We start from the raw sequence: 50,262 nt of genomic DNA, 5'->3' as shown, positions 1-50,262 counted from the left end.
CGCGTGCTTCGGCACGCGGCATCCGCCGTTCCAGGGATCAACGTCCGCAATGCCCCTGCGGGAAGTCGTCGCGATCGTGATCGACGCGATCGTCGGAGAGCCGGGCACGGTGGCGGCTCGTGGGGCGGATGTCGCGCTGCGACGTCGCCCCGCGACAGGGCACGGCGACCAGGTCCCCTGGGTGCAGATCGATCGGCAGCGTCGCCGTGGGCAACTCGGCGGCGGTCGTGACCGAGGGCCGGAGCTGCACGGGCAGTCTCAGCTCGACGCTCGGGCGCCCGATGATCCGCGCCTCCGAGAACACGGGGGAGCAGCGGTCGAGATCGGCGTCGACCCAGGCGCCGATCGAACCGTCGGCGAGCGTCTCGACCGCGAGAACCCGCGTGATCACGACCGAGGTGTACTGCGTGGTCGACGGGGCGCCCCAGGTGCCGGGCACGACGGCGGCGGCGATGCGCACGCACGGAGTGCCGTGGCTCGCGGCGACGTCGAGGAGCGAGACGGAGTTGACGCGCACGTCACCCGCCTCCATCACGGTCGACTCGGGCCACGCATCGCGTGACCACGGACCGGTGTAGCGGTGGCGCAGCCACGTCACGGTGTGCAGGATACTCATCGACGGAACCTCCTCGGGGTGTTCCTTCCGGTCTACGCCCGGCTCGTCGTGCGCAGCAGGGCCGCTCATGGGATCCGAACGGACCCGACCCGTTCACCGACGGGTTCCTCACGCGTACGGTCGGGGTGCGTGCGGGGCGATACGTTTGTGCTCATGAACGCGGCGGACACCATCTCGGTCATCACCGAGGTGATCGGATGGTTCGCGCTCGCCGCGGGGCTCGGATGCCTGCTCCTCGCGCTCCTCATCCGTGTCGCCGACGGTCGTTGGCTGCGCACCGAGGCGGTGGTCGTCGACGACGGCGACGGCAGCATCGTGCGGTGGTTCACCGAGGACGGCTTCCAGTCGCGCCGGCTGAGCGTGGACGAGCGCGCGCATGTCACCAACCCCGACGAGGAGCCCGCGTTCTACAAGGAGCGCGAGCCGTACCGACTGCGACTCCACGAGCCGCCGACCGGCCGGAGGGTCATCCGCATCCTCGGCTTCGTGTTTATCGGCATCGCCGCGGCCTCCGCCGTCATCGGCGTCGTGCTGATGTTCGTGGGCTGAGCGCTACTCGAGCGCGGCGAACCGCTCGATGTCGCTCTCGGTGCCCGAGACGATGATGAGGTCGTGGTTGGAGACCACGGTCTGCTCGGTCGCGTAGGTGAACGGCTTGCCGGGGCTCTTCACGCCGACGACGGTGACCCGGTACTTCGACCGCACACCCGATTCGGTGAGGTTCTTGCCGCGGATCGGCTTCGGCGGATACATCTTCACGAGGGCGAAGTCGTCGTCGAACTCGATGAAGTCGAGCATGCGACCGCTCACGAGGTGCGCGGCGCGTTCGCCCGCCTCGCGCTCGGGGTAGATGACGTGGTTGGCACCGATGCGCTGCAGGATCTTGCCGTGCGAGGCCGAGATCGCCTTCGCCCAGATCTGCGGGATCTTCAGGTCGACGAGGTTCGCCGTGATGAGCACGGATGCCTCGATCGACGAGCCGACCGCGCACACCGCGATCGAGAAGTCCTGCGCGCCGATCTGCTTCAGGGCGTCGATCGACTTGGCGTCGGCGACGACGGCGTGGGTGACCCGCTCCGACCACTTCTGCACGAGGCCCTCGTTCTCGTCGACGGCGAGCACCTCGCGGCCGAGCCGGTCGAGCTGACCCGCGGTGGCGGCTCCGAAGCGGCCGAGGCCGATCACGAGCACCGGGGCGTCGTGCCTGATTCGATCAACCAACGATGGGCCTCTCTTCCGGACGTTTGAACAACTGCCGGCGCTGGCTCGCCGCCAGGGCCGCGGCGAGTGTCACTGTACCAACCCGCCCCATGAACATCGTGGCCGCCATGACGTAGACGCCCTCGGGCGGCAGCTCGGCGGTGAGCCCGGTCGAGAGCCCGCACGTCGCGAATGCCGAGATCACGTCGAACAGCACGTTCTCGAACGGCGCCTTCGTGATCTGCAGGATGGCGATGGAGGCGCCGGCGACGATCGTCGCGCCCCAGAGCACGACGCTCACCGAGAGGCGCAGCATGTCGCGGGGGATGCGCCGGCCGAACGCCTCCATCGAGGGATTGCCGCGCGCCTCGGCGAAGGCGGCGAGGAACAGCACGGCGAGCGTCGTCACCTTGATGCCGCCCGCGGTCGACGCGGAGCCGCCGCCGATGAACATGAGCATGCTGCTGACGAGCTGGCTCGAGCCGTACAGGTCGTGCATGTCGATCGTCGCGAAGCCGCCGGAGCGGGTCATGGCCGACATGAAGAAGGACTGGAATATGGTCGGGCCGGCGTCGAGGTGCCCGTATGTCTTCGGGTTCGCGTGCTCGAGCAGCAGGAACATCGCCGCGCCCGCGACGAAGAGGATCACCGTCGTCGTGAGCGTCAGCTTCACGTGCACGCTCCACTTCCGCGGCTGCCGCCATGCGCGCGAGAGCGCGAAGATCACCGGGAAGCCGAGGCTGCCGAGGAAGACGCCGATCATGAGCAGCGACTGCATCCAGTAGTCGTGCTCGAAGGGGAGGAGCCCGCCCGGGTTCGGCGAGAAGCCGGTGTTCGTGAACGCCATCGCCGAGTAGTAGAGGCTGTACCAGATCGAGTGCCCGACGTCGTAGCCGGCCGCGAGCATGCTCGGCATCAGGCCGACCGCGATCGCGGCCTCGATGACCAACGCGCTGATCGCGACGGTGAACAGCAGCCCGCCGACCTCGCCGAGGCGGACCGCCTGCCGCTCGGCGACGGGGCCCACGTGGAGGCGCGAGGGGTTCGTGTCGCTCGCCGCCATGAGCTTGGCGCGCAGCCCCAGCCGGCGCGAGATCACGAAGCCCAGCGTCGTCGCGAGCGTGAGCACGCCGACACCGCCGATGTTGACGCCGAGGTACACGAGGCCGTGGCCGAACGGAGACCAGTACGTCGCCATGTCGACCGTCGCGAGGCCCGTGACGCAGATGACGGAGACCGCGGTGAACAGCGCGTCGTGGAGCGGGGTGATGCTGCCGTCGGCGGTGGCGATCGGCAGCGAGAAGAGCAGCGTGAACAGCAGGATGAGCGCCGCGAAGACGAGGATCGCGAATCGCGACGGCGAGCTCTTGACGAGCGAGTCGACCGCGTCGCGAAGCTTGCCGAGCCACGACCGGCGGTCGACTCGGCCGAGTCGACCCATCGGCTGTGCGCGCATCGAGCCCCCTCCGCCGTCACCGAACGCGTGAGTCATGGTACTCCCCACGCGGAGTGACTAACCTTGGGGCATGGCGGACATCTTCGACGTGGTGGCGGACTCGACGCGGCGCGACATCCTCGCCGTGCTCCTCGAGCGCGAGGCGGACGTGCCGTCGTCGGGTGGAGAGATCAGCGTCTCCGAGATCGTGAGCGCACTCGGCGCGAGCCAGCCGACGGTCTCGAAGCACCTGAAGGTGCTCCGCGAGTCGGGCCTCGTGGCCGTGCGCGAAGAGGGCCAGCACCGCTACTACAAGCTCGACCGCACGCCGCTCGAGACGCTCGAGGACTGGCTGATCCCGTTCGTGTCGACGGATGCCGCGGCCGACGCCGCCACGCTCGCGAACGCCGGCGCCCGCGAGGAGATCGCCCTCAACGAGGAGCAGTTCGCGTTCGCCTCGGCCATCGGCAAGGCGTTCGCCGAGACCGCGCACCAGGTCACCGCGGTCGTCGCGCCCAAGAAGCGCCGCTAGCCCGTCGCGACCGCGGCGGAGCGGCACTGCCGCCCCGCCGCTCCGGCTCCTACCGGCCATCCGCCATGAGTGCGTCGACGAGGTCGGCGGCATCGGCGCGATCGTCCGTCGCCTCGCTCGCCGCTTCCCGGGCCTTCGCGCTCCGACGCGCGCGCCGGCGCTCGCCGCGGCGTTCCATCAGCGAGTACAGCACCGGGACGAGCAGCAGCGTGAGCAGCGTCGACGAGACGAGTCCGCCGATCACGACGATCGCGAGGGACTGCGAGATGAAGACGCCGCCTCCGGTGAGGCCGATCGACATCGGGAGCAGCGCGAACACCGTGGCGCACGCGGTCATGATGATCGGCCGCAGCCGGAGCCTCGACCCGTGCACGATGGCATCCTGCACGCTGTCGCCGCGCGCACGATACGAGTTGATGAGGTCGATGAGCACGATCGCATTCGTCACCACGATGCCGATGAGCATGAGCAGGCCGATCATCGCGGGGATGCCGAGCGGGGTGCCGGTGATGAGGAGCCCCGCAACCGCGCCGGTCGCCGCGAAGGGCACCGAGACCAGCAGGATGAGCGGCTGCAGCAGGCTGCGGAACGTCGCGACCATCACGATGTAGACGAGCACGATCGCCACGAGCATCGCGATCCCGAGCTGGGCGAACGACTCCTCCTGCGCCTGCGCGACGCCGCCGATCGTGGCCGTGACCCCGTTCGGCAGTTCGAGTCCGTCGAGCCCGTCGCGCACCGCGAGGGTGATCGCACTCAGGTCGTCGCCCTCCTGCACGGCCGAGACGGTCACGGTGCGCACGCCGTCGACTCGCGTGATCGTGGCAGGTGCGGCCTCATTCGCCACACTGGCGACGTCGGAGACCTTGATCGGTGCGGCGGTCGTGTTCGCGAGGTTCTCCTGCGCCAGCGTGAAGGCCTCGGCCTCGGCCCGCTGCGCGGCGGCATCCGCGCGGGCCGTCGCCATCGCGTCGAGCTGTTCGTCGATCCCCGAGACGGCGGAACGGGCTCCGGCCATGGCGCCGTCGAGCGCGGCGAGCTGCTCCGCCCGCTCCTGGTACGCGCGAGCGATCGCCTCCTCTTCGGGCGTGGTCGGCACGACCGGCGGCACCTCCACGGGGGCGCTCGCGAGTGCCGCGAGCTGAGCGGTGAGACCGCCGAGCTGATTCGTCGCGTCGGTGCGAGCGGCGCGGAGCTCCGACTCCTGCTTCGCGACCTCGGCGAGGGATGCCGCCTGGGCGCGCTCCGCCGAGGCCTTCTGGTCGGCCTCGAGCCGGTCGGCCGCGGCCTTCTGCGCCGCGGCCTGCTGCAGCCCGCTCACCGGCAGCTCCAGCGCGGCGATCTCCGCCGGGGTGGCGCCGACGCGCTGCGCCCGGACGATGACCTCCCTCGACGATCCCTCGAGCACGATCGAACCGAGCGACGCACCGCGCACCGCATCCGAGATCGCCGAACCCACCTGGGCCTGGGTGAAGCCGTTCCGCGCGGCCGCCCCCCGGTCGACGTCCACCTTGAGGATCGCCTGCTCGTCGGCGAGGTCGCTCGTGACCTCTCCGAGTCCGGGCACGCCGGCGAGCATCTCCTGCACCGCTCCCGCGCCCGTGGCGATCGCCGCCGCGTCCTCTCCGCGCACCGCCACCTGCACTCCGCCGGCCGAGAATCCGGCGTCCGTCGCGCCGAGCGAGACGGTGCCGACGTCGCTCAGCCCCTCGACCTCCGCCATGACCGCCGCGCCGACCTCGTCGCTCGAGGCGCGCTCGTCGAGGGTGACGGTGATCGATGCCGTGCTCGTCGACGAACCGTCGCCGATCGTCGTGAGGTACGACTCGACCCCCTCGGTCTCCGCCAGCACCTTCTCGACCCGGGCGGCCGCCGCGCTCGTCACGTCGAGGCTGGTGCCGGTCGGCAGCTCCTGCGTGAGGCTCAGGCTGTGCTCCTCGCCGAGGCTGCCGAGGTAGTCCATCTTCAGGAACCCGCCGGCGACGATCGTGCCGGCGAAGATGCCGGTGGCCACGAGGAGCGAGACGATCGGATGCCGCAGCGCGGCGGTGAGGACCGGGACGTATCCGCGCTGCAGCCGGGTGTACGCCTCGGCCCGCGACGACTCGACCCCGTCAGCGGTGGCGGCCAGGCCGGCAGCCACGGGACCGGGAGCGGCCGGGCTGAGGTCCGCCGCATCAGCGGCCTTCGCCCCATCCGCGGCCTTCGCCCCATCGTCGGCCTCCGCCGAACGCCCGCCCATGAACCAGTACGCGAGTACCGGCACGATCGTGAGCGAGACGAGGAGTGACGCGAGCAGCGCGAGCGTCACGGTCACGGCGAACGGTCGGAAGAGCTCGCCGATCGTTCCGCCCACGAAGGCGACGGGCAGGAACACCGCGACCGTGGTGATCGTCGATGCGGTCACGGCGCCGGCCACCTCGCGAACGGCTGCGAGAGCCGACGCGGTCGTCATCGGCACGCCCGTATGCCGGCGCTTCAGGTTCTCGATCACGACGATCGAGTCGTCGACGACGCGACCCACCGCGACCGTCAGCGCCGCGAGGGTGAAGATGTTGAGGGAGTAGTCGCCGATCCAGAGCCCGATCATGGCGATGAGCAGCGACAGCGGGATCGAGACCGCCGTGATGATGGTCGACCGGAGCGAGAGCAGGAAGACGAGGATCACGAGCACGGCGAAGAGCAGCCCGAGTCCGCCCTCGACCGACAGGTCGTGGATCGACTGCTCGACCATCGGCGACTGGTCGAAGACGACCGTGAACGCGGCGCCGTGGCCGAGCTCGCGCTCGAGGTCGGGCAGCGCCGCCCTGATCGCGTGGGCGACCTCGACGGCGTTGGAGTCGGGGGCCTTCAGCACCGAGATGCTCAACGAGGGCAGGCCGTCGGCGCGGGCGATGGAGGTCATCGCGGCCGGGACGAGTTCGACGTCGGCGACCGACGACAGGGCGAACGGGCCGTCCTGATGCTGGATCGGCAGCGCCTTCAGGTCATCGAGCGACGTGACTGCGCTGCCGACCTCGATCGCGAGTGCGACGCCGTCGCTCACGCTCGTGCCCGCGGCGACCACGACGCCGCTCGCGGTGATCGCAGCGGCGACCTCCTCGCGGGAGACCTTCTTCGCCGCGAGGTCGGCGGGCCGCATCGTGATGACGAGCTGGGTCTCGTTCTGCCCGCTGAGCTGGACCTCGCGGACGCCGTCGATCTCGCGGAGCGCGGGGAGCACGGTGGACGAGACCTGCCCCGCGAAGTCCGAGGGGTCGGCCTCCGATGCGATCGCCAGCGCCATCACGGGGATGTCGTCGGTGCTTCCCGCATAGACCTCGGTCGTCGCGTCGGCGGGAAGGGCGCTCCGCGTCCCCTCGATGGCCGAGCGGATGTCGGCGATGATCTTCTCCGAGTCCAGCCCGAACTCCCACTGCACCTGGATGCTCGCGTTGCCGTTCATCGTGCTCGACGTGACCTGATCGACGCCCTTCACGCTGCGCACGGCCCGCTCGACGGGTTCGGTGACCTCGCGCTCGACCGAGGTGGGGGAGGCTCCGGGGAACGTCGCCACGACGACCGCGCCGGGCTGCTGCACCGACGGCAGCAGCTCCTGCTTGAGGGACGTGGTCGCGAAGAGTCCGAAGCCGACGATCACGATCGTCACGAGCCCGACGATCGCTCGGTTGGCGAGGCTCAGCTTGGTGAGGAAGGTCATGGCCGGGCAGCCTCTCATCGGGGCAGTCGTTGCGGGAAGCAGGGCGGAATCGCCCGTCATCCACGCTACGAAGCGGAGGAGTCTCCCCGCATCGATCCGCCGGGGGAGCTTGCTCCGCACCGCCTCCACCCGAGGGTGGACGCCGAGTGGTACCGCGGTACCACGCCCGCGGCGCAGCGCGGTGCCCGGTTCAGCCCCCGATGAGCGCCGCGAGCACGAACGCCAGGCACGCCGCGGTCGAGGCGATCGTGCGCACGTGGTTCCACGCGAGCCAGCCCGGGCGGAACGCCTGCCAGGCGGCGGCGAGCGCCGGGGCATCCGTCTCGGCCGGCGCTGCCAGGCGGTTGTTGCGCGGCACGTTCGCGCCGCCCGTCACGCCGACCACGCCGAGCAGGTAGAGCGCAGCTCCGCCGATCGACCACCACGTCGCTCCCTCGGGTTCGCCGAGGAAGGCGAAGACGGCGAGCACCGCGACGACGAGTGCCGTGCCGAAGATCGCGAGCATGAGCGGCGCCCGCACCGCGGTGACGTTGATCTCGCGCATCGCGCGCGCGGCGTCGGCGCCCGGCAGGCGCGCGATGCCCTGCGTGACGAAGCCCGAGAAGGCGAAGAAGACCCCGGCGACGAGGCCGGTGCCGAGGATCGCGACGACGAGCAGCACTTGCACGAATGCGGTCATGCGCTCAGTCTGCCGCGACCCGCCGACTCAGTGCAGGGGTTTGATCATCTCGAGTTCGAGGCCGCCCGGCGCGAGCTCGTACTCGCGGCTGCGGCCGGTGAGCGTGAAGCCGAGCTTCTCGTAGAAGCGGATCGCCCGCGGGTTGTCCTCATGCACCTCGAGGCGCAGCGTGCCACCGAACTCGCGCGCCCACTGCTCGACCGCTTCGAGCAGCCGCCGCGAGACGCCGGCCTCATCGCCGCGATGATCGGGGGCGACGTAGACGCCGACGAGCATCGGGCCCGACGTGGCATCCGGAATGTAGCCGCCCATGTGCCCGATCCAGCGGTCGCCGTCGATCGCGACGATCGAGGTCTGCCGGGGCGTCGTGCCTCGAGCGGCCCGCGCCCGCCAGGTGGCCTCATCGGCGTCGAGGGCCGTCGAAAGGGTCTCGGCGTAGGCCAGCGGGGTGTCGCGCAGCATCTCGAGGCGCAGTGCGCGCACGGCCTGCCAGTCGGATTCCTCGGTGGTTCGGATCACGAGATCGGGGCGGGGCATCCCTCGACGCTAACCCATCGGGCGAAGGCTGCCGTTCGGATCCGGTAGACTACCCCGAGGCTTTCTGGCCTCCGGCCGCGGCACGCGCGTCCGACTCGATCTTTTCTGTGAGGTTCTGATGGGTTCCGTCATCAAGAAGCGCCGCAAGCGTATGGCGAAGAAGAAGCACCGCAAGCTGCTTCGCAAGACGCGCCACCAGCGTCGCAACAAGAAGTAGTCCTTCGAGACTCGGCTGAGCGTCAGGCCCTGCGGCCTGGCGCTTTTCGCTGTACCCGGGCGACGTAGCATCGAAGCATGGCTCGCGACATCCGTCTCACTCTCATCGGCAAGCCCGGCTGCCACCTCTGCGACGACGCACGGGAGGTCGTCACGGCCGTCATGGCCGAGATCGAGGCGACGGATGACCCGCCGCGCATCGAGCTCGTCGAACGCTCGATCCTCGACGACGACGAACTGCGTGGCCGCTACGCCGAGGAGATCCCGGTGGTGCTCATCGACGACGTCGTGCACAACTACTGGCGCATCGACCCCGTGCGACTGAAGACGGCGCTGCTCGCCGGCTGAAGACCCGACGCATCCTCATCGTTGTCAAAGCCGCTGCGCTCTGGCAACGTTGGCCCCGACCGCTGGCGGTCGGCGGCAACTGGGGAGGGGTTCGCGTGACAAGGGAATTCAAGGGCGACATCAAGCTCGACGTGCGGGATTCGACCGCCGATTGGGACGCGTTCCTCTCGGACAAGGCGCCGGCGGGCGCACCCAACGTGCTCGTCGTGCTCTACGACGACACCGGGCAGGCGGCATGGTCGCCGTACGGCGGGCGCATCGACATGCCGACGATGGACCGGTTGGCGCAGGGCGGCCTGACCTATTCGCAGTGGCACACGACGGCTCTCTGCTCGCCGACGCGATCGACGTTCCTGACCGGGCGCAACCACCACTCCAACGGCTTCGCGACGATCTCGGAGTCGTCGACGGGGTTCCCCGGCTACAACTCCCACATCCCGCCCGAGAACGCGACGATGGCGAACATCCTGCGCGACGCCGGGTGGTCGACCTACTGGGTGGGCAAGAACCACAACGTGCCGATCGATGAGTGGACCGCGGGTGCCTCGAAGAAGAATTGGCCGCTCGCGCAGGGCTACGACCGCTTCTACGGGTTCATCGGCGGCGAGACCAACAACTGGTACCCGTCGCTCGCTGAAGACAACCACTACATCGACCAGCCCTACCTGCCCGAAGACGGGTACCACCTGTCGAAGGATCTCGCCGACCAGGCGCTCAAGATGATCCGCGACTCCAAGCAGACCGAGCCCGACAAGCCCTGGTACATGTGGTTCTGCCCGGGGGCGAACCACGCGCCGCACCACGCGCCCGAGGAGTACATCGCGAAGTACAAGGGCAAGTTCGATGACGGGTACGAGGCCTACCGCGACTGGGTCGTGCCGCGCATGATCGAACGCGGGCTCCTGCCCGAGGGGACCGTCTACGGCGACATCAACCCGATGCCCGACGGCACCTACAGCCAGACCGACGAGGTACGCCCGTGGGCCGAGCTGAACGACGAGGAGAAGGCGATGTTCTCCCGCATGGCGGAGGTGTTCGCCGGGTTCTCCGAGTACACCGATGCCCAAGTCGGCCGCATCATCGACTACCTCGAGGAATCGGGTCAGCTCGAGAACACCATCGTCATCTACTGCGCCGACAACGGGGCGTCGGGCGAAGGCAGCCCCAACGGCTCGGTCAACGAGGGCAAGATCTTCGGCGGCTACCCCGACGACGAGGCGCAGAACCTCACGATGGTCGACAAGCTCGGCAGCCCCGACACGTACAACCACTACCCGACCGGCTGGGCGATGGCGTTCTCGGCTCCGTACAAGATGTTCAAGCGGTACACCTATCAGGGCGGCGTCTGCGATCCGATGGTCATCCACTGGCCTGCCGGTATCCAGGCGAAGGGCGAGGTGCGCAACCAGTACCACCACTCGACGGACATCGTCGCGACCATCCTCGACGTCTGCGGGGTCGAGATGCCCGAGACGTACAACGGGGTGACCCAGAACGCGCTCGACGGCGTCTCGATGCGCTACTCCTTCGATGCTCCGGCTGAGGGGCAGACGCAGAAGGAGACCCAGTACTACGAGATGCTCGGCAGCCGCGGAATCTGGCACAAGGGCTGGAAGGCGGTCGCCGAGCACGGCCCGGTCAGCGGCATGAGCGGGTTCGACAAGGACGTGTGGCAGCTGTTCCACACCGATGTCGACCGGTCCGAGGCGCACGACCTCTCGGCCGAGCATCCCGAGAAGCTCGAGGAGCTCAAGGCGCTCTGGCTCAGCGAGGCCAAGGCCAACAAGGTGCTTCCGCTCAACGACCTGCAGATCATCGGCAACCCGAAGGACTACGAGACGTTCCTCGGCATGGAGTTCAAGGTGCCGGTGCCGCCGAGCGGCCAATACACGTACTACCCCGGCACGACCGAGATCCCGGAGCGGTCCGCCGCGAACGTGCACGGCGTCTCGTACAAGATCCTCGCCGAGGTCGACCTCACGGCCGACACGGAGGGCGTGATCTTCGCTCACGGGTCGAGGTTCGGCGGCCACGCGCTGTTCATCAAGGACGGCAAGGTGACCTACGCGTACAACTTCCTCGGCATCCCGCCTGAAGATCGCATCGTCGCGCCGATGCCGGCCGCAGGCAAGCACATCATCGGCGTCGAGTTCACCAAGGAGAAGATGGGCCCCTACCGGGAGGGAGTCGGCCCGCTGAAGCTCTACATCGACGATCAGCTCGTCGCCGAGCAGGAGATCCGCACCGTGCTCGGTCACTTCTCGCTCTGCGGCGAAGGCCTCTGCATCGGCTACGACAGCGGTGACGCCGTCTCGAGCGAGTACGAAGGATCGCGATTCGAGTTCAGCGGTGGCGAGATCGCCAAGGTGGTCTTCGACATCGGTGACGACGTCTACATCGACGTCGAGGCGCACATGGCCGCAGCGTACGCGCGTGACTGAGTCACCTCGCCCGCTCCCGTCGTGGTCCGACGGGCCGACTCGCGACGCGATCCTCGCGTTCGTCGAGTCGGTCTCGTCGGGCCCCGACGCGCTGCCCGAGCCCGAGCGCGTCGCCGTGTTCGACAACGACGGCACGCTCTGGACCGAGAAGCCCATGCCGACGCAACTGCATTTCATCGTCCAGCAGTGGGCTGCGGCGGCAGCGGCCGACCCGTCGCTCGCCGAGCAGCAGCCCTACAAGGCGGCCGTCACCGGCGACCTCGCGTGGCTCGGGGGAGCGGTCGACAAGCACTACGCCGGCGACGACTCCGACGTGAAGGTCATGATCGGCGCGATCCTCGGGTCGACCGCAGACCTCGGCGTCGAACAGTACGCCGCGATGGTCGCCGACTTCTACCGCGACGCCCGGCACCTGACGCTGCACCGACCGTACTCCGAGGTCGTCTACGAGCCCATGGTCGAGCTGCTGCGGTACCTCGAGGCGAACGGGTTCACGAACTACATCGTCTCGGGCGGCGACCGCGACTTCATGCGGCCCATGACGGTCGAGAACTACGGCATCCCCCCGGAACGCGTCATCGGGTCGGCGCTCGGCCTCGGGTACGACGAGGCGTCGAACCAGGTGCACTACCACTCGACGTTCGACTTCATGGACGACGGCCCGGTGAAGCCGGTGCGCATCTGGACGAGGGTCGGACGCCGTCCGATCTTCGCCGCCGGCAACTCCAACGGCGACATCCAGATGCTCCGGTACGCGCAGGGCAGCGCGAAGCACCTCACCCTGCTCGTGCACCACGACGACGACACCGGTCGCGGTGACACCCCGTACGACAAAGGGGCCGAACAGGCGCTCGCCGCAGCATCCGAGCACGACTTCACCATCGTGAGCGTCGCGCGCGACTGGGCGACGGTGTTCCCCGACCCGGCAGCATAGGCGGGCGGATGTCGCAGCCCACCGTTGCAGCGCGACGGCGCGCGTTGCTCTTCCCGACCCTTCGGGGGTATCGCCGCGAATGGCTCGGCGCCGACCTCCTGGCGGGGCTCTCGGCCGGAGCGGTCGTCATCCCGCAGGCGATGGCGTACGCGACGATCGCGAACCTGCCGGTGCAGGTCGGCCTCTACACGTGCATGGTGCCGATGGTCGTGTACGCCATGCTCGGCGGGTCGCGGGCGATGAGCGTGTCGACGACGTCGACGATCGCGACGCTGACCGCGACGACGCTCGTCTCGGTCGGCGTCGCGGCCGACTCCGACGACCCGATCCCCGACCTCATGGCGCTCACGCTCCTCGTCGGACTCATCCTCCTCGTCGCCCGGTTGCTCAAGCTCGGCTCGCTCGTCGAGAACATCTCGAAGGCGACGATCACCGGTGTGCAGATCGGCGTCGGTGCCACCGTGGCGGCCGGCCAGCTCCCGAAGCTGCTCGGCGAGACCGAGAACTTCTCGGGGCACGGGTTCATCAGGTCGATCGTCGCGGTCGTCGAGGCGCTGCCGGGTGCGAATCTCGCGACCGTCCTGCTCTCGGCGGCCTCGATCGTCGTGCTCGTCGTCGTCAAGCGCTGGGCGCCGCGCGTGCCCGGCCCGCTCATCGTGGTCGCCGCCGGCATCCTGCTCGTGGCCCTCTCGGGCATCGAGGCCGCGGGCGTCGAGCTCATCGCACCCGTGCCGACGGGATTCCCGCCGCCCGAGCTGCCGTCGCCGGCCCACCTCGGCGGCATGCTGCCCGGCGCCCTCGCGATAGCGGTCATGGCACTGCTCGAGTCCGCGGCGGTGGCGCGCGGCATCCGCAAGCCCGGTGAGACGCAGATCGACAGCAACCAGGAACTCCTGGCGACGGGAGCGGCGAACGCGATCGGCTCCCTGTTCCAGACCCTGCCCTCGGCGGGCGGCTTCTCGCAGAGCGCGGTCAACCAGGGCGCCGGAGCGCGCACGCAGCTCGCCTCGATCGTCACGGCCGTGCTCGCCGTGCTCGTCGCCCTGCTGCTCGCGCCGGTACTGAGCCTGCTTCCGCAGGCGACGCTCGCCGCCCTGGTGCTCGTCGCCGTCATCGGGCTCATCGACATCGGCGCACTCGTGCGGTTCTGGCGCATCAGTCGCAACGACTTCTGGATCGCGACCATCACCGCCGTGGTCGGCCTCACCGCCGGCCTGCTGCCCGCGGTGGCGGTGGGCGTCGTGGCCACGCTCGTCGTCGTGCTCCGCGAGCTCAACCGGCTGCGCGTCGTCACCGAGGCGGTCGTCGACGGTGTGCTGCCGATCCGCCTCGAGGGGCCGCTCTACACCGCGAACGTGCTCGCGAACGAGAACGCGGTGCTGAGCGCAGCGGCGGAGAACCCGGGCATCAGGGCGGTGGCCCTGGAGCTCTCGCGACTCTCGGCGACCTCGGTCACGGTGCTCGACACCCTCGCCGACCTCGACCGCGAACTCGCGTCGACGGGCGTCGAGCTCCGACTCGCGGCCGTGCCCGCGGAGGGCGCCGGGATCGCTCGGCGCACGAGCTGGTTCGCCGGCCTCGAGGCCCAGGCGCGGGTGTACCCGACACTCGACGAGGCGGTTCGCGCGCCGGTCTCACCGCCGAGCAGCTGAGGGACGAGCCCGATCAGGCGTCGCGGGCGCAGCGGAAGCCGATGTGCGTCGTCGCCGAGTCGTCGGCCTGCGGGGATCGGGCCGCCGGCCGGTAGCGCAGGCAGTAGTCGGGGGAGCAGAGGTGCGAGCCGCCCTTCAGCACGCGACGGGGGATGCGCGAGCCGGGTTCGGCCGATGCCGCGGCGAGCAGGTTCGGGCGCCGTTCGGCGTCGACCGCCTCCACGCCCGGAGGGTTGTGGCGCGCGGTGTAGAAGTCGGTCGTCCACTCCCAGACGTTGCCGGTGACGTCGAACAGGCCGTAGCCGTTCCCGGGGAACGTCATGACGGGCGAGGTGCCCGCCCAGCCCTCCGCGCCGGTGTTGCGGTAGGGGAACGAGCCCTGCCACCGGTTGACCATGAGCCGCCCGTCGGGGAACTCCTCGTCGCCCCACGCGAAGCGCGCACCGTCGAGACCGCCGCGAGCGGCGAACTCGAACTCGGCCTCGGTGGGCAGGCGCTTGCCGGCCCACGCGGCGTAGGCGGAGGCATCCTCGAAGCTCACCTGCACGACCGGATGCGTCGGGCGGTCGACGAGCGCGTCGACGGCGCCGAACTGAGCCTGCCGAACGGATGCTTCGGGGCCGAACGGATGCCGCCAGCTCGCGCCGGCACCCCAGCGCCACCACTGCCGCCACTCGCGCAGGTCGACGGGACCCGCGGTCGGCGTGAACACCAGCCCGCCGGGAACGAGGTCGGCAGGGTCGACACCGGGGAAGTCGGCGGGGTCGAGCGGGCGCTCGGCCACGGTGACGTAGCCGGTCTCCTCGACGAAGGCGGCGAACTGCTCGTTCGTGACAGGGTGCACGTCGAGCTCGAACGAGCCCACCGTGCGCTCGTGCACGGGCGTCTCGTCGGCGTAGAACTCCTCGGAGCCCATGCGGAACGGGCCGCCCTCGATGCGGATCATGGGCGTGGGCTCGATGTCGATCGTCACATCCCGAGCCTACGGCGTGCCCCAGCGGCCGGCCCACTGCGCTGCCATCGGCCCAGCTGACGCGAATCGACCTTCCGAAACGGCTGGAGGGTCGATTCGCGTCACGTCACTCGTGATGACTCGTCCTCCGGGGGCCGCGGACGGGCGGAATGCTCACAACGGCGCTCGGGCAGGGCCGCTGGGCGCACTCTGGCTGCAGGCTGAGCGGATGCCACCTCGACTCGACCTCCCCTCGCATCTCACCGGCCGTCCCTTCCACGTGAGGGACGCGGCCGACGCGGGCCTCGCCGAGGGGCGGCTTCGCGGCCCCGACCTCTCGCGACCCTTCCACGGTGTGCGCATGAGTGCATCCGAACCGCGGTCGCTGCTGTCGATGTGTCGCGCCTACGCGGCCCGCATGCGTCCGAGCGAGGTGTTCAGCCACGGCACCGCCGCCGAACTGCACGGGCTCCCGATTCCGCACCGACTCCGTGGACAGGTGCACGTCGCCGCGATCTCTCCAGCGGGACTGCCACGCGCCGCAGGCGTGCACGGCCACCTGGTGCTGGCGGGCGACGTGAGCGTCACCCGCCGTTTCGGACTCTCCGTCGTCGACCCGGTCGACGCCTGGTGCCAGCTCGCCGATTCGCTCACGGAGCGCGAGCTCGTCGTCATCGGCGACGCGCTCCTGCGACGTCGGCGACCGCTCGCCACGCCCGAGGGGTTGCAGGCTGCGGTTCGGCGCCGGGCCGGACGGCGTGGCCGACGAAAGCTGATCGGCGCGCTCGCGAGGATCCGACCACGAACCGACTCGCCGGCCGAGACGGAACTGCGACTCGATCTCGTCGACTTCGGCCTGCCCGAGCCCGAAGTGAACGTCGAGATCACCGACGCGGACGGCCGGCTGATCGCGATCGCCGACCTCGCGTATCCCGCGTATCGCGTGGCCGCCGAGTACGACGGGGAGCAGCACCGCACCGACCGGGATCAGTACGCTCGCGACGTCGACCGGCTCGACGACGTCGCCCACGAGGGCTGGCGTCTCGTGCGATTCAACGTCCGGCACCGAGGCATCCTGCGCCGGCAGCGGATCGCCAGGCTCCGCGACGCGCTGATCGCCGCCGGTTGGCGCCCAGGCACCGTGAGGTGACGCGAATCGAGCTTTCCGCACCGGGGAGAGGTCGATTCGCGTCACCTCACGGCTGGCCGGCCCGAATGGGTCAGGGCTGCAGGCGCGTCGGGCCGCGGAACAGGTACGTCGTCTCGCGGATCGAGTGCTCGTTCAGCATGAGCATCAGCACGCGCGCGAGGCCCATGCCGAAGCCGCCGTGCGGCGGCACGCCGTAACGGAAGAAGTCGAGGTAGAACTCGAGCTCCTCCGGGTCCATGCCCTTGTCGCGGGCCTGCTCGACGAGCACGTCGATGCGGTGCTCGCGCTGCGCACCGGTCGAGATCTCGACGCCGTTGTAGATGAGGTCGTAGGAGTTGGTGAGGCTCGGGTCGCCCTCGTGGCGCATGTGGTAGAACGGCCGGATGCTCGACGCGTAGTCGGTGAGGAACACGAAGTCGTGGCCGAACGCCTCCTTCACGTACGCCGAGATCTGGCGCTCGCCCTCGGGGTCCATGTCATCGTCGGCGCGGGGGATGACGTAGCCGCGGTCGGCGACGATCTGCTTCGCCTCGGCGAGCGGGATGCGCGGGAACGGACGCGTCGGCACGGCGAGCTCGATGCCGAAGAGCTCGGCGATCTCGGCACCGTGCTTGTCGACGACGGCCTGGAAGCCCGCGACGAGCAGCTCCTCGTGCAGGGCCATGACGTCTTCGTGCGAGTCGATCCAGCTGATCTCGGTGTCGACCGAGGTGAACTCGGTCGCGTGGCGCGAGGTGAACGAGGGGTCGGCGCGGAACGCGGGGCCCACCTCGAAGACGCCGCCGAAGCCGGCCGCCTGCGCCATCTGCTTGAAGAACTGGGGGCTCTGCGCGAGGTACGCCTTGCCCTCGAAGTACTCGACCTCGAAGAGCTCCGCGCGCGACTCCGACGCCGAGGCCATGAGCTTCGGGGTCTGGATCTCGATGAGGCCCTTCTCGACCCACACACCGCGCAGCGCGTGGAGGAAGGTGGTCTGGATGCGGAAGATGAGGGCCTGCTTGGGGTGCCGCAGGTCGAGGAAGCGCCAGTCCATTCGCTTGTCGAGGCTCGAGTCGGCCGCGATCGGCGTCTCGGGGTTGGCGGCGGTGACGACCTCGAGCGAGGCGATCTTCACCTCGAGGCCGCCGAGCTTGACGCGCTCGTCGTGCTTGAGCTCACCGGTGACGGTGATGAACGACCCGTGCGCGAGCGCCGAGATGGCCTCGGTCGTGGCGAGGCGAGCGGATGCCTCGGCGTCGGCGCCGTCTTCGACCTCGCGCGTCGCGGGATTCACGAGCTGCACGGCACCCGACTCGTCGCGAAGGATGACGAACTGCACCTTCTTCTGATCGCGCACGGTCTCGACCCATCCGGACACGGTGACGGGGCCGTCGGGGAGGGCGGCGAGGTTCTTGACGAGGGTGCGGGTACTCACGATCGACCATCCTACCCGTGGGGGTTCCAACGCTCGGCGGATTCAAAGGAAGCCGCTCTCTAGACTGGAAGCCGTGCCGGCCGATCAGATCCATCTCGTGCGCCATGGCGAGGTGTTCAACCCCCAGGGTGTGCTCTACGGACGACTCTCGGGATTCGGCCTCTCCGACCTCGGCCGCGCCATGGCGCAGGCCGCCGCCGACGACCTCGTCGCCCGTGATCGCCCGGTCGGCGCACTCGTCTCCTCGCCGCTGCAGCGGACGCAGCAGTCGGCCGAGCCGATCGCCGCGGCCTTCGGCCTCGAGCCCGTGCTCGACGAGCGCGTGATCGAGCCCGAGAACCGCTTCGAGGGCAAGCGCATGCGCGGCCCCGACGGCGCGCTCCGCGACCCCCGCAACTGGGCGTTGCTCGTGAACCCGTGGGAGCCGAGCTGGGGCGAGCCGTTCCGTTCGATCGCCGATCGCATGCTCGCCGTCATCGGCGACGCCTGGCAGTCGGTCGACGGCGGCGACGTCGTGATCGTCAGCCACCAGCTGCCGATCTGGATGGTGCACCGGCGTCTCGCCGGCATCTCCCTCGCGCACGATCCCCGGCGCCGGCGCTGCGCCCTCTCGAGCATTACGACGCTCGAGCGACGCGGCGAGCGATTCGTCGAGGTGGGCTACACCGATCCTGCTGCGGGCCTCGCCGCGCAGGCGACAGACGTAGGAGCAGTGTGATGCGCGGTCGTTGGTCGCTGACTGCGGTGGCACTGGCTGCCGCCCTGGTGCTGACCGGGTGCACGAGCGACCCGCTCGCCGACCAGTTCCGCGAGGGCAGCGGCAAGAACTACATCGCGGGCGACGGCACCATCACGGTCTACGACTCCGCCGAGCGCGGCGACGCCATCGAGTTCTCGGGCGAGACCGTCGAGGGCGAGCAGTACGACTCGGCGGATGACGCTGGCAAGGTGCAGGTGGTCAACTTCTGGTACGCGGGCTGCGCGCCCTGCCGGGTCGAGGCGCCCATCCTGCAGGAGGTGCACGAGGCGGTCGACGCCGATGAGGTGAGCTTCGCCGGGGTGAACGTGCGCGACCAGGCGGGCACCGCCGCCCCGTTCGAGAAGGAGTACGGCATCACCTACCCGTCGGTTCTCGACGTCGAGACCGGCGAGGCGCAGCTCGCGTTCGCCGGCCGGGTGCCGCCCGCCGCCGTGCCGACGACGATCGTGCTCGACCAGGACGGCAAGGTGGCGGCCCGCGTGCTCGGGCAGCTGAAGGATGCCTCGATCCTGCAGACGATCATCGACGACCTCCTCGCCGAGCAGGCCTAGCGCATGGGCGAGATCGTGCTGAACGGGCAGCTGCTCGCGGCGATGCCGATCGCGATCGCCGCTGGGCTCGTCTCGTTCCTTTCACCGTGCGTGCTGCCGCTCGTTCCCGGTTACCTCGGCTACCTGGGCGGCTTCACGGATGCCTCGGCCGACGCCGCGACGGAGCGGAAGAATCGCCGGCGGCTGCTGCTCGGTGTGCTGCTGTTCGTCATCGGGTTCACGGTCGTCTTCGTGAGCTTCAACCTCATCGCGGGCTTCGCGGGGTCGTGGCTCGTGCGCTACGCCGACATGATCGTGCGCATCGCCGGCGTGCTGCTCATCCTCATGGGGCTCGTCTTCATCGGCCAGTTCACGTTCATGCAGCGCACGATCAAGCCCTCGTGGCGACCGGCGACCGGCCTCGCCGGCGCACCGCTCCTCGGCATCGTGTTCGGCCTCGGCTGGACGCCGTGCATCGGCCCGACCCTCGCCGTCGTGCTCGCGCTCAGCGCCGACTCCGCCTCGGCCGGCCGCGGCGTGCTGCTCGGCCTCGCGTACTGCGTGGGCCTCGGCATCCCGTTCCTGCTCGTGGCCGCCGGTTTCAGCTGGGTCACGGGCTCACTCGCCTTCCTCCGTCGTCACATCCGCGCGATCAACATCGCGGGAGGTGCGCTGCTCATCGTGATCGGCGTGCTCATGGTGACGGGCATCTGGTCCATCTGGATGTACGAACTGCAGGCGGTGATCACGGGTTTTGTCCCCGCAATCTGATCCCGGCGCGCCGTCGCGGCCCGCCGACCACATCGACTCGATCGAGGCCGACCCCGGCGAGACGCCCATCAACCAGCCGAAGCTCGGCTTCGTCGGTTGGCTGCGCTTCGCCTGGCGGCAGCTCACGAGCATGCGCACGGCGCTGCTCCTGCTCCTCCTCCTCGCGATCGCCGCGGTGCCCGGCTCCCTCGTGCCGCAGCGCTCGAGCGACCCCAACGGCGTCACGCAGTACTTCGACGACAACCCGAAGCTCGCGCCGATCCTCGACGGCTTCCAGATGTTCGACGTGTACACGTCGGCGTGGTTCTCGGCGATCTACCTGCTGCTCTTCGTCTCGCTCATCGGCTGCATCATCCCGCGCACGAAGCACCACTTCGAGGCGCTGCGCGCCCGGCCGCCGCGAACGCCCGTGCGCCTGTCGCGCCTCGCGGGCTACACCGAGCGCGACCTGCCCGACGGGGAGACCGCTGCCGCCGCGATCGACTCGGCTGCCAAGCAGCTGCGCCAGGCGGGCTACCGCGTCGAGCAGTACGAACTGCGCGGCGAGCCATCCGTCTCGGCTGAGCGCGGCTACCTCCGCGAGACCGGCAACCTCGTCTTCCACACCGCGCTCGTCGGCGTGCTCGTGGCGGTCGGCTTCGGCGGCGGCTTCGGATTCTCGGGTCAGCGCGTCATCGTCGAGGGGCAGACCTTCGTCAACACGCTCGCCGCCTACGACTCCTTCAATCCCGGGCGCTTCTTCACCGACACCCGGCTCACGCCCTACCGGCTCTCGCTCGAGAACCTCGACGCGGTGTACGAGACGCGCAACCAGGACGCGATCGGCCAGCCCATCGACTTCACGGCGCACGTGACCGTGCAAGACCAGGACGGCGAGCCCGAGGACCGCACGGTGAAGGTCAACGAGCCGCTCTACACGCACGGCACCGACGTATACCTGCTCGGCAACGGGTACGCGCCGACCATCACCGTGAAGAACGCCGACGGCGAGGTCGTCTTCACCGACGCCGTGCCGTTCCTGCCGCAGGACGCGAACCTCACCTCGATCGGCGTCGTGAAGGTGCCCGACGGAATGCCCGAGCAACTCGGCATGGTCGGCTTCTTCTACCCGACGCAGACCGAGCTCACCTCGGGGGCCTACACCTCGAGCTACCCCGACCTGATCCTGCCGGTGCTGACGCTCAACGTGTACGAGGGCGACCTCGGCATCAACGACGGCACGCCCACCTCGGTGTACACGCTCGACACGTCGACGCTCACCCAGCTGAGCGGCGGCAAGACGGGGGTCGACTCGATCGAGCTGAAGCCCGGCGAGACCGCCGACCTGCCGAACGGCCTCGGCACCGTGACATTCGAGGACGTCACGCCCGGCGCCGCCCCAGCGGTCGACGTCGACGCCGACACGGATGCCGCCGCCGCCGAGGGCCGCAACTACGCGCAGAGCGTGTCGCGCTTCGCGAGCTTCGACATCCACCACGACCCGACGCAGATGTGGGTGCTCGCCTTCGCGGCGCTCATCCTCGGCGGGCTCCTCGTCTCGCTCTTCGTGCCGCGCCGTCGCATGTGGGTCAAGGCCGTCACGAAGCCCGACGGCCGCGTCGTGCTCGAGTACGCGGCACTCGCCCGAGGCGAGGACCCGGGTCTCGAAGACGCCGTGACCGGGTTCGCCGACAAGCACGCCGGCCCCGCAGCATCCGCGGAGACCGCCGATGCCCCCGAGAAATCTTCGACGTAAGGTAGAACAGTGCAGTTGACGCTCGACGAGATCTCCATCCTCTGCGTGTACTCGGCCATGGTCGTGTACGCGATCGCCTTCATCGCGTTCTCGATCGACCTCGCGAAGCGCTCGGCGGCGGCCACGGCGGCAGCGGATGCCAAGGCCGACGTCGAGGCGAAGGAGACCGTCGCGGTCGGTGCGGGGGCCGGTTCGCGCTCGGCGGCACCGGCGAAGCCGGCGGCATCCGTCGCCTACGGCCGTTCGCCCGCACTGCGCGTCGGCGTCGCGATGACGGTGCTCGCGTGGATCCTGCACCTCTCGGCCACGGTGCTGCGCGGTCTCGCCGCCGGCCGGGTGCCGTGGGCGAACATGTACGAGTTCGCGCTCACGGGCACGCTCATCATCACCACGGTCTTCCTCGTCGTGATCGTGGTCGTGAAACAGGACCTGCGATTCCTCGGCACCTTCATCACGGGCCTCGTGCTCGTGCTGCTCGGCGTCGCCGCCCTGAACTTCTACGTCAGCCCGATCCCGCTGCCGCCGGCCCTGCAGTCGGTGTGGCTCGTGATCCACGTGTTCGTGGCGAGCGCGTCGGTCGGCCTCTTCGCCCTCGGCTTCGCGCTCTCGGTCGTGCAGCTCATGCAGGCGCGCCGCGAATCGATCGCGGCGACGGCGAAGGCGGCGAAGCTCACCTTCCTCGCGACGCTGCCCGATTCGGTCACGCTCGAGAACCTCGCATACCGCATCAACATCATCGGCTTCATCATGTGGACCTTCACCCTCATGGCGGGCTCCGTCTGGGCCGAGAAGGCCTGGGGCCGCTACTGGGGCTGGGACACCAAGGAGGTGTGGACCTTCATCATCTGGGTGGTCTACGCCGGTTACATCCACGCTCGTGCGACGCGCGGCTGGCGTGGCTCGCGCTCGGCATGGCTCGCCATCATCGGCTTCTCTACCGTGCTGTTCAACTTCACCGTCGTGAACCTCTTCTTCAAGGGCCTGCACGCCTACTCCGGACTCTGATCCCCGTCGGAGGCTGAGAACGCCACGCGTGCATTGCGCTCGCCGATCCGAGCGAGCACCATCGCAGTATGAGGCTGCTCGAACGCGAGGGTGAGCTCGCCGAGCTCGGCGACGCCGTGCGCGCGGCCGCCGAAGGCCGTGGCGGGGTGGTCCTCGTGCACGGCGAGGCGGGCATCGGCAAGTCGAGCCTCGTGACCGCGCTGCGCGAGCAGCCGCCGGGCGGCAGCCGGGTGCTCGTCGGCGCGTGCGACGCGCTCTCCACACCGCGCACCCTCGGGCCGCTGCGCGACCTGATCCCGCACGTCGGGCCGCGCCTCGGCGGCGCCCTTCGCGCGGGCGAGCGGGAGGAGGTGTTCGCGGCGCTGCACGAGGAGCTGTCGTCCGCCCCCGCCACGGTGCTCATCGTGGAGGACGCCCACTGGTCGGACGAGGCCACGCTCGACGCGCTGCGCTTCATCGCGCGCCGCATCGAGCCGCTGCCCGCCGTGCTCGTGCTCACCTATCGCGACGACGAGCTCGACCGGGAGCACCCGCTCGGCAGGCTGCTCGGCGAGCTCCCGAGCGGTGTGCGGCACCTCGCGCTCCAGCCGCTGTCGTCGGCCGCGGTGGGGACGCTCGCGGGCGAACGCGGTGCCGATCCGGTTCGGGTGTACGCGCTGAGCCGCGGGAACCCGTACTTCGTGAGCGAGCTCGTGACCTCGGCGGATGCCGCGCAGGTGCCGCGCACCGTCGTCGACGCCGTCACCGCACGCCTTCACCGCCTCGACGCCCGCACGCAGGGACGGGTCGAGCAGATCGCGGTCGTGCCGTCGGTCGTCGGCGCCGACGAACTCGCCCGGCTCGTGCCCGAGGGGTCGAGTGCGCTCGCCGTCGCCGAGGAGGGCGGACTCCTCACCGTGCGGCCCGAGGGCGTGCAGTTCCGGCACGAGCTCACACGGCGTGCGATCGTCGACGCCCTGCCGGCCTCCCGCCGCATCGAGTTGAACGCGCGCGTGCTCGAGATGCTCCTCGAGGTCGGCGCCGACCCGGGTCGCATCGTCTCGCATGCGATCGAGGCCGGCGACGTGGACGCGGTCGTGGAGTGGGCGCCGACGGCGGCCCGTGATGCCGCGGTGAGCAGCGCGCACCGGCAGGCGGCCGCTCACTTCCGTGCGGCCCTCGCGCACGGCGAGCGCTACGACACCGCCACGCGTGCCGATCTGGTCGAGGAGTACGCGATCGAGGCGTACCTGCTCGGCGACGAGCCGCAGGCGGTCGCCGCGCAACTCGAGGTCGTCGCGCTCCGTCGGGAGCTCGGCGTCGTCGACGCCCTGGGGGCGAGCCTGCGCTGGTTGTCGAGGTTCGAGTGGATCGCGGGCAACCGGCCGGGCGCCGAGCGGGCTGCGGCCGAGGCATCCGCCGTGCTCGCCGACTCGCGCGACCGCGGTCTGCTCGCGCTCGCCCTCAGCAACGAGGCCCAGCTCGCCATGCTCGCCCACGACCTGCCCCGCACGATCGAGCTGGCGACGCGTGCGGTGGCGCTGGCGCGGGAGTCGGGGGAGCAGCGGGCGCTCTCGCACGCGCTCAACAACCTTGGGACCGCCCACCTGTTCGAGGACGACGACGAGGGCATGCGGGAGCTGCTCGAGGCGGCCGACATCGCCGCAGCCGCGGGCTTCATGGACGACGCGGCCCGGGCGCACGTGAATCTGGTCTGGAGCCTGCTCGACCAGTACCGCCTCGACCTCGCCGAGCGTCACCTCGAACCGGCGATGGCGTTCTCCGAACGCACCGAGGTGCTCGGGCTCTGGACGTACCAGCAGGTCGAACGCGGCCGGCTGCACCTCGCGCGAGCGCGCTGGGACGAGGCGCTCTCCGCGGTCGCGGGAGTCTCGGAGGTGCTGCCGCAGGCGCAGTGCGTCGCCCTCCTCGTGATCGGCACGGTGCAGTCGCGGCGTGGCGATGGCGACTCGGGCGCAGCCGTGCTCGCGGAGGCGAAGGCCATCGCCGAACGGCTCGGCGAGCTGCAGCGCACCGGGCCGGCGGCGGCGGCACGGGCCGAGGCGGCGCTGCTCCGCGGCGATCTCGACGAGGTGCGGGCGATCGCGCGCCCGGCCTTCGACGAGGCCGTGCGCTGGGCGGACCGGAACCTGCAGGCCGAACTCGCGTGGCTCCTCCGGCGTGCCGGCGAGGGGGTCGACGTGCCGGACTCCGAGCACCCGTTCGCGGTGCAGGCACGGGGCGACTGGCGCCGCGCCGCCGACCTCTGGCGGGAGCGCGGGTGCCCGTACCACGAGGCGTCCGCGCTGGCGGAGAGCCCCGACATCGACGACCTGCTCGCGGCGCTCGTGATCCTCGACGGCCTCGGCGCCGATCCGCTCGCCCGACGGGTGCGCGCGGCGCTGCGCGACCGGGGTGCGCGCTCGATCCCGCGCGGCCCGCGGCAGCCGACGCGGAACAACCCGGAGGGCCTCACCGAGCGGCAGGTCGACGTGCTGCGGCTCGTGGCCGACGGGCTCACGAACGCGCAGATCGCCGACCGTCTGGTGCTGTCGGTGCGCACGGTCGACACGCACGTCGCGGCGGTGCTCGCCAAGCTCGGAGTGCCGACTCGGCAGGATGCGGCGCGGCTCGCGCCCGAGGTGCTCGACCGCCTCGCGTGAGGCCGCCGGGACCCGGTCGTCGGTAGTCGTCGCGACCGATCTCGGTAGTGCCGCGCGGCGATCTCGGTAGTCGTCGCCGATGAGCGCGGTCGCGCTTCGCCGTAGAACGGAAGCAGGCCCCGAACAGGGCCTGTGAAACACCACTCAGGAGTCATCATGAACAGCGCGGCCTTCACCCCGGTTTCCCCGCTCGTCCGCCCGGCCGGGCGTACGAGCCTCTTCGGCCGGCTCTCGCGCCGCGTCGGGCTCGCCCTCGTCGCATGGAGCAGCGAGTCCGACCGGCGCCGCAGCCCCGAGAGCATCGCCGAACTCCACGAACTGCGGATGGAGGCGGAGCGACTCCGCAACGACCGCTTCCGAGAGGTGACCTTCTCCCGGCTGATGTGACAGCGTTTGCATCCGACGCGGAGCATCCGTGACCCGTCTCCCGCCAATTCCACGTCCGCGGGAATGTAAACGCTTGCATTCCGACGCCCTGCACTGCTAGCGTCGCCGCCAGTGGTCGGAGGCACGTCGTCGTGCCGGGAGTTCGGGAGTCAAGGATGACGCAACGCGCACGTGCTCGCAGCTGGTTCGCCCTCGTGGTCGCAGGAGGGCTCGCGGCATCCGCGCTCGTCGTGGCCCCCGGTCTCGCCGCCGCGGCCGAGGAGCCGCGCACCTTCGCCCTCGTCGGCTCGCTGCAGAGCGAACTCGGGTGCGCGGCCGACTGGGCGCCCGAGTGCGCCGAGACCGAGTTGATCGCGACCGACACCCCCGGCGTCTTCGCGGCCGACTTCACGATCCCCGCGGGCACGTGGGAGTACAAGGTCGCGGTGAACGACGGCTGGGACGAGGCCTACGGGTTGAACGGCGGCGGCGACAACATCCCGCTGACCGTCGCCGGCGACACCGCGGTGCGCGTCGTCTTCGACGACACCCTCAAGAAGGTCGGGCTCGAGGCGACCGACGCGACGCTGCGCGGCGCGTACGACGAGGCATCCGATGCCGCCCTCGTCGCCGCGCCCGTGCGGCAGCCCGGCAGCGACGAGGTGTTCTACTTCGTCATGACCGACCGCTTCGCCAACGGCGATCCGTCGAACGATGCGGGCGGCCTCGACGGCGACCGCCTCACGACGGGGTACGACCCGACCGACAAGGGCTTCTACAACGGCGGCGACCTCGCGGGCCTCCGCCAGCAGCTCGACTACATCGACGGGCTCGGCACGACCGCGATCTGGCTGACCCCGAGCTTCAAGAACCGCCCGGTGCAGGGCGAGGGCGCGAACGCGAGCGCCGGCTACCACGGCTACTGGATCACCGACTTCACCCAGATCGACCCGCACCTCGGCACGAACGCCGAGCTCGAGGCGCTCATCGCCGAAGCCCACGACAAGGGCATCAAGGTCTACTTCGACATCATCACGAACCACACGGCCGATGTCATCGACAACGAGCAGCAGCAGTACTCGTACGTCGACCAGGCGACGAGCCCGTACCGGGCCGCCGACGGCGCCGCCTTCGACCCGGCCGACTTCGCCGACGCCGACACCGGCGCCGACTTCCCGGCCCTCGACGCCGCGACGAGCTTCCCGTACACGCCGAAGCTGACCGGCGACGACGCGACCGTCAAGGTGCCGGCGTGGCTCAACGATCCGACGCTGTACCACAACCGCGGCGACTCGACGTGGGAGGGGGAGTCGGTCACCTACGGCGACTTCTCGGGCCTCGACGACCTCATGACCGAGCACCCGACCGTCGTGAACGGCTTCGTCGACGTCTACGAGCAGTGGGTCGACCTCGGCATCGACGGCTTCCGCATCGACACCGCGAAGCACGTCAACTTCGAGTTCTGGGAGCAGTGGTCGACCGAGGTGCTCGACTACGCCCACGCCGCGGGCAAGCCCGACTTCTTCATGTTCGGCGAGGTCTACGACGCCGACCCGGTGAAGCTCAGCCCGTACGTGCGCAAGACCGACATGAACTCGGTGCTCGACTTCACGTTCCAGTCGCAGGCGACGAGCTTCGCTGCGGGCAACTCGGCGAAGAACCTGCAGTCGCTCTTCGCCGGCGACGACTACTACACGACGCCCGACTCGTCGGCGACGGCGCTGCCGACCTTCCTCGGCAACCACGACATGGGCCGCATCGGCTACTTCCTGCAGTCGACGGATGCCCCGCTCGCACGTGACGAGCTCGCCCACGAGCTGCTCTTCCTCACCCGCGGCCAGCCCGTCGTCTACTACGGCGACGAGCAGGGCTTCGCGGGCACGGGCGGCGACAAGGACGCCCGGCAGACACTCTTCGCGAGCCAGGTCGCGGAGTACCAGAACCAGCCGCTCGTGACGGGGGAGACCGCTGGCAGCGTCGACCGCTTCGGCACGGATGCCCCGCTCTACGCGCACATCTCCGAGCTCGCCGCGCTCCGCTCCGCCCACCCCGCGCTCGCGACGGGCGCGCAGATCGAGCGCTACGTCGACAACGGAGCAGGCGTCTACGCCTTCAGCCGCGTCGACCGCGCCGAGCAGGTCGAGTACCTCGTCGCCGCGAACAACGCGAACGAGGCGCGCACCGTCGAGGTGCCGACGCTCACGAAGGACGGCGTGTTCACGGTGCTCTCGGGCGACGGCTCGCCCGTCACCGCGAACGCCGACGGCGTCGCCTCGATCACCGTGCCGCCGCTCGGTGCGGTCGTCTGGAAGGCCGACCGTGCGGTGAGCGCGCCCGACGCGGCATCCGCCATCACCGTCGCGACGCCGGTCGCCGGCGCCGGCGTGACGGGCATCACCCCGGTCGTCGCCGACATCGACGACGCCACCTGGCAGGAGACGAGCTTCGCGTGGCGGGTCGCCGGTGCCACGGGCGACGACGCCTGGCACGCGCTCGGCACCGCCGAGGACACGAGCCCGAGGGTCTTCCACGACACGGCGGGCCTCGCGAAGGGCACGCTCCTCGAATACCGCGCGATCTCGACGGATGCCGCCGGCAACCGTGCCGCCGCGAGCACGTACGCGAGCGTCGGCAACGCCGTCAACCTCGTCGAGGAGGAGGAGCCCGAGCAGCCGATCGACCTCGTGACGGTGCCCGGCTCCCACAACTCCGAGATGGGCTGCGCGGGCGACTGGGCGCCCGGTTGCGAGGTTGCGAAGCTCACGAAGCGCGCCGACGGCATCTACTCGGGAACCTTCGACGTGGCCGCCGGCGACTACGAGTACAAGGTCGCGATCAACGGCAGCTGGGACGTCAACTACGGTGCGAACGGCGAGCTGAACGGCGGCAATGTCACCTACTCGCACCCGGGCGGGCCGATCACCTTCTTCTGGAACCCGAACACCCACGTGTTCTCGTCGACCGCCGAGGGCCCCGTCGTGACGCTGCCCGGCAGCTTCCAGTCGAAGGTCGGATGCCCCGGCGACTGGCAGCCCGAGTGCCTCGCGACCCTCATGCAGGACGGCGACAAGGACGGCGTCTACACCTGGTCGACCTCGTCGATCCCCGACGGCGCCTACGAGACGAAGGTCGCGCACGGCCAGGGCTGGGACGAGAACTACGGCGTCGGCGGTGCACCGGGCGGGGCGAACTACGCGTTGACCGCGACCGCGGGCAAGCTCGTCGAGTTCCGCTACACGCTCGCCACGCACGTGCTCGAGATCGTCGTCACCGACCCGCCGCTCGCGGGCACCGGTGAGGCGCGCGCGCACTGGGTGGGCGAGGACATGCTCGCCTGGCCGGCGGCACTGCTCGGCGGCACCGAGGCGACGGATGCCTCGTGGACCCTCGAGCACTCGGCCGGCGCCGCGCTCGCGGTGACCGACGGCGCCGTCACGGGCGGCGGCGACCCGGTCGTGCTCGAGCTCGACCCGAACGGGCTCGACGACGACCAGCTCGCCGCCTTCCCGGCGCTCGAGGGCTTCCTCGCGCTGCGTCCGGTCGGACTCGACCGCGGCGAGGTGCAGCGGCTCCTCACCGAGCAGCTCGCGGTCGCGCAGTCGACCGATGGCGAGCTGTCGGCCTTCACCGGCGTGCAGCTGCCCGGCGTGCTCGACGAGCTCTACGGCGACGCCGTGGCATCCGTCTCGCTCGGCGTCGACTGGCAGGGTGACGAGCCGACGCTGGCGCTGTGGGCGCCGACCGCGCAGTCGGTCGCGCTCGAGGTGTTCCCGACCGGTGAGAGCGGCGAGCCCGTCACGACTCCGGCCGTCTTCGACGACGCGACCGGCGCATGGACGGTCGCGGGTGCCGACGGCGCCGACGGCGAACCGCTCGCGGTCGGGGCCGAGTACCGCTGGTCGGTCGAGGTCTATGCGCCCACCACGGGCGCGATCGAGACGAACTCGGTGACCGACCCCTACTCCGTGGCCCTCACGGCGAACTCGGTGCGCTCGGTCGTCGTCGACCTCGACGACGAGAGCCTCCGCCCCGAGCAGTGGGAGGAAACGCCGGCACCCATCGTCGACCGCGCGGTCGACCGTGCGATCTACGAACTGCACGTGCGCGATTTCTCGATCGGCGACGAGACGGTGCCCGCGGAGGAGCGCGGCACCTACCGCGCCTTCACTCGGGACTCGGCGGGCACGCAGCAGCTGGCGCAACTCGCCGACGCCGGCATCAACACCGTGCACCTGCTGCCCACCTTCGACATCGCCACGATCGAGGAGCGGCGGGACCTCCAGGCCGTGCCCTCGTGCGACCTCGCGTCGTTCGGTCCGGCTTCGCCCGAGCAGCAGGCGTGCATCGATGCGATTCGTGACCTCGACGGCTTCAACTGGGGTTACGACCCGTTCCACTTCCAGGCGCCGGAAGGCTCGTACGCCGTCGACCCCGACGGCGGGGCACGCGTCTCCGAGTTCCGCGAGATGGTCGGAGCGCTGCACGCCACGGGCCTGCAGGTCGTGCTCGACGAGGTCTACAACCACACGGCGGAGGCGGGCCAAGGCGGCAAGTCGGTGCTCGACCGGATCGTGCCCGGCTACTACCAGCGACTGAACGCCGCCGGAAACGTCGAGACCTCGACGTGCTGCCAGAACGTGGCGACCGAGCACGACGTGGCGCAGAAGCTCATGGTCGACTCCGTCGTGCTGTGGGCGAGGGAGTACAAGGTCGACGGCTTCCGCTTCGACCTCATGGGACACCACTCGAAGGCGAACCTGCTCGCGGTGCGCGCAGCGCTCGACGAGCTCACCATCGAGGAGGACGGCGTCGACGGCTCATCCGTCTACCTCTACGGCGAGGGCTGGAACTTCGGCGAGGTCGCGAACAACGCCCTCTTCGAGCAGGCGACGCAGGGCCAGCTCGGCGGCACCGGCATCGGGACGTTCAACGACCGGCTGCGCGACGCCGTGCACGGCGGCAGCCCGGTCGACAGCGCCTCGACGTTCCAGCAGGGCTTCGGCACGGGGCTCGGCACCGACCCCAACGGTCAGCCGGGCACGCCGTCGCAGGCCGACCAGCTCGCCGACCTCGGCCACCAGACCGACCTGGTGAAGCTCGGCCTCGCGGGCAACCTCCGCGGCTACGAGCTGACGGATGCCTCGGGGCAGATCGTGCGCGGCGACGCGCTCGACTACCGGGGTTCGCCGGCCGGCTACGCGGACCAGCCCGACGAGGTGATCAACTACGTCGACGCCCACGACAACGAGACGCTCTACGACCTCTCGGTGTTCAAGCTCCCGACCGACACGTCGATGGCCGACCGGGTGCGCATGAACACCCTCGAGCTCGCGACCGTGACGCTGTCGCAGTCGCCCTCGTTCTGGCACGCCGGCACCGAGCTGCTGCGCTCGAAGTCGCTCGATCGCAACAGCTACAACTCGGGCGACTGGTTCAACCGCATCGACTGGACCGGCCAGGAGTCGACCTTCGGGTCGGGCCTGCCGGGCGAGGCCGACAACGGCGGCAAGTGGGCGGCCATGGCGCCGCTCCTCGCGGACCCCGCGCTGAAGCCTGCCGCTGCCGACATCGCCGCGGCCGAGGCATCCGCGCTCGACCTGCTGCGAGTGCGTTCGACGGTCGACCTGCTGCAGCTCGGCTCCGCCGCGCTCATCGACGAGAAGGTGTCGTTCCCGAACAGCGGCGCCGAGGCGACGCCGGGCGTGATCGCGATGCAGATCGACGATCTCGTGGGCGATGACGTCGACCCCGAGCTCGACGGTGCGCTCGTCGTCTTCAACGCCTCGCCGGAGCCGGTGACCGAGACGGTCGCCGGCCTCGCCGGGCGGGACTTCGCGCTCGCCGAGGCGCAGGCGAACGGTTCCGACGCCGTCGTGAAGACGACCACGTGGGACGCCGCGACCGGTTCGGTCACCGTGCCGGCGCGCAGCGTCGCCGTGCTCGTCGACGAGCAGGCGCCACCGGCCGTCACGACGTTCACGGTCGCCGCGCCGAACAAGCTCCTCGCGAAGGCCGGCTCCGCGGTGAAGCTCGTGGGCAAGGTGTTCGCACTCGACGGCGGTGCACCGGTCGGCGACGTGCGCGTGTACGACGGCGGCACCCTCATCGCCGAGGCCGAGCTCGAGGCCCGCGACAAGGGGCGCATCGACGTGAAGCTGCCGAAGCTGCCGCGCGGGTTGCACCTCGTGCGCGCCGTGTTCGACGGCGGCGAGGGCTACGCCGACTCGCAGTCGTTCACGGTGCCGCTGATCCTCTGGTGAGTCGATGATCGGCTGACCGGAAGGGTCGTGGAGGCGTATCGAGGCGGGTAGGGAGCCTCGATACGCCTTCGCGTTCACCGGTCGCTCGGCTGCGATGTGGCGCCCGGAGGACGTGGCGCTCGGAGGACGTGGTTCTCGGCGATCCGGGGGTTAGCCCGATAGCGGCCACCGGAAGCGGTCGGCAGGGTGAGCGCGTGACCACCACGACACCGAAGCTCACCCGCGTTCGCACCGATCTGCTGCTGTTCGCGCTCCTCACGGCGCTCATCAGCGGGTCGCTGTGGCTCCTGCTCGCCTGGCAGGACGGCAACGTGCGCGAGGGCGCTGCGCTCTGGATCTTCGGCATCGCGACGTCGGGACCGTCGCTCGCCGCACTGATCCTCTTCCTGTCCCGCACGCGCGGCTCGCCGGAGCGGGCCGCACGCCCGCGACTCGGATCGCCGTGGCTCTGGGCGCCGGCCGCCCTGGTGCTCGGCGCCGCTCCGGTCGTGATCGCGAACCTGGTGCTCGTGCCGCAGGAGTTCGGTGCTCGCCTCGCGGAGGCGCCGGCGGTCGTCGCCGGATTCGGCGGCCCGCTGCTCTTCGTCGTGCTGTTCATGATCGCGGGACCGATCGCGGAGGAGTTCGGGTGGCGCGGCTTCGCCCAGCCGCGACTCCGTCGCTCGCTCGGCATCATCGCCACCTCCGTCGTGCTGGGGATCGCGTGGGCGATCTGGCACCTCCCGCTGTTCTTCCTGCCGGGCACGGGGCAGGCGGCGATGGGCCTCTTCACGGTCGACGGCCTGCTGTTCTGCCTCTCGCTCATCCCGCTCTCGTTGGTCTACCTGTTCGTCAGCGAGCGCCTCGGCGGCGGGGTGTGGGCCGCGATCCTGATCCACTTCTCGGGCAACGCCGTCGGCAGCTTCTTCCCCGAGGCATCCGTACCGGTCGCCGTGGCGCAGTTGCTGATCACGTGCCTGCTGGCTGCCGCGCTGTTCTTCAGCTGGCATCCCGAAGCCCGGCGCGCACGGGGCTGAGTCAGCGGGCCGATGCCCGCGTGCGTTCCCCGGCGGGGGAAGCTGCGGGGGCGAAGGCCGTTCGCACCGTCGCGGCGATCAGCGCTGCGACCGCGAGCAGGCCGAGCGCGAGCCACGGCAGCACCTCGACGCCCATCGTGTCGAGTGCGATCCCGCCGAAGAACGCGCCCGCCGCGATCGATCCGTTCCACGTCGCGACGACCATCGACTGCGCGACATCCGCTGCGTCGCCCGCGATGCGGGCCGGGGCGGCCTGCAGCAGGGTCGGGGCGCTGCCGTAGGCGATGCCCCAGACGGCGAGGGCGGCGTAGACGACGACCGGCTGCGCGGCGAAGACGCCGATGGCGATCATCGCGAGTCCGAGCAGCGCCGTCGCGACGAGCACCATCGAGCGCATGCGGCGATCGACGAGGGCGCCGGCGCCGATCACCCCGATGACGGCCGGTACGCCGAAGACGAGCAGTGCCAGGTCGAGGTGGCGGTCGATGCCCGAGGCGACCGTGATCGGAGCGATGTAGGTGTACGCGATGTTGTGGGCGAGCACGAACAGCGCGGTGGTGGCGAGCACGGCGATGAGTCCCGGCATCCGCAGCACCGACGAGAGGCCGGGCCGCTGCCCCGCGCGCTCGCCCGGGAAGGAGGGGAGCGCTGCGGCGGCCCAGATGGCGAGCCCGACCCCGACGACGGCGATGACGCCGAACGCGGCGCGCCAGCCGATCGCCGCGCCGAGCGTCGTCGCGATCGGCAGTCCGAAGGCGAAGGCGAGCGGCGTGCCGACCATGGCGATCGACAGGGCGCGACCCGAGTGCTCCGGCTCCACGGTGCGCATGGCGTAGCCGGCGGCCATCGCCCAGAGCAGGCCGGCGAGCATGCCGCCCGCCATGCGTGCGATGAGGATCACCGTGTACGAATCGGCGATCGCCGTGACTCCGTTGACGAGCGCGAAGCCGATGACGAGCGCGACGAGGAGGGGCTTCCGAGGCAGGCTGCGGGTGACGGCGGTGAGCGGGATCGCGGTGATCGCGGTCGTGACGGCGTAGATCGCGACGAGTTGACCGATCTGCGATTCGGATGCCCCGAGGTCGGCGCTCATCTGCGGGAGCAGGCCGGCCGGGAGGATCTCGGTGACGACGCCCGTGAAGACGACGGCGGCGAGGGCGAGCAGGCCGTTCAGCGGAAGGCGGCTACGGCCTCGGCGAGCCGTCGTCGCGCGTCTCGGCAGGGTGAGGGAGTCGGTGATCGGTGAAGCCATGTCGACAGTCTCGAACCTTGACACTAGTGTGAAGGTCAAGTCGCCCTCTCGTGATCGGTCAGGAGCTCGTATGCGCATCGGTGAACTCTCCGCCCGAACGGGCGTGCCAACGCGGCTGCTCCGGTACTACGAGGAACAGGGGCTCGTGAGCTCGACGCGCGAGCACAACGGCTACCGCGACTACGCCGAAGCGGCGGTCGAGCGGGTGAACCAGGTGCGCGGCCTCATCGAAGCCGGCATCCCGACCGCGGTGATCCGCGACATGCTGCCGTGCCTCGCGAGCACCTCGTTCGTCGAGGCGCCGATCATCCAGCGCGAGCTCGCCGAGACGCTCGCCGAGCGCCGCGCCCAACTCGACCAGCGCATCGGATGTCTCGCGAGGAACCGTGACGCCATCACGACGTACCTCGAGCGCGCCACCGTCACGGGCTGATCGAACGCTCAGCCTCGTCGCTTATATTGGATCGAATCCAAGATAATCGGAGGTGCAGGGTGACCGAATTCCTGTTCACGCGCAGAAACATGCTCGCAGCTGCCGGATTCGGCCTGGTCGGGCTCGGTGCCGCGGGATGCGCTCCCGGCGGTGCGCCCGGCAGCGCGCCCGGCGCTGATCGCTCGAACGGGTTCGATGACGAGGGGGAGACGAACATGATGCGACGGCTCGGAGCGGAGTGGGAGAGTCACGAGCTGACGGTGATGTCGTGGCCGACGGCGCTCATCTGGGGTGAGGACCTGCAGTACGTGCGCGACGACATCGCGAAGCTCGCCCGCACGATCGCCGAGTTCGAGCCGGTCGTGCTGCTCGCGTCGCCCGGTGACGAGGAGGATGCGGCGTACGAGAGCGGGTCGGGTGTCGAGGTGATGACCGTGCCCGTCGACGACCTCTGGGCCCGCGACACGGTGCCGGTCTTCGTCGAAGTCGCAGGCGGCCTCGAGGGGATCGACTTCAACTTCAACGGCTGGGGCGGCAAGCAGGAGCATCCGAACGACGCCGGCGTCGCCGCGGCGGTGCTCCGCGAGTTCGAGATCCAAAGGGTGCAGGCGAATCTCGTCGCCGAGGGCGGATCGCTCGAGACCGACGGGCTCGGGACCCTGCTCGTCACCGAGAGCTCGATCGTCAACGACAACCGCAATCCGGGGCTCTCGCGCGACGAGATCGAACAGCGCTTCATGCAGCTGCTCGGCATGAAGAAGGTGATCTGGTTCGACGGCGTCTACGACGAGGACATCACCGACGCCCACATCGACTCCCTCGTGCGCTTCGTCGCGCCGGGCGTCGTGCTGCTCGACGTTCCCGGGCCGGGGGCGCCCGACGACGTGTGGTCGCGTTCGAGCGACCAGGCGCGCTCGGTGCTCGGTCAGGCGACGGATGCCACGGGCCGACCGATCGAGGTCGTCGAACTCCCGCAACCCGACTTCTCGAAGATCAGGGGGAGCGGCGACGACTTCCTCGCGTCCTACGTCAACTTCTACATCGCCAACGGAGCCGTGTTCGTGCCCGAGTTCGGCGATCGGAAGGCCGACCGTCGCGCCCAGGACATCCTGCAGGACCAGTTCCCCGACCGGGAGGTCGTGCCGGTGCGGATCGACACCATCGCGTCCGGCGGCGGCGGAATCCACTGCGCGACCCACGACCTTCCGGGGGATCCGGAGGACGGCTGACCCCGGGTCTTCGGGCCGCCGTGTTGACAACCGGACGCATCGTGTTCATGATGTTTGGATATCATCCAAATTTGTCCGGTGACGATGCCGTCATCGGAGACAGGAGTCATCATGGCCCCCTCCATGACGAAGGCGCTGTCGGCCCTGACGGCCGCGCTCGTGGTCGCCGCATTGGCCGCGTGCAGTCCGGGAAACGGATCCCCCGACCCGGCGAGTGGCGACAACACCCTGCACGTCGCCCGTTCCGAGTCGTTCGACGGCTGGGATCCCGACACGGCGGCGGCCTACTCCACGTACCAGACCCTGCAGGGCGTGCTCGAGCCGCTGCTCCGTTACAACGCCGACGGCACCGAGGTCGAGGCGGGGCTCGCGAAGTCGTGGACCTACGACCCCGCCGCGATGACGTGGACCTTCGTGCTGCAGGACGACACGCAGTTCAGCGACGGCACACCGCTCACCTCGGCCGACGTCGTGTTCTCGGCCGGGGTCTGGGCGGAGGGCTCGAACTACGGCGGGCTCTACGCGAACATCACCGGGGTCACCACGCCCGATGATCGCACGGCGGTGTTCGCACTCGCTTCCCCCGATACGACGCTGCCCGTGCTGATGACCTGGTCGTCGTCGGCCATCTTCCCGACGGACTTCGGCGGGAAGACGAAGAAGGAGTACTTCGCGAAGCCGGTCGCGGCCGGCGCGTTCACTGTCGCCGACTGGTCGCCCGGCGGTCAGATCACGCTCGAGAAGAACCCGAACTACTACGCCGAGGGCCGGCCGTACCTCGACGCGGTCGTCATCGACGTCCTCCCCGACGCCACCGAGCGCGGGGCGCAGTTCGAAGCCGGCCAGATCGACATCTCCGAGTACGTCGGGTCCATCGACGCGAAGCAGTACGGCGACGAACTCGTCGCGCTCCCCGTCAGCCAGGTCGAGCACCTGAGCTTCAACACGACGCGGGCGCCCCTCGACGACCCCCGGCTGCGCAAGGCCATCGCCTCCGCGATCGACTACGACTCCATCACCGAGGGCGCCTTCAAGGGCTACGGTTCCGCGCCCCGTGGCATCATCCCGCCGAACCTCGCGAACTGGGCTCCGCCGAGCGAGGCCCCGTTCACCTTGGACCTGGAGCGGGCGAAGGACCTGCTCGCCGAATCGGCCGAGCCGAACGTGAGCAGCCTCGAACTGATCTACGACGCCGCCAACGCGACCGACCACCTCATCGGCCAGGTCATCAAGGAGAACCTGGCGGAGCTCGACATCGAGGTCGAGCTCACGGCGCTGGAGACCGGGGCCTTCCTGAGCCGGGCCTACGGTGTGGACGCCGACATGGTGCTCTGGTCGTACGGTGCCGTCTCGCCCGATGTCGTCGATCCGCTGGGGTGGATCCAGGGCACCTCATGGCTGTTCACCGGGTACGAGACCGACACGATCACCGATGAGTTCTTCGCGTACACCGCGACCGAATCGGCCGACGAGAAGCAGCAGATCGTCGAGACCGTGCAGAACGAGGCCCTCGAGAGCGCACAGGCGATCAGCCTGTCCGAGTTCCAGGTGCTGCACGGGGTGAGCAAGCGGGTCTCGGGCTTCGCCTCGGCGCCGTGGGGCATGTACTACTGGGACACGATCAAGGTGGGCGAGTAGGCAGTGGGCAGGTACCTGTTCATCGCCAAGCGATTGGCGCTCGCGATACCCCTGCTGTTCGGCATCGTGCTCCTGGTCTTCCTCATCCTGAAGCTCACGCCGGGAGACCCCGCGCGACTGATCGTCGGCCTGCGCGCACCCGAGGCGGAGCTGGCGCTGGTGCGCGACCAGCTCGGGCTCGACGATCCGGCGATCGTGCAGTACTTCCGCTACGTCGGCGACGTGCTCACCGGAAACCTCGGCTTCTCGTTCAAGTCGAACGAGGCCGTCTCGAGCATCATCGCCGAACGCCTGCCGGTCACCGTCTGGCTGCTGGGCTTCGGTGCCCTGCTCTCGCTCGCGATCTCCGTTCCACTGGCGATCATCTCGGCTCGCCGTCCCGACCGGGCGTTCGATCACGCCACCCGCGGGTTCGGGCTGGTCGCGCTCGCCATGCCGTCGTTCTGGGTCGGCATCATCCTCATCCTGACGGTTGCACTGCCGACCGGATGGTTCCCGGTCGGCGGCTTCGGCGAGACGCCGCTGGAACACCTGCATTCGATCGTGCTGCCGGCGCTCACGCTTGCGATCTCCATCGCGCCGTTGCAGGTGCGGAGCCTGCGGGCGAGCATCATCTCGGTGCTCGGCGCCGAGCACGTCACGACCGCCACGTCCTTCGGCGTCGGCCGGGGCCGGATCATGTCGAAGTTCGTCCTGCGGAACGCGGCACCGCCGACCGTCTCGATCCTCGCGCTGAACATCGGCTACCTGCTGTTCGGGGCCGTCGTGATCGAGACGACGTTCGCGCTCCCCGGGATCGGCCAGGGCATCGTGCTGGCGGCCCGGCAGCGCGACATCCCCACGATCCAGGGCTACACGCTGCTCTTCGCCATCGTCGTCGTCCTGGTGTTCCTGATCGCGGACATCGTGACATCGATCGCCGATCCGCGTCTGGAGGTCGAATCGTGAGCGTCGAATCCGCCACCGCCATCGCGGCCGCCGTGCCGCCGAGCCACGCGATCGCCGGCGTCGAGCGGGTGCGGATGCCCCGGCGCGTCTGGGCCGGAATGGCGGTCGTCGCCGTCTATGTGCTCGCCGCCGTGTTCGCACCGCTCATCGCACCGTACGACCCCCTCGAGCAGGACATCGTCGACTCGCTCGCATCTCCGAGCTGGGCGCACTGGCTCGGCACCGACGAGCTCGGCCGTGACGTGCTCTCGCGGCTGATCTTCGCCTCACGCGTCGACCTCCTCGTCGGATTCCTCGGCGCAGCCCTTCCCGCGATCCTCGGCACCGTGCTCGGTGCGGTCGCCGGCTTCCGCGGCGGATGGACCGACGGGGTGATCATGCGCGTCTCCGACGTCGTGCAGGCGTTCCCCACCTACATCCTGATCATCGCGCTGGTGTTCGTCCTCGGCCCGGGCGTGACCTCGATCCTGGTCGCGTTCACGCTGATCGCGTGGGTCGCCTACGCGCGTCTGATCCGCACCGAGGTGCTCCGCGTGCGCAGCCTCGACTACGTCGCCGCCGCCCGCGCCTCCGGCTTGCCGCCACGTCGCATCCTCTGGCGCCATGTCTTCCCGAACTCGGTCGGACAGACCCTGGTCTACCTGCCGTCCGACATCGTCGGCGCGACCCTCGGCCTCGCGGCCCTGTCGTTCCTCGGGCTCGGCATCCAGGCGCCCACGCCCGAATGGGGCGCGATGATCGCGGCCGGCCAGCCCTACATCCGCGACCAGTGGTGGCTCTCGACCGTGCCGGGGCTGGTCATCGTCGGCTTCGGGCTGGGCCTCAGCCTCATCGGAGAGGGAATCGAAGAATGGACGAGGAAATGAGACGGACGGTGCTGAGCGTCGACGACCTCCACGTGCGGCTCGCCCTCGGCGACCGCACGATGAACCCCGTCGACGGCGTGACCTTCCAGGTCGCGGCCGGCGAATCGCTCGGCATCGTGGGCGAGTCCGGCTCGGGCAAGAGCCTCTCGCTGAAGGCGGTGCTCGGCCTCCTGCCGCCGGGCGGCGAATCCGACGGCTCGATCCGGTTCGCGTTCGAGCGAGGTGAGATCAGCGGCGATGTCGAACAGGTGCGCGGCCACGGGGTGGCGATGGTCTTCCAGGAGCCGATGACCGCACTGAACCCGACCATGCGGGTCGGCGACCTGATCGCCGAGGCGGTCCGAGTGCGCAGCGGGCTGTCGCGCCGCGCTGCGCGGGAGCGGGTCGTCGAACTGATGGCGAGCGTCGGCATCCCCGATCCCGCCCGGCGTGCCCGGATGTGGCCGCACGAGCTCTCGGGAGGGTTGCGGCAGCGCGTCATGATCGCAGCGGCGCTCGCGACGGAGCCCGAGCTGCTGCTCTGCGACGAGCCGACCACCGCCCTCGACGTGACGATCCAGGACCAGATCCTCGGCCTGCTGCGGCGATTGCGCGAGGAGCGGGGAATGGCCATGGTCTTCGTCTCGCACGACCTCGCGGTCGTCGCCGAGGTGTGCGACCGGGTCGCCGTGATGTACGCGGGCCGGATCGTGGAGACCGGGCCGGTCGACGAGGTGCTCCGATCGCCGAGGCATCCGTACACCGCAGCACTGCTCGCCTCCGCGCCATCCTTCCAAGGCGGCGGCGGGGCGCTCGCGACGATCCCGGGCACTCCGCCCGACCCGCGATCGTTCCCGACCGGGTGCCGATTCGCCTCGCGGTGCGCGTTCGCGCGCGACGACTGCCACCAGGCGCCCTACACGCTCGCCGGTGACGCGCATCGCGCCACCGCGTGCATCCACCCCGAGGTACTGACGGAGGCGAGCGCATGAATCCGCTCATCGACGCTCGCGGACTCACCGTGAGCTATCGCGTCGGGTCGGCGACGCTGGCGCGCCTGCGCCGCCGACCGGCACCGATCGTGCACGCCATCGACGGGATCGACCTCGTCGTCGAACGCGGCGCCTCGGTCGGCATCGTCGGCGAATCCGGCTGCGGCAAGTCGACGCTGGCCAAGGCGCTCGTGGGGCTGGCCCCGCTCTCGGCCGGCACGTTCGCGCTCGACGGCGAGCAGCTGGGCAAGCGCCGCACGGCGCAGCAGACCCGTCGCATCCAGATGGTCTTCCAGGATCCGAGCGCCTCGCTCAATCCCTCGATGACGATCGGGCAGACACTCCGCGAGCTGCTGCGAGTGCACGACATGGTTCCCGCCGATCAGGTGCAACGGCGCGCCGAGGAGCTCCTCGAGCTCGTCGAGCTGCCGGTGTCGCTGCTGAACGCGTACCCGCGACGGCTCTCCGGCGGGCAGCGCCAGCGTGTGGGCATCGCCCGCGCCCTCGCCCTCGAGCCCGAGGTGCTGGTCGCCGACGAGTCGGTCGCGGCGCTCGACGTCTCGGTACAGGCCGCGATCCTGAACCTGCTCGAGAAGCTCAGGGCGGAGCTCGGGCTGACGCTGCTGTTCATCTCGCACGACCTCGCGGTGGTGCGTCACATCAGCGATCGCGTCGTGGTCATGTACCTCGGCAAGGTCGTCGAGGACCGGCCGACCGAAGACCTGTTCCGCGACCCGCGCCACCCCTACACCGCGGCGCTGCTCGCCTCCGCGCCGCGGATGGGCATCGAGCGGCGTTCGGGTGACGCGGCACTGCGCGGCGAACCGGGGAGCCTGCACAACATCCCATCGGGATGCCGCTTCCACCCCCGGTGCCCGATCGCGCAGGACATCTGCCGCGAGACGGAGCCGGCGCTCCTCGGTCCGGCCGAGGCGCAGCATGCAGCATGCCATTTCGCCTGGGCGGATGTGCCGGGCGAGACCGCGCATGGCGGAGGGCCCGGTCGAGGTCGGCTGGTTAGGATGGTGACGCGATGAACGAGGGGGCTGCCGGGTGAGCGGGCGACGTGCGAAGGGCAAGGCACGCGAAGGACTCGTCGTCGATGCTGCGACCAAGGCGATCGCCGAGCTCGGGCTCGCGAACGTCCGCGTGTCCGACATCGCCGAGCGCGCCGGGATGACCCCTGGCCATGTCACCTATTACTTCCCGTCGAAGACCGAGCTTCTGATGCTCGCCATCCGACAGAGCGAAGAGGCATTGGTCGAACAGGTCGAGGTCGAACTCGACGACATCGACGACCCCTGGGCGAGGCTGGAGCGGTTGATCGACCTGTCGGCCTCGAACGGGCGCGGCGACACCGGCTGGATCCTCTGGTTCCAGGTGTGGTCGGATGCCGCGACCGACGACACCGTCGCCGAGGTGCACAACGAGCTCGACGAGCGCTGGCGGGGGATCCTCACCGACGTCCTCGCCTACGGTCGCGAGCGCGGCGCGTTCGCGTTCGACGACCTCGACACGGTCTCGCAGCTCATCTCCGCGACGATCGACGGCCTGTCGATCCAGCTCACCGTGGGGGCGCCGAACCTCGACCGCGCTCGCATGCTGGAGCTGTGCGTTCGGGCGAGCGCCGCATTCCTCGGCGCCCCGGTGGCGCAGCCCACCGACGCCGCCTGATCCGAGCCGCCGCGACCGCGAAGCGGTGCGGCATTCCGGCGCGCCCGGGTGCCGGCAGCGCGACCTCCTGAGCGCGCGATCCTGCGCTTGCAAATAAATTGGTTCCCATCCAAAATAGTCGGGAACACCACGTACCAATGGAGGTCCTCGTGACTGAGACGATGCCCACTCCGGCCGAAGCCGGATTCTCGATGCCGGCCGAATGGTCGCCGCACGCCGCCTGCGTCATGATCTGGCCGGCGCGCCGGGAGCTCTGGAACGACCGCTTCGACGAGGCCAAGCGAGACTACGCGGCCGTGGCGCGAGCGATCGCCGACTTCGAACCGGTCGTCATGCTGTGCAACCCCGGTCTCGCCGCCGAGGTCGTCGACTTCTGCGGCACCGGCGTCGAGCCGCTCGAAGTCCCGGTCGATGACTCCTGGGCGCGCGACAGCGGGCCGGCCTTCGTCACGAACGCCACGGGCGACGTCGCCGCGGTCAAGTTCGGCTTCAACGCCTGGGGCAACCGCTGGCACCCGCACGACCAGGACCAACTCGTCCCCGACCGACTCGCCGCTCACTTCGGCGTGAAGCTGTTCCGTGCGCCGTTCGTGCTCGAGGGCGGGGCGTTCTTCGTCGATGGCGAGGGATCGCTCATCACGACCGAGCAGTGCCTCCTCAATCCGAACCGCAACCCGAACCTCACGAAGGCCGAGATCGAGCAGGGCCTGAAGGACTACCTCGGCGTCACGACGGTCACCTGGTTGCCCTACGGGCACAGCCTCGACGTCGGCCCCGCCGGCACCGACGGGCACATCGACGGCGTCGCACAGTACGTCGCGCCCGGCCGCGTGCTGCTCGAGGTGCCGTCGGACCCCGCGTCATCCGAGTACGAGCGCGCCCGCGCCAATCTCGCCGTACTGCAGGCGACCCCTGATGCTGCGGGCCGTTCCTTGGACATCGACTTCCTCGATCCGCACCTCGAGGCCGCGGTCGCCTATGCGAATCACTACCTCGCGAACGGAGCCGTCATCGTGCCCGTCGGCGGCGACGACCACGATGCCGACGTGCTCGACTTCCTCGGCGGTATCTACCCCGACCGCACGATCGTGGGCGTTCCCGGCGCGACGATCGCCTACGGCGGCGGTGGCCCGCACTGCATCACCCAGCAGGTGCCCGCCGGAGTCGTCGCGGCCGAGTAGCGCCCTCACCCGAAAGGAATCGCCATGCCCGCCTCACCGCCTCCCGAGCCGCTGATCTCGCCCACCGCGGCCACCGCCCGCGTCACCGGCGGACGCTTCAAGCGCGTGCTCGGCACGCCCTCGCTCGTGCTGTTCGGGCTCGTGTACATGGTGCCGCTCACCGTGTTCACGACCTACGGCATCGTCACCGAACTCACGGGCGGCCGGGTGCCGATGGCGTACGCGATCACCCTCGTCGCGATGGTGTTCACGGCACGTTCGTATGCGCGGATGTCGGTGGCGTACCCCTTCGCCGGATCCGCCTACGTCTACACGCAGCGCAGCTTCGGCGGCGCGACCGGCTTCCTCGCGGGCTGGGCGCTGCTGCTCGACTACCTCTTCCTGCCGATGATCAACTACCTGCTCATCGGCATCTACCTCGAGGCGGCGTTCCCGGCGGTGCCGGCGTGGGTGTTCATCCTCGTCTCGATCGTGGTCGTCACCGCGCTGAACATCGTCGGCATCGTCTCGGTGACCCGGACGAACCTCGTGATCATCGCCCTGCAGGCCGTGTTCATCGCCCTGTTCCTCGTGCTGGGCCTCGCCTCGCTCTCGGGACGGACCGTGGACCCGTTGGCGCCGTTCACCGGGGACGGCAGCGTCGAAGGATTCGGGGTGCTCTTCGCGGGCGCCGCCGTGCTCTGCCTGTCGTTCCTCGGCTTCGACTCGGTGTCGACGCTGGCGGAGGAGGCGAGGGAACCCACTCGCACCGTGCCACGGGCGATCATGATCACGACCATCGTGGCCGGTCTCGCCTTCTTCGCCCTGTCGTACCTCTCGCAGTTGGTGTTCCCGTCGAACGAGTTCACCTCGGTCGACGCGGCGGCGCTCGACGTGGTGCAGGCTGCCGGCGGCCAGCTGCTCGCAGTGCTGTTCACCGCCGGGTACATCGCCGGTTCACTCGGCTCGGCGCTCACCTCGCAGGCCTCGGTCTCCCGCATCCTCTTCGCGATGGGCCGCGACGGCGTGCTGCCGAAGCGGGTGTTCGGTCGCCTCTCCGAACGATTCGGCACCCCGGTGATCGCCATCTCGGTCGTGTCGGCGATCTCGTTGCTCGCGATCGTCTTCGACCTCGCGCTGCTCGCCGCGATGATCAGCTTCGGGGCGCTCATCGCGTTCTCGGCCGTCAACCTCTCGGTCGTCAAGCACTACTTCCTCGACCGCAGGGAGCGCGGGGGCATGGCCGTCGTGAACAACCTCGTGCTCCCGCTCATCGGCTTCGCGCTCACCGTGTGGCTGTGGACCAGCCTCGCGCCGAGCACCTTCATCGTCGGTCTGTCGTGGCTCGCCGTCGGCGTGGTGATCCTCGCGATCGTCACCCGCGGATTCCGCCGGCCGACGCCGATGCTCGACCTGAAGGAGTAAGGGCTGCGGATGCCGCGGCCGCGCGCCGCGGCATCCACAGCCGTCATCGGATCAATCGGGGCGATTCGCCCGGCGACCCGGGAAGCGCACTCGCACCTCGAGGCCGCCCTCCGCACGCGGGGTGAGACGGAGCGCGGCACCGTGGCGGTCGGCGATCGCCGCGACGATCGACAGCCCGAGGCCACGGCCCGTCGTCGATGCCCGACTCGTGCGACCCGCACCCCGGACGAACGGATCGGCGAGCCGATCGACGAGGTCCGCAGGCACCGTGTCGCCGTCGTTGGCCACCTCGAGGGTCGTGGAGTCGTCGTCGTCGGAGCTGATGCTCACGCGCACCTGTCCCCCCGGCGCGTTGTGCCGGATCGCGTTCTGCAGGAGGTTCAGGGCGAGCTGGCGGAGCAGGGAACGGTCGCCCTGGACGGTCCCGGGAGCGAGCCGGGTCTCGATCGTGATGTTCGCCGACTGCGCCTCGGCGGTGACCTCGCTCACGGCCTCGGTCACGAGGAGGGCGAGGTCGACGGGGTCTCGCCGTGCGGTGACGGCTTCGATCTCTGAGAGGTCGAGGAGCGCCTCGACGGTGTCGACGCTGCGCTCGTTCACGGCGCGCAGGCGAGTGAGCAGCGGCCGTTCGGCATCGGTCGCCGAAGCGAGTGCGACGTCGAGCATGGCCCGCGTCGTGGCGAGGGGGGTGCGCAGCTCGTGCGAGGCATTGGCCGCGAATCGCCGGTACGAGTCGAACGAGCGTTCCAGCTCGCCGAGCATCTCGTCGAAGGTGTCGGCGAGGTCGGTGATCTCATCACGCGGGCCGGCGAGCGCGATGCGGTGGTCGAGCTGCCCGCGTGCGGCCAGGTGGGCGGCGGCGCCGACGTACTGCAGCGGTCGGAGCATCCGCCCGGCGACCAGCCATCCCGCCAGGATCCCACCGAGCGCGAGGAGCACCAGCACGACGCCCGAGACGACGAGGAGGAGCGTCTGGACCTCGCTCTGCGAGCTCACGACGAGCGCCTCGGTGGTTGTTTCGGCAGGGATGCTGGGGTCCGGAAGGATTTCGCCGTCGTGGGGGACCGGCATCGCGGTATCGGGCGGGAGGGCCGGAGTGAGGGGGGCCGCGAACTGATAGGTCGGCAGGAGCCCGAGGAACACGAAGACGATCGTGAGCATGATCAGCCCGGCGACGGTGAGCAGCGCCGCGTAGGTCAGGGCGAGGCGCGTCCGAACGGTGAGTCGGTACCGGTGCTGGGCCGGAAGTCCGTGGTCGTCGCGCTCACTCGTCGATCGCATAGCCGACTCCCGGGACGGTGCGGATGACCCACGGCTCACCGAGCTTGCGGCGGAGCGTGGAGATGGTGACCTTCACGGTGTTCGTGAACGGGTTCGCGTTCTCGTCCCACGCCTTCTCGAGGAGGGTCTCGGCGCTGACGACGCCGCCGTCCGCGCGGAGCAGGACCTCGAGCACCGCGAACTCCTTCCGCGTGAGGGCGACGTGCCGGCCGTCGCGGAAGACCTCCCGGCGGATCGGGTCGAGCGTGACCCCTGCTCGCTCCAGCTGCGGAGGGAGAGCCGTGAATCGTCGCCGGCCCAGGGCGCGCAGTCGGGCGGTGAGTTCGGGGAACTCGAACGGCTTCGCGAGGTAGTCGTCGGCGCCGAGCTCGAAGCCGCCCACCTTGTCGTGCAGTCGCCTCGCGGCGGTCAGCATGAGGATCGCAGGGCGCGTGTCACGACCTGCGAGGATGCGGCACACCTCGTCGCCATGCGTGCCGGGGATGTCCCGGTCGAGCACGATCACGTCGTACTCGATCACGTCGACCGCGATGAGTGCCGCGTCGCCGTCACCGACCACGTCACCGGCGATCGCCTCGAGGGCGAGTCCGGCGCGGATGGCCTCGGCGAGATAGGCCTCGTCTTCGACGATGAGCACTCGCATGCGTCCCCTTCTCTCGGTTATGGCCACAGTCAAGCATCCGCCCGGTAAAGGAATCGTCAAGGCAGCGCTTTACGGCGTCGTAACCGCCGATCGCATGGACTGGTCATCGCCTCGAACCGGGGCGTACCGAAGGGACAGATCATGACCACCATCCGTACCAAGCGTCGCGGCTTCGCGACCGCCCTCCTCGCCGCCGTCGCCGTGACCGTGGCCCTCGCCGGTTGTTCGGTCGCGCCCGGGTCCGGCGGCGATGGGGCCGGCGGAGGTGAGCTCGAGAGCGGCAACGCCGAGGCGATCTACGCGGAGTGGAACGACAAGTTCCAGGACTGCATGAAGGACAAGGGCTTCGACCTGTCGGACATGAGCGAATCCATCTCCACCGACGACGCCGAGGCGATGACCGAGGCGGCGGACGCGTGCTACGAGAAGGTCGGCGAGCCGCCGGCCGACCCCAACGTGCCGTCGAACGAGGAGCTGAACGAGCAGATGCTCGCATTCGCGAAGTGCATGCGCGAGGCCGGGTACGACTACCCCGACCCGAAGATCGACCCGAACGGCGGCGTCGCGATGGGCCAGGCGATGCCGGCCGACTGGGACTCTGCCGACATCGACAACTGCAGCGAAGAGGCCGGCATGGGAGCCGCCGGTTCGACTGACGGAGGGCAGTGATGAAGGGGCCACGACAGCGGGGCTCCGTCGATCTCGAGTCGGGGCCGGCCGAGTCAGTGGCGATCGAGTCGGGGCCGGCCGACTCGCCCGCACCGGGCCGGTCGCGCCGCAAGCCCATCCTGATCGGCGTGGCGGCCGTCGCGGTGATCGGAGTGGTGGCGGGGATCGGCTACCTCACCTGGCCGTCGGCGGCCGCCGAGGACAAGCGGAAGGTGCAGGTCGAGAGCGCTGAGGTCGTGCGCGGCGACCTCACCGAACTGGTGCGCACGAGCGGGAAGCTGGGCTTCGGCGCCACGCGCGACCTGGGCACGAGTCTCGCCGGCACGGTCACGGGCCTGCCGGGGCTCGGCACGGTGGTGGGCGCCGGCGGCGAGCTGTTCCGGATCGACGACCGGCCCGTCGTGCTGTTCCGCGGAGAGCTCCCGATGTGGCGCTCGTTCGAGAGCGGCATGACGGACGGCGCCGACGTGCTCCAGCTCGAGCGCAACCTCAAGGACCTGGGCTACTTCGACCGCGAACCCGACCAGGAGTTCGCGGGCAGCACGGCCACGGCGATCGAGAAGTGGCAGAAGGCCAGCCGCCTCGACCAGACCGGTTCGATCGAGATGGGGCGCATCGTCTTCTCGCCGACGGAGGTGCGTGTCGCCGAGCACAAGATCGGCGTGGGCTCGCCTGCGGGGCCCGGAGTGCTCGGCGTCTCGGGCACGGCGAAGGAGATCAGCGTCTCCGTGGACCCGAACCTCAGCGCCATCGCGACGCTCGGGTCGGAGGTGACCGTCGTGCTGCCCAACGGCACCGAGGCGAAGGGCAAGATCGCCGGCGTCGGATCTCCGGTCGAGCAGGACGACAAGAACAGCGGCGAGAAGAAGCTCAAACTGCCGTTGACGATCACCCTCGACGACCCCGCGGCAGCGGACGGCCTCGACAACGTCAGCGTCAGCGTCGTCATCAATCGCGTGAAGGCGAAGGACGCCGTGCAGGTGCCCGTGCTCGCGCTCCTCGCGCGTCCCGGTGGCGGGTTCGCCGTCGAGGTGCTGCACGGCGAGAAGACCGAGATGGTCGACGTCGAGCTCGGCGTCTTCGCCGACGGCATGGTCGAAGTCACCGGGGGCGACCTCGAGGCGGGCGACAAGGTGGTGGTGGGCCGATGAACGAAACGATGATCGAACTTCGCGGGGTGACCCGCCGGTACGGGAGCCCGCCGACGGTCGCGCTCGCCGGGGTCGACCTCCGGGTCGAACGAGGCGAGATGCTCGCCATCGTCGGCCCCAGCGGCTCGGGCAAGTCCACGATGCTGAACCTCATGGGAACGCTCGACCGAGCGAGCTCCGGGTGGATCCGCATCGCCGGCGAGGACACGACGACGCTCACCGATGCCGAACTCTCTGCCCTGCGTGCGTACACGATCGGGTTCGTGTTCCAGCAGTTCCATCTCGCCGACGGCGTCAGCGCGATCGACAACGTCGCGACCGGCCTCCTCTATACCGGAGTGCCGCTCCCGGAACGCCGCCGCCGTGCGGTCGTCGCGCTCGAACGGGTGGGCCTCGGGCACCGACTCCAGCACCGACCGCGGGAGCTGTCGGGAGGGGAGCGGCAGCGCGTCGCCATCGCGCGCGCGGTCGTGGGGGAGCCGCCGCTGCTCCTCGCCGACGAGCCCACCGGCAGCCTCGACACCCGCTCTGGCGCGGCGGTCGTCGAGATCCTGCACGAGCTCAACCGCGCAGGGACGACCGTCGTCGTCATCACCCACGACGTCGAGCTCGCCGCGCGGCTGCCGCGCCAGGTCGCGATCCGCGACGGACGCATCGAACGCGACGAGTCCGACCCGGCACTGGAGGTGGCGTGATGGCGACGGCCGAACGACGATCACGACTCCGATTCGGCGACCTGCTCGGTCTCGGCACCCACGGGCTGAAGGCCCACCCGATGCGGGCGGCGCTCTCGGCGCTCGGCATCGCGATCGGCATCGCAGCGATGGTCGCGGTCATCGGCATCTCGACGTCGAGCGAGGCCCTCGTCCGCGAGAAGCTCGCCTCCCTCGGCACGAACATGCTGACCGCTGCAGCGGGCACCGACTTCCTCGGGGAGGACTCGAAGCTCCCGGCCGACGCGGTCGAGCGAGTACGCCGCATCGACGGCGTCGAGACCGCGAGCTGGATCGCGACGCTCGGGAAGATCAACGTCTACCGCAACGCCGCCGTCGATCCCGGTGCGACCGGCGGACTCACGGTCGTCGTCGGTGAGGGATCCCTGCTCGATGCCACCAGTTCGGAGCTCATCCGCGGCTCCTGGCTGAATGCGGCCACCGAACGATACCCCGCCGTCGTGCTCGGCGAACGGGCGGCGCAGAAGCTCGGCATCCGCGAGGTCGGCACGAGCGTGTGGATCGGCGGCAACCAGTTCACCGTCGTCGGGATCCTCGACCGTTCGCCGCTCGCTCCCGAACTCGACTCGGCCGCGATCATCGGACCCGGCATCGCGAAGGAGCTCTTCGGCTTCGACGGCTCGCCGACCACGATCTACGAGCGCTCCGACGACGCGCTCGTCGGCGACGTCCGCGACCTGCTCCCGGGCGCCATCAATCCGGAGTCGCCGAACGAGGTGAAGGTGAGCCGTCCGTCCGACGCCCTCGCGGCCAAGAACACCGTGGACCAGGCGTTCACCGGACTGCTCGTCGGAGTCGGTTCGATCGCGCTGCTCGTCGGCGGGATCGGCGTGGCCAACACGATGGTCATCTCGGTGCTCGAGCGCCGACGCGAGATCGGCATGCGCCGCTCGCTCGGAGCCACTCGCGGGCACATCCGATCGCAGTTCCTCGTCGAGGCGATGCTGCTCGCGGCCTACGGCGGACTCGTGGGAACGGTGCTCGGCTGGCTCATCACGGCCGTCGTCGCCCGCGGGAACGGCTGGATCGTCGCCATCCCGCCGCAGGTGCTCGTCGCCGGCGTGGTCGTCACGGTCGTCGTCGGAGCGGTGGCGGGAGTCCTGCCTGCCATTCGGGCGGCACGCACGTCACCGACGGCGGCGCTGTCGGCATAGCACCGCGTACGACCGAGCGGACGCGACGGCGCTGTGCCCGGGCGGACGCCCCCCGCCGGCAGGGCCCGGGGACGGCGTGGGGGGCCGCGGGGGGGCCCCAGGGGGGGGGGGGGGCTATTAAACGAAAAACCAACCCCCGGGTA

Annotated in this window: 42 protein-coding genes; 31 read left to right on the top strand and 11 right to left on the bottom strand. The window is 70.0% G+C overall.

What is annotated here, in order from left to right; translation table 11 throughout:
• Positions 1-37: 37 nt before the first annotated feature.
• Entirely contained in the window at positions 38-616 is a 579-nt protein-coding gene (locus ACFTQE_RS08585) for a hypothetical protein (RefSeq protein WP_376924657.1), read from the bottom strand.
• Positions 617-769: 153 nt separating this feature from the next.
• Here ACFTQE_RS08585 and ACFTQE_RS08580 point away from each other — a divergent pair, with 153 nt between their 5' ends.
• Entirely contained in the window at positions 770-1,165 is a 396-nt protein-coding gene (locus ACFTQE_RS08580) for a hypothetical protein (RefSeq protein WP_376924656.1), read from the top strand.
• 3 nt (positions 1,166-1,168) lie between these two features.
• Here ACFTQE_RS08580 and ACFTQE_RS08575 read toward each other — a convergent pair whose 3' ends face one another.
• Both ACFTQE_RS08575 and ACFTQE_RS08570 read right to left on the bottom strand, forming a co-directional pair.
• A complete protein-coding gene (locus ACFTQE_RS08575; RefSeq protein ID WP_375837654.1) occupies positions 1,169-1,837 on the bottom strand; it encodes a potassium channel family protein in 669 nt (222 codons plus the stop codon).
• Positions 1,830-3,272 carry a TrkH family potassium uptake protein gene (locus tag ACFTQE_RS08570; RefSeq protein ID WP_376924655.1) on the bottom strand — a complete coding sequence of 481 codons (1,443 nt, stop codon included), beginning with the start codon at positions 3,270-3,272 and terminating at the stop codon, positions 1,830-1,832. Before ACFTQE_RS08570 ends, ACFTQE_RS08575 begins: the two co-directional genes overlap by 8 nt.
• Before the next feature lie 70 nt (positions 3,273-3,342).
• On the opposite strand from ACFTQE_RS08570, the gene ACFTQE_RS08565 reads away from it, so the two are divergent.
• Complete coding sequence (locus tag ACFTQE_RS08565; RefSeq protein ID WP_376924654.1) at positions 3,343-3,783, top strand: ArsR/SmtB family transcription factor; 441 nt, start codon at positions 3,343-3,345, stop codon at positions 3,781-3,783.
• 49 nt (positions 3,784-3,832) lie between these two features.
• Here the strand turns inward: ACFTQE_RS08565 and ACFTQE_RS08560 are convergent, their stop codons facing one another.
• From ACFTQE_RS08560 to ACFTQE_RS08550, 3 genes are all read right to left on the bottom strand, one after another.
• On the bottom strand, positions 3,833-7,483 hold the full coding sequence (locus tag ACFTQE_RS08560; protein WP_376924653.1) for an efflux RND transporter permease subunit: 3,651 nt from the start codon (positions 7,481-7,483) through the stop codon (positions 3,833-3,835).
• A gap of 190 nt (positions 7,484-7,673) precedes the next feature.
• Positions 7,674-8,162 (bottom strand): DUF1772 domain-containing protein, encoded by a 489-nt coding sequence (locus tag ACFTQE_RS08555; protein WP_376924652.1) that lies wholly within the window; start codon positions 8,160-8,162, stop codon positions 7,674-7,676.
• 27 nt (positions 8,163-8,189) lie between these two features.
• A complete protein-coding gene (locus ACFTQE_RS08550) occupies positions 8,190-8,699 on the bottom strand; it encodes a GNAT family N-acetyltransferase (RefSeq protein WP_376924651.1) in 510 nt (169 codons plus the stop codon).
• A gap of 118 nt (positions 8,700-8,817) precedes the next feature.
• On the opposite strand from ACFTQE_RS08550, the gene ACFTQE_RS08545 reads away from it, so the two are divergent.
• The 5 genes from ACFTQE_RS08545 (at position 8,818) to ACFTQE_RS08525 (ending at position 14,290) form a co-directional block, all read left to right on the top strand.
• Complete coding sequence (locus ACFTQE_RS08545; RefSeq protein WP_003792170.1) at positions 8,818-8,916, top strand: 30S ribosomal protein bS22; 99 nt, start codon at positions 8,818-8,820, stop codon at positions 8,914-8,916.
• Positions 8,917-8,993: 77 nt separating this feature from the next.
• Positions 8,994-9,263 (top strand): glutaredoxin family protein, encoded by a 270-nt coding sequence (locus ACFTQE_RS08540; protein WP_376924650.1) that lies wholly within the window; start codon positions 8,994-8,996, stop codon positions 9,261-9,263.
• Between the two features lie 95 nt (positions 9,264-9,358).
• Entirely contained in the window at positions 9,359-11,704 is a 2,346-nt protein-coding gene (locus tag ACFTQE_RS08535) for an arylsulfatase (RefSeq protein WP_376924649.1), read from the top strand.
• Positions 11,697-12,638, top strand: a complete 942-nt coding sequence (locus tag ACFTQE_RS08530; RefSeq protein ID WP_376924648.1) for an HAD family hydrolase — start codon at positions 11,697-11,699, stop codon at positions 12,636-12,638. Before ACFTQE_RS08535 ends, ACFTQE_RS08530 begins: the two co-directional genes overlap by 8 nt.
• An 8-nt stretch (positions 12,639-12,646) precedes the next feature.
• Positions 12,647-14,290: a SulP family inorganic anion transporter gene (locus ACFTQE_RS08525; protein WP_376924647.1), complete on the top strand. Its 1,644-nt coding sequence runs from the start codon at positions 12,647-12,649 to the stop codon at positions 14,288-14,290.
• Positions 14,291-14,303: 13 nt separating this feature from the next.
• Here the strand turns inward: ACFTQE_RS08525 and ACFTQE_RS08520 are convergent, their stop codons facing one another.
• On the bottom strand, positions 14,304-15,236 hold the full coding sequence (locus ACFTQE_RS08520; protein ID WP_376924659.1) for a formylglycine-generating enzyme family protein: 933 nt from the start codon (positions 15,234-15,236) through the stop codon (positions 14,304-14,306).
• 367 nt (positions 15,237-15,603) lie between these two features.
• Here ACFTQE_RS08520 and ACFTQE_RS08515 point away from each other — a divergent pair, with 367 nt between their 5' ends.
• On the top strand, positions 15,604-16,392 hold the full coding sequence (locus ACFTQE_RS08515; RefSeq protein ID WP_376924646.1) for a hypothetical protein: 789 nt from the start codon (positions 15,604-15,606) through the stop codon (positions 16,390-16,392).
• Between the two features lie 70 nt (positions 16,393-16,462).
• On the opposite strand, the gene aspS is transcribed toward ACFTQE_RS08515, so the two are convergent.
• Positions 16,463-17,806, bottom strand: a complete 1,344-nt coding sequence (aspS, locus tag ACFTQE_RS08510) for an aspartate--tRNA(Asn) ligase (protein ID WP_376924645.1) — start codon at positions 17,804-17,806, stop codon at positions 16,463-16,465.
• A 73-nt stretch (positions 17,807-17,879) separates the two neighbouring features.
• Between aspS and ACFTQE_RS08505 the strand changes: the two genes are divergently transcribed.
• The 9 genes from ACFTQE_RS08505 (at position 17,880) to ACFTQE_RS08465 (ending at position 32,891) form a co-directional block, all read left to right on the top strand.
• Positions 17,880-18,524, top strand: a complete 645-nt coding sequence (locus ACFTQE_RS08505) for a histidine phosphatase family protein (protein WP_376924644.1) — start codon at positions 17,880-17,882, stop codon at positions 18,522-18,524.
• Positions 18,524-19,117, top strand: a complete 594-nt coding sequence (locus tag ACFTQE_RS08500; protein WP_376924643.1) for a TlpA family protein disulfide reductase — start codon at positions 18,524-18,526, stop codon at positions 19,115-19,117. The genes ACFTQE_RS08505 and ACFTQE_RS08500 overlap by 1 nt, the downstream gene beginning before the upstream one ends.
• Before the next feature lie 3 nt (positions 19,118-19,120).
• The gene (locus ACFTQE_RS08495; RefSeq protein WP_376924642.1) at positions 19,121-19,867 is read left to right on the top strand and encodes a cytochrome c biogenesis CcdA family protein; all 747 of its coding nucleotides are present in this window, start codon (positions 19,121-19,123) and stop codon (positions 19,865-19,867) included.
• Complete coding sequence (locus ACFTQE_RS08490) at positions 19,851-21,602, top strand: cytochrome c biogenesis protein ResB (RefSeq protein WP_376924641.1); 1,752 nt, start codon at positions 19,851-19,853, stop codon at positions 21,600-21,602. The genes ACFTQE_RS08495 and ACFTQE_RS08490 overlap by 17 nt, the downstream gene beginning before the upstream one ends.
• Positions 21,603-21,659: 57 nt before the next feature.
• Positions 21,660-22,607 (top strand): c-type cytochrome biogenesis protein CcsB, encoded by a 948-nt coding sequence (ccsB, locus tag ACFTQE_RS08485; protein WP_376924658.1) that lies wholly within the window; start codon positions 21,660-21,662, stop codon positions 22,605-22,607.
• 68 nt (positions 22,608-22,675) lie between these two features.
• Complete coding sequence (locus ACFTQE_RS08480) at positions 22,676-25,249, top strand: ATP-binding protein (protein ID WP_376924640.1); 2,574 nt, start codon at positions 22,676-22,678, stop codon at positions 25,247-25,249.
• Positions 25,250-25,405: 156 nt separating this feature from the next.
• Positions 25,406-25,636, top strand: a complete 231-nt coding sequence (locus ACFTQE_RS08475; RefSeq protein WP_376924639.1) for a hypothetical protein — start codon at positions 25,406-25,408, stop codon at positions 25,634-25,636.
• Between the two features lie 155 nt (positions 25,637-25,791).
• On the top strand, positions 25,792-31,875 hold the full coding sequence (gene pulA / locus ACFTQE_RS08470) for a pullulanase-type alpha-1,6-glucosidase (RefSeq protein ID WP_376924638.1): 6,084 nt from the start codon (positions 25,792-25,794) through the stop codon (positions 31,873-31,875).
• A 194-nt stretch (positions 31,876-32,069) separates the two neighbouring features.
• On the top strand, positions 32,070-32,891 hold the full coding sequence (locus ACFTQE_RS08465) for a CPBP family intramembrane glutamic endopeptidase (RefSeq protein ID WP_376924637.1): 822 nt from the start codon (positions 32,070-32,072) through the stop codon (positions 32,889-32,891).
• A 1-nt stretch (position 32,892) separates the two neighbouring features.
• Here the strand turns inward: ACFTQE_RS08465 and ACFTQE_RS08460 are convergent, their stop codons facing one another.
• Positions 32,893-34,143 (bottom strand): MFS transporter, encoded by a 1,251-nt coding sequence (locus tag ACFTQE_RS08460; protein WP_376924636.1) that lies wholly within the window; start codon positions 34,141-34,143, stop codon positions 32,893-32,895.
• A 70-nt stretch (positions 34,144-34,213) separates the two neighbouring features.
• On the opposite strand from ACFTQE_RS08460, the gene ACFTQE_RS08455 reads away from it, so the two are divergent.
• From ACFTQE_RS08455 to ACFTQE_RS08410, 10 genes are all read left to right on the top strand, one after another.
• A complete protein-coding gene (locus ACFTQE_RS08455) occupies positions 34,214-34,576 on the top strand; it encodes a MerR family transcriptional regulator (RefSeq protein WP_376924635.1) in 363 nt (120 codons plus the stop codon).
• Between the two features lie 59 nt (positions 34,577-34,635).
• A complete protein-coding gene (locus tag ACFTQE_RS08450) occupies positions 34,636-35,805 on the top strand; it encodes an agmatine deiminase family protein (protein WP_376924634.1) in 1,170 nt (389 codons plus the stop codon).
• A 111-nt stretch (positions 35,806-35,916) separates the two neighbouring features.
• Positions 35,917-37,443: an ABC transporter substrate-binding protein gene (locus ACFTQE_RS08445; RefSeq protein WP_376924633.1), complete on the top strand. Its 1,527-nt coding sequence runs from the start codon at positions 35,917-35,919 to the stop codon at positions 37,441-37,443.
• Positions 37,444-37,446: 3 nt separating this feature from the next.
• Complete coding sequence (locus ACFTQE_RS08440) at positions 37,447-38,391, top strand: ABC transporter permease (protein ID WP_376924632.1); 945 nt, start codon at positions 37,447-37,449, stop codon at positions 38,389-38,391.
• On the top strand, positions 38,388-39,257 hold the full coding sequence (locus ACFTQE_RS08435) for an ABC transporter permease (RefSeq protein WP_376924631.1): 870 nt from the start codon (positions 38,388-38,390) through the stop codon (positions 39,255-39,257). The genes ACFTQE_RS08440 and ACFTQE_RS08435 overlap by 4 nt, the downstream gene beginning before the upstream one ends.
• Positions 39,254-40,228, top strand: coding sequence for an ABC transporter ATP-binding protein (locus tag ACFTQE_RS08430; protein WP_376924630.1), 975 nt, complete (start codon positions 39,254-39,256; stop codon positions 40,226-40,228). The genes ACFTQE_RS08435 and ACFTQE_RS08430 overlap by 4 nt, the downstream gene beginning before the upstream one ends.
• Positions 40,225-41,265, top strand: a complete 1,041-nt coding sequence (locus ACFTQE_RS08425; protein WP_376924629.1) for an oligopeptide/dipeptide ABC transporter ATP-binding protein — start codon at positions 40,225-40,227, stop codon at positions 41,263-41,265. Before ACFTQE_RS08430 ends, ACFTQE_RS08425 begins: the two co-directional genes overlap by 4 nt.
• Positions 41,266-41,281: 16 nt before the next feature.
• Positions 41,282-41,902 carry a TetR/AcrR family transcriptional regulator gene (locus tag ACFTQE_RS08420; protein WP_376924628.1) on the top strand — a complete coding sequence of 207 codons (621 nt, stop codon included), beginning with the start codon at positions 41,282-41,284 and terminating at the stop codon, positions 41,900-41,902.
• 149 nt (positions 41,903-42,051) lie between these two features.
• Entirely contained in the window at positions 42,052-43,083 is a 1,032-nt protein-coding gene (locus ACFTQE_RS08415) for an agmatine/peptidylarginine deiminase (protein WP_376924627.1), read from the top strand.
• Between the two features lie 24 nt (positions 43,084-43,107).
• Positions 43,108-44,487 carry an APC family permease gene (locus tag ACFTQE_RS08410; RefSeq protein WP_376924626.1) on the top strand — a complete coding sequence of 460 codons (1,380 nt, stop codon included), beginning with the start codon at positions 43,108-43,110 and terminating at the stop codon, positions 44,485-44,487.
• Between the two features lie 51 nt (positions 44,488-44,538).
• Here ACFTQE_RS08410 and ACFTQE_RS08405 read toward each other — a convergent pair whose 3' ends face one another.
• Positions 44,539-45,768 carry a sensor histidine kinase gene (locus ACFTQE_RS08405; RefSeq protein WP_376924625.1) on the bottom strand — a complete coding sequence of 410 codons (1,230 nt, stop codon included), beginning with the start codon at positions 45,766-45,768 and terminating at the stop codon, positions 44,539-44,541.
• Entirely contained in the window at positions 45,752-46,411 is a 660-nt protein-coding gene (locus ACFTQE_RS08400; protein WP_376924624.1) for a response regulator transcription factor, read from the bottom strand. The genes ACFTQE_RS08405 and ACFTQE_RS08400 overlap by 17 nt, the downstream gene beginning before the upstream one ends.
• 141 nt (positions 46,412-46,552) lie before the next feature.
• On the opposite strand from ACFTQE_RS08400, the gene ACFTQE_RS08395 reads away from it, so the two are divergent.
• From ACFTQE_RS08395 to ACFTQE_RS08380, 4 genes are read left to right on the top strand one after another with little or no spacing between them, the layout of a single operon-like run.
• Positions 46,553-47,080 (top strand): hypothetical protein, encoded by a 528-nt coding sequence (locus tag ACFTQE_RS08395; protein ID WP_376924623.1) that lies wholly within the window; start codon positions 46,553-46,555, stop codon positions 47,078-47,080.
• Positions 47,080-48,231, top strand: a complete 1,152-nt coding sequence (locus ACFTQE_RS08390) for a peptidoglycan-binding protein (protein WP_376924622.1) — start codon at positions 47,080-47,082, stop codon at positions 48,229-48,231. Before ACFTQE_RS08395 ends, ACFTQE_RS08390 begins: the two co-directional genes overlap by 1 nt.
• An 8-nt stretch (positions 48,232-48,239) precedes the next feature.
• Positions 48,240-48,926 carry an ABC transporter ATP-binding protein gene (locus tag ACFTQE_RS08385; RefSeq protein ID WP_376924621.1) on the top strand — a complete coding sequence of 229 codons (687 nt, stop codon included), beginning with the start codon at positions 48,240-48,242 and terminating at the stop codon, positions 48,924-48,926.
• On the top strand, positions 48,926-50,119 hold the full coding sequence (locus ACFTQE_RS08380) for an ABC transporter permease (protein ID WP_376924620.1): 1,194 nt from the start codon (positions 48,926-48,928) through the stop codon (positions 50,117-50,119). Before ACFTQE_RS08385 ends, ACFTQE_RS08380 begins: the two co-directional genes overlap by 1 nt.
• The last annotated feature ends 143 nt before the right edge of the window (positions 50,120-50,262 follow it).

This window comes from Agromyces sp. NPDC056965, from assembly GCF_042673425.1.
In the GTDB taxonomy this organism is placed as follows: Bacteria; Actinomycetota; Actinomycetes; order Actinomycetales; family Microbacteriaceae; genus Agromyces.
This window is presented reverse-complemented; position numbering and strand designations above follow the sequence as displayed.

What these genes read in the sequence shown, in the direction of transcription:
- ACFTQE_RS08455 (WP_376924635.1), top strand. Translation starts at nt 34,214, where the DNA reads ATGCGCATCGGTGAACTCTCCGCCCGAACGGGCGTGCCAACGCGGCTG.
- ACFTQE_RS08565 (WP_376924654.1), top strand. Translation starts at nt 3,343, where the DNA reads ATGGCGGACATCTTCGACGTGGTGGCGGACTCGACGCGGCGCGACATC.
- ACFTQE_RS08520 (WP_376924659.1), bottom strand. Translation starts at nt 15,236, where the DNA reads ATGATCCGCATCGAGGGCGGCCCGTTCCGCATGGGCTCCGAGGAGTTC.
- ACFTQE_RS08580 (WP_376924656.1), top strand. Translation starts at nt 770, where the DNA reads ATGAACGCGGCGGACACCATCTCGGTCATCACCGAGGTGATCGGATGG.
- ACFTQE_RS08405 (WP_376924625.1), bottom strand. Translation starts at nt 45,768, where the DNA reads ATGCGATCGACGAGTGAGCGCGACGACCACGGACTTCCGGCCCAGCAC.
- ACFTQE_RS08390 (WP_376924622.1), top strand. Translation starts at nt 47,080, where the DNA reads ATGAAGGGGCCACGACAGCGGGGCTCCGTCGATCTCGAGTCGGGGCCG.
- ACFTQE_RS08550 (WP_376924651.1), bottom strand. Translation starts at nt 8,699, where the DNA reads ATGCCCCGCCCCGATCTCGTGATCCGAACCACCGAGGAATCCGACTGG.
- ACFTQE_RS08585 (WP_376924657.1), bottom strand. Translation starts at nt 616, where the DNA reads ATGAGTATCCTGCACACCGTGACGTGGCTGCGCCACCGCTACACCGGT.
- ACFTQE_RS08460 (WP_376924636.1), bottom strand. Translation starts at nt 34,143, where the DNA reads ATGGCTTCACCGATCACCGACTCCCTCACCCTGCCGAGACGCGCGACG.
- pulA (WP_376924638.1), top strand. Translation starts at nt 25,792, where the DNA reads ATGACGCAACGCGCACGTGCTCGCAGCTGGTTCGCCCTCGTGGTCGCA.
- ACFTQE_RS08515 (WP_376924646.1), top strand. Translation starts at nt 15,604, where the DNA reads ATGAGTGCATCCGAACCGCGGTCGCTGCTGTCGATGTGTCGCGCCTAC.
- ACFTQE_RS08445 (WP_376924633.1), top strand. Translation starts at nt 35,917, where the DNA reads ATGGCCCCCTCCATGACGAAGGCGCTGTCGGCCCTGACGGCCGCGCTC.
- ACFTQE_RS08480 (WP_376924640.1), top strand. Translation starts at nt 22,676, where the DNA reads ATGAGGCTGCTCGAACGCGAGGGTGAGCTCGCCGAGCTCGGCGACGCC.
- ACFTQE_RS08400 (WP_376924624.1), bottom strand. Translation starts at nt 46,411, where the DNA reads ATGCGAGTGCTCATCGTCGAAGACGAGGCCTATCTCGCCGAGGCCATC.
- ACFTQE_RS08410 (WP_376924626.1), top strand. Translation starts at nt 43,108, where the DNA reads ATGCCCGCCTCACCGCCTCCCGAGCCGCTGATCTCGCCCACCGCGGCC.
- ACFTQE_RS08500 (WP_376924643.1), top strand. Translation starts at nt 18,524, where the DNA reads ATGCGCGGTCGTTGGTCGCTGACTGCGGTGGCACTGGCTGCCGCCCTG.
- ACFTQE_RS08560 (WP_376924653.1), bottom strand. Translation starts at nt 7,483, where the DNA reads ATGACCTTCCTCACCAAGCTGAGCCTCGCCAACCGAGCGATCGTCGGG.
- ACFTQE_RS08380 (WP_376924620.1), top strand. Translation starts at nt 48,926, where the DNA reads ATGGCGACGGCCGAACGACGATCACGACTCCGATTCGGCGACCTGCTC.
- ACFTQE_RS08555 (WP_376924652.1), bottom strand. Translation starts at nt 8,162, where the DNA reads ATGACCGCATTCGTGCAAGTGCTGCTCGTCGTCGCGATCCTCGGCACC.
- ACFTQE_RS08545 (WP_003792170.1), top strand. Translation starts at nt 8,818, where the DNA reads ATGGGTTCCGTCATCAAGAAGCGCCGCAAGCGTATGGCGAAGAAGAAG.
- ACFTQE_RS08425 (WP_376924629.1), top strand. Translation starts at nt 40,225, where the DNA reads ATGAATCCGCTCATCGACGCTCGCGGACTCACCGTGAGCTATCGCGTC.
- ACFTQE_RS08540 (WP_376924650.1), top strand. Translation starts at nt 8,994, where the DNA reads ATGGCTCGCGACATCCGTCTCACTCTCATCGGCAAGCCCGGCTGCCAC.
- ACFTQE_RS08385 (WP_376924621.1), top strand. Translation starts at nt 48,240, where the DNA reads ATGATCGAACTTCGCGGGGTGACCCGCCGGTACGGGAGCCCGCCGACG.
- ACFTQE_RS08525 (WP_376924647.1), top strand. Translation starts at nt 12,647, where the DNA reads ATGTCGCAGCCCACCGTTGCAGCGCGACGGCGCGCGTTGCTCTTCCCG.
- ACFTQE_RS08570 (WP_376924655.1), bottom strand. Translation starts at nt 3,272, where the DNA reads ATGCGCGCACAGCCGATGGGTCGACTCGGCCGAGTCGACCGCCGGTCG.
- ACFTQE_RS08475 (WP_376924639.1), top strand. Translation starts at nt 25,406, where the DNA reads ATGAACAGCGCGGCCTTCACCCCGGTTTCCCCGCTCGTCCGCCCGGCC.
- ACFTQE_RS08395 (WP_376924623.1), top strand. Translation starts at nt 46,553, where the DNA reads ATGACCACCATCCGTACCAAGCGTCGCGGCTTCGCGACCGCCCTCCTC.
- ACFTQE_RS08430 (WP_376924630.1), top strand. Translation starts at nt 39,254, where the DNA reads ATGAGACGGACGGTGCTGAGCGTCGACGACCTCCACGTGCGGCTCGCC.
- ACFTQE_RS08495 (WP_376924642.1), top strand. Translation starts at nt 19,121, where the DNA reads ATGGGCGAGATCGTGCTGAACGGGCAGCTGCTCGCGGCGATGCCGATC.
- ccsB (WP_376924658.1), top strand. Translation starts at nt 21,660, where the DNA reads ATGGTCGTGTACGCGATCGCCTTCATCGCGTTCTCGATCGACCTCGCG.